The 54783-nt window shown below is 68.6% G+C and carries 58 protein-coding genes, 3 tRNA genes and 1 riboswitch (2 of these 62 running past the window's edge); of the genes, 12 read left to right on the top strand and 49 right to left on the bottom strand.

Annotated features, from left to right (window positions below):
• The 3 genes in view from ACE3TA_RS20380 to ACE3TA_RS20370 are tightly spaced (at most 2 nt apart) and all read right to left on the bottom strand, a layout consistent with a single transcriptional unit that may run on beyond the window.
• A protein-coding gene (locus tag ACE3TA_RS20380) for an efflux transporter outer membrane subunit (protein ID WP_374576172.1) crosses the window boundary here: on the bottom strand, positions 1-364 show its 5' portion. Its footprint begins 1001 nt before the window's first position; the window shows 364 of its 1365 coding nt (coding positions 1-364); it begins with the start codon at positions 362-364; the stop codon falls past the left edge of the window.
• Complete coding sequence (locus ACE3TA_RS20375) at positions 364-2328, bottom strand: MacB family efflux pump subunit (RefSeq protein ID WP_374576171.1); 1965 nt, start codon at positions 2326-2328, stop codon at positions 364-366. The genes ACE3TA_RS20380 and ACE3TA_RS20375 overlap by 1 nt, the downstream gene beginning before the upstream one ends.
• Positions 2329-2330: 2 nt before the next feature.
• Positions 2331-3554, bottom strand: coding sequence for an efflux RND transporter periplasmic adaptor subunit (locus ACE3TA_RS20370; RefSeq protein ID WP_374576170.1), 1224 nt, complete (start codon positions 3552-3554; stop codon positions 2331-2333).
• Between the two features lie 191 nt (positions 3555-3745).
• On the opposite strand from ACE3TA_RS20370, the gene ACE3TA_RS20365 reads away from it, so the two are divergent.
• A complete protein-coding gene (locus ACE3TA_RS20365) occupies positions 3746-4468 on the top strand; it encodes a response regulator (protein ID WP_374576169.1) in 723 nt (240 codons plus the stop codon).
• On the top strand, positions 4465-5847 hold the full coding sequence (locus tag ACE3TA_RS20360) for an ATP-binding protein (RefSeq protein WP_374576168.1): 1383 nt from the start codon (positions 4465-4467) through the stop codon (positions 5845-5847). Before ACE3TA_RS20365 ends, ACE3TA_RS20360 begins: the two co-directional genes overlap by 4 nt.
• Before the next feature lie 4 nt (positions 5848-5851).
• Here ACE3TA_RS20360 and ACE3TA_RS20355 read toward each other — a convergent pair whose 3' ends face one another.
• The 4 genes from ACE3TA_RS20355 to ACE3TA_RS20340 all read right to left on the bottom strand — a co-directional run bounded on the left by ACE3TA_RS20355 (position 5852) and on the right by ACE3TA_RS20340 (position 8434).
• Complete coding sequence (locus ACE3TA_RS20355; RefSeq protein ID WP_374576167.1) at positions 5852-6094, bottom strand: hypothetical protein; 243 nt, start codon at positions 6092-6094, stop codon at positions 5852-5854.
• On the bottom strand, positions 6087-6416 hold the full coding sequence (locus ACE3TA_RS20350; RefSeq protein WP_374576166.1) for a hypothetical protein: 330 nt from the start codon (positions 6414-6416) through the stop codon (positions 6087-6089). Before ACE3TA_RS20350 ends, ACE3TA_RS20355 begins: the two co-directional genes overlap by 8 nt.
• Positions 6417-6522: 106 nt before the next feature.
• On the bottom strand, positions 6523-6657 hold the full coding sequence (locus ACE3TA_RS20345; protein ID WP_374576165.1) for a hypothetical protein: 135 nt from the start codon (positions 6655-6657) through the stop codon (positions 6523-6525).
• Between the two features lie 61 nt (positions 6658-6718).
• Complete coding sequence (locus ACE3TA_RS20340) at positions 6719-8434, bottom strand: sulfotransferase (RefSeq protein ID WP_374576164.1); 1716 nt, start codon at positions 8432-8434, stop codon at positions 6719-6721.
• Between the two features lie 71 nt (positions 8435-8505).
• Between ACE3TA_RS20340 and ACE3TA_RS20335 the strand changes: the two genes are divergently transcribed.
• On the top strand, positions 8506-10917 hold the full coding sequence (locus ACE3TA_RS20335) for a TonB-dependent receptor (protein WP_374576163.1): 2412 nt from the start codon (positions 8506-8508) through the stop codon (positions 10915-10917).
• 79 nt (positions 10918-10996) lie between these two features.
• Here ACE3TA_RS20335 and ACE3TA_RS20330 read toward each other — a convergent pair whose 3' ends face one another.
• Positions 10997-12463 carry an NAD-dependent succinate-semialdehyde dehydrogenase gene (locus ACE3TA_RS20330; protein WP_374576162.1) on the bottom strand — a complete coding sequence of 489 codons (1467 nt, stop codon included), beginning with the start codon at positions 12461-12463 and terminating at the stop codon, positions 10997-10999.
• Entirely contained in the window at positions 12460-13635 is a 1176-nt protein-coding gene (locus ACE3TA_RS20325; protein WP_374576161.1) for an isopenicillin N synthase family dioxygenase, read from the bottom strand. The genes ACE3TA_RS20330 and ACE3TA_RS20325 overlap by 4 nt, the downstream gene beginning before the upstream one ends.
• Positions 13636-13996: 361 nt before the next feature.
• Between ACE3TA_RS20325 and ACE3TA_RS20320 the strand changes: the two genes are divergently transcribed.
• The 6 genes from ACE3TA_RS20320 to ACE3TA_RS20295 are packed head-to-tail and all read left to right on the top strand — an operon-like array spanning position 13997 to position 19185.
• Positions 13997-15064, top strand: a complete 1068-nt coding sequence (locus ACE3TA_RS20320; protein ID WP_374576160.1) for a PotD/PotF family extracellular solute-binding protein — start codon at positions 13997-13999, stop codon at positions 15062-15064.
• 10 nt (positions 15065-15074) lie between these two features.
• Positions 15075-16127, top strand: coding sequence for an ABC transporter ATP-binding protein (locus ACE3TA_RS20315; protein ID WP_374576159.1), 1053 nt, complete (start codon positions 15075-15077; stop codon positions 16125-16127).
• Positions 16124-17020: an ABC transporter permease gene (locus ACE3TA_RS20310; RefSeq protein WP_374576158.1), complete on the top strand. Its 897-nt coding sequence runs from the start codon at positions 16124-16126 to the stop codon at positions 17018-17020. Before ACE3TA_RS20315 ends, ACE3TA_RS20310 begins: the two co-directional genes overlap by 4 nt.
• Positions 17017-17832 (top strand): ABC transporter permease, encoded by an 816-nt coding sequence (locus ACE3TA_RS20305; RefSeq protein WP_374576157.1) that lies wholly within the window; start codon positions 17017-17019, stop codon positions 17830-17832. The genes ACE3TA_RS20310 and ACE3TA_RS20305 overlap by 4 nt, the downstream gene beginning before the upstream one ends.
• A 6-nt stretch (positions 17833-17838) precedes the next feature.
• Entirely contained in the window at positions 17839-18681 is an 843-nt protein-coding gene (locus tag ACE3TA_RS20300; RefSeq protein ID WP_374576156.1) for a hypothetical protein, read from the top strand.
• A gap of 9 nt (positions 18682-18690) precedes the next feature.
• Positions 18691-19185 (top strand): CopG family ribbon-helix-helix protein, encoded by a 495-nt coding sequence (locus tag ACE3TA_RS20295; RefSeq protein WP_374576155.1) that lies wholly within the window; start codon positions 18691-18693, stop codon positions 19183-19185.
• Here the strand turns inward: ACE3TA_RS20295 and ACE3TA_RS20290 are convergent.
• From ACE3TA_RS20290 to pstS, 9 genes are all read right to left on the bottom strand, one after another.
• The gene (locus ACE3TA_RS20290) at positions 19182-20165 is read right to left on the bottom strand and encodes an ornithine cyclodeaminase family protein (protein WP_374576154.1); all 984 of its coding nucleotides are present in this window, start codon (positions 20163-20165) and stop codon (positions 19182-19184) included. The two genes, ACE3TA_RS20295 and ACE3TA_RS20290, sit on opposite strands and share 4 nt — an antisense overlap.
• 71 nt (positions 20166-20236) lie before the next feature.
• On the bottom strand, positions 20237-21019 hold the full coding sequence (locus tag ACE3TA_RS20285; RefSeq protein ID WP_374576153.1) for an ABC transporter ATP-binding protein: 783 nt from the start codon (positions 21017-21019) through the stop codon (positions 20237-20239).
• Positions 21016-21999: a FecCD family ABC transporter permease gene (locus ACE3TA_RS20280; protein ID WP_374576152.1), complete on the bottom strand. Its 984-nt coding sequence runs from the start codon at positions 21997-21999 to the stop codon at positions 21016-21018. Before ACE3TA_RS20280 ends, ACE3TA_RS20285 begins: the two co-directional genes overlap by 4 nt.
• Positions 21996-22883, bottom strand: coding sequence for an ABC transporter substrate-binding protein (locus tag ACE3TA_RS20275; protein ID WP_374576151.1), 888 nt, complete (start codon positions 22881-22883; stop codon positions 21996-21998). Before ACE3TA_RS20275 ends, ACE3TA_RS20280 begins: the two co-directional genes overlap by 4 nt.
• 10 nt (positions 22884-22893) lie before the next feature.
• Positions 22894-24855 carry a TonB-dependent receptor plug domain-containing protein gene (locus ACE3TA_RS20270; RefSeq protein WP_374576150.1) on the bottom strand — a complete coding sequence of 654 codons (1962 nt, stop codon included), beginning with the start codon at positions 24853-24855 and terminating at the stop codon, positions 22894-22896.
• A 147-nt stretch (positions 24856-25002) separates the two neighbouring features.
• Positions 25003-25191, bottom strand: a riboswitch (cobalamin riboswitch).
• Positions 25192-25258: 67 nt separating this feature from the next.
• A complete protein-coding gene (gene pstB / locus ACE3TA_RS20265) occupies positions 25259-26002 on the bottom strand; it encodes a phosphate ABC transporter ATP-binding protein PstB (RefSeq protein WP_374576290.1) in 744 nt (247 codons plus the stop codon).
• A 77-nt stretch (positions 26003-26079) separates the two neighbouring features.
• The gene (gene pstA / locus ACE3TA_RS20260) at positions 26080-26922 is read right to left on the bottom strand and encodes a phosphate ABC transporter permease PstA (RefSeq protein WP_374576149.1); all 843 of its coding nucleotides are present in this window, start codon (positions 26920-26922) and stop codon (positions 26080-26082) included.
• A 7-nt stretch (positions 26923-26929) separates the two neighbouring features.
• On the bottom strand, positions 26930-27886 hold the full coding sequence (gene pstC / locus ACE3TA_RS20255) for a phosphate ABC transporter permease subunit PstC (protein ID WP_374576148.1): 957 nt from the start codon (positions 27884-27886) through the stop codon (positions 26930-26932).
• Positions 27887-27958: 72 nt separating this feature from the next.
• Positions 27959-28996 carry a phosphate ABC transporter substrate-binding protein PstS gene (pstS, locus tag ACE3TA_RS20250; protein WP_374576147.1) on the bottom strand — a complete coding sequence of 346 codons (1038 nt, stop codon included), beginning with the start codon at positions 28994-28996 and terminating at the stop codon, positions 27959-27961.
• A gap of 238 nt (positions 28997-29234) precedes the next feature.
• Between pstS and ACE3TA_RS20245 the strand changes: the two genes are divergently transcribed.
• Entirely contained in the window at positions 29235-30542 is a 1308-nt protein-coding gene (locus ACE3TA_RS20245; protein ID WP_374576146.1) for a hypothetical protein, read from the top strand.
• A 194-nt stretch (positions 30543-30736) separates the two neighbouring features.
• Here ACE3TA_RS20245 and ACE3TA_RS20240 read toward each other — a convergent pair whose 3' ends face one another.
• From ACE3TA_RS20240 to ACE3TA_RS20150, 19 genes are all read right to left on the bottom strand, one after another.
• Positions 30737-31945, bottom strand: coding sequence for an aminotransferase class I/II-fold pyridoxal phosphate-dependent enzyme (locus ACE3TA_RS20240; RefSeq protein WP_374576145.1), 1209 nt, complete (start codon positions 31943-31945; stop codon positions 30737-30739).
• Positions 31946-32047: 102 nt separating this feature from the next.
• On the bottom strand, positions 32048-34837 hold the full coding sequence (locus ACE3TA_RS20235; RefSeq protein WP_374576144.1) for a M14 metallopeptidase family protein: 2790 nt from the start codon (positions 34835-34837) through the stop codon (positions 32048-32050).
• An 824-nt stretch (positions 34838-35661) separates the two neighbouring features.
• Positions 35662-35738, bottom strand: a tRNA-His gene (locus ACE3TA_RS20230).
• 200 nt (positions 35739-35938) lie between these two features.
• Positions 35939-36646: an energy transducer TonB gene (locus ACE3TA_RS20225; RefSeq protein WP_374576143.1), complete on the bottom strand. Its 708-nt coding sequence runs from the start codon at positions 36644-36646 to the stop codon at positions 35939-35941.
• 12 nt (positions 36647-36658) lie between these two features.
• Positions 36659-37087, bottom strand: coding sequence for a biopolymer transporter ExbD (locus tag ACE3TA_RS20220; RefSeq protein ID WP_374576142.1), 429 nt, complete (start codon positions 37085-37087; stop codon positions 36659-36661).
• 5 nt (positions 37088-37092) lie between these two features.
• Positions 37093-38004, bottom strand: coding sequence for a MotA/TolQ/ExbB proton channel family protein (locus ACE3TA_RS20215; RefSeq protein ID WP_374576141.1), 912 nt, complete (start codon positions 38002-38004; stop codon positions 37093-37095).
• Positions 38005-38372: 368 nt separating this feature from the next.
• Positions 38373-38540: a hypothetical protein gene (locus ACE3TA_RS20210; protein ID WP_374576140.1), complete on the bottom strand. Its 168-nt coding sequence runs from the start codon at positions 38538-38540 to the stop codon at positions 38373-38375.
• Between the two features lie 140 nt (positions 38541-38680).
• A tRNA-Phe gene (locus ACE3TA_RS20205) sits at positions 38681-38756 on the bottom strand.
• A gap of 76 nt (positions 38757-38832) precedes the next feature.
• Positions 38833-39003, bottom strand: coding sequence for a DNA gyrase inhibitor YacG (locus tag ACE3TA_RS20200; protein ID WP_374576139.1), 171 nt, complete (start codon positions 39001-39003; stop codon positions 38833-38835).
• Entirely contained in the window at positions 39000-40040 is a 1041-nt protein-coding gene (locus ACE3TA_RS20195; protein ID WP_374576138.1) for a ribonuclease E/G, read from the bottom strand. Before ACE3TA_RS20195 ends, ACE3TA_RS20200 begins: the two co-directional genes overlap by 4 nt.
• A complete protein-coding gene (locus ACE3TA_RS20190; protein WP_374576137.1) occupies positions 40037-40627 on the bottom strand; it encodes a nucleoside triphosphate pyrophosphatase in 591 nt (196 codons plus the stop codon). The genes ACE3TA_RS20195 and ACE3TA_RS20190 overlap by 4 nt, the downstream gene beginning before the upstream one ends.
• A 13-nt stretch (positions 40628-40640) precedes the next feature.
• A complete protein-coding gene (gene infA / locus ACE3TA_RS20185) occupies positions 40641-40859 on the bottom strand; it encodes a translation initiation factor IF-1 (protein ID WP_374576136.1) in 219 nt (72 codons plus the stop codon).
• Positions 40860-41029: 170 nt separating this feature from the next.
• Entirely contained in the window at positions 41030-41506 is a 477-nt protein-coding gene (locus tag ACE3TA_RS20180; protein WP_374576135.1) for a low molecular weight phosphatase family protein, read from the bottom strand.
• A 6-nt stretch (positions 41507-41512) separates the two neighbouring features.
• Positions 41513-41992, bottom strand: a complete 480-nt coding sequence (locus tag ACE3TA_RS20175; protein WP_374576134.1) for a UPF0262 family protein — start codon at positions 41990-41992, stop codon at positions 41513-41515.
• Positions 41993-42186: 194 nt separating this feature from the next.
• Entirely contained in the window at positions 42187-42831 is a 645-nt protein-coding gene (locus ACE3TA_RS20170; protein ID WP_374576133.1) for an SH3 domain-containing protein, read from the bottom strand.
• A gap of 129 nt (positions 42832-42960) precedes the next feature.
• Positions 42961-44244, bottom strand: a complete 1284-nt coding sequence (hisD, locus tag ACE3TA_RS20165) for a histidinol dehydrogenase (RefSeq protein ID WP_374576132.1) — start codon at positions 44242-44244, stop codon at positions 42961-42963.
• Positions 44245-44293: 49 nt separating this feature from the next.
• Positions 44294-44719 (bottom strand): DUF2948 family protein, encoded by a 426-nt coding sequence (locus tag ACE3TA_RS20160; RefSeq protein ID WP_374576131.1) that lies wholly within the window; start codon positions 44717-44719, stop codon positions 44294-44296.
• A gap of 8 nt (positions 44720-44727) precedes the next feature.
• Entirely contained in the window at positions 44728-46020 is a 1293-nt protein-coding gene (murA, locus tag ACE3TA_RS20155; protein WP_374576130.1) for a UDP-N-acetylglucosamine 1-carboxyvinyltransferase, read from the bottom strand.
• Positions 46021-46133: 113 nt separating this feature from the next.
• Positions 46134-46283 carry a hypothetical protein gene (locus ACE3TA_RS20150; RefSeq protein ID WP_374576129.1) on the bottom strand — a complete coding sequence of 50 codons (150 nt, stop codon included), beginning with the start codon at positions 46281-46283 and terminating at the stop codon, positions 46134-46136.
• 104 nt (positions 46284-46387) lie between these two features.
• Between ACE3TA_RS20150 and ACE3TA_RS20145 the strand changes: the two genes are divergently transcribed.
• Both ACE3TA_RS20145 and ACE3TA_RS20140 read left to right on the top strand, forming a co-directional pair.
• Positions 46388-46462 (top strand) — tRNA-Thr (locus tag ACE3TA_RS20145).
• A gap of 30 nt (positions 46463-46492) precedes the next feature.
• Complete coding sequence (locus tag ACE3TA_RS20140; protein WP_374576128.1) at positions 46493-47065, top strand: DUF2239 family protein; 573 nt, start codon at positions 46493-46495, stop codon at positions 47063-47065.
• Positions 47066-47072: 7 nt separating this feature from the next.
• Here the strand turns inward: ACE3TA_RS20140 and ACE3TA_RS20135 are convergent, their stop codons facing one another.
• The 12 genes in view from ACE3TA_RS20135 to ACE3TA_RS20080 are tightly spaced (at most 36 nt apart) and all read right to left on the bottom strand, a layout consistent with a single transcriptional unit that may run on beyond the window.
• Entirely contained in the window at positions 47073-47543 is a 471-nt protein-coding gene (locus tag ACE3TA_RS20135; RefSeq protein WP_374576127.1) for a hypothetical protein, read from the bottom strand.
• Position 47544: 1 nt separating this feature from the next.
• Positions 47545-47769 carry a hypothetical protein gene (locus ACE3TA_RS20130; RefSeq protein WP_374576126.1) on the bottom strand — a complete coding sequence of 75 codons (225 nt, stop codon included), beginning with the start codon at positions 47767-47769 and terminating at the stop codon, positions 47545-47547.
• A 26-nt stretch (positions 47770-47795) separates the two neighbouring features.
• The gene (locus ACE3TA_RS20125; RefSeq protein WP_374576125.1) at positions 47796-48236 is read right to left on the bottom strand and encodes a D-Ala-D-Ala carboxypeptidase family metallohydrolase; all 441 of its coding nucleotides are present in this window, start codon (positions 48234-48236) and stop codon (positions 47796-47798) included.
• Positions 48233-48508 carry a hypothetical protein gene (locus tag ACE3TA_RS20120; protein ID WP_374576124.1) on the bottom strand — a complete coding sequence of 92 codons (276 nt, stop codon included), beginning with the start codon at positions 48506-48508 and terminating at the stop codon, positions 48233-48235. Before ACE3TA_RS20120 ends, ACE3TA_RS20125 begins: the two co-directional genes overlap by 4 nt.
• A gap of 36 nt (positions 48509-48544) precedes the next feature.
• Complete coding sequence (locus ACE3TA_RS20115; protein ID WP_374576123.1) at positions 48545-49444, bottom strand: hypothetical protein; 900 nt, start codon at positions 49442-49444, stop codon at positions 48545-48547.
• The gene (locus ACE3TA_RS20110) at positions 49441-49803 is read right to left on the bottom strand and encodes a hypothetical protein (RefSeq protein ID WP_374576122.1); all 363 of its coding nucleotides are present in this window, start codon (positions 49801-49803) and stop codon (positions 49441-49443) included. The genes ACE3TA_RS20115 and ACE3TA_RS20110 overlap by 4 nt, the downstream gene beginning before the upstream one ends.
• Positions 49800-51830 carry a hypothetical protein gene (locus ACE3TA_RS20105; RefSeq protein ID WP_374576121.1) on the bottom strand — a complete coding sequence of 677 codons (2031 nt, stop codon included), beginning with the start codon at positions 51828-51830 and terminating at the stop codon, positions 49800-49802. The genes ACE3TA_RS20110 and ACE3TA_RS20105 overlap by 4 nt, the downstream gene beginning before the upstream one ends.
• 4 nt (positions 51831-51834) lie before the next feature.
• Positions 51835-52698, bottom strand: a complete 864-nt coding sequence (locus ACE3TA_RS20100; RefSeq protein WP_374576120.1) for a hypothetical protein — start codon at positions 52696-52698, stop codon at positions 51835-51837.
• A gap of 2 nt (positions 52699-52700) precedes the next feature.
• The gene (locus ACE3TA_RS20095; protein ID WP_374576119.1) at positions 52701-53105 is read right to left on the bottom strand and encodes a hypothetical protein; all 405 of its coding nucleotides are present in this window, start codon (positions 53103-53105) and stop codon (positions 52701-52703) included.
• 9 nt (positions 53106-53114) lie between these two features.
• Positions 53115-53732 (bottom strand): hypothetical protein, encoded by a 618-nt coding sequence (locus tag ACE3TA_RS20090; protein ID WP_374576118.1) that lies wholly within the window; start codon positions 53730-53732, stop codon positions 53115-53117.
• The gene (locus ACE3TA_RS20085; RefSeq protein WP_374576117.1) at positions 53725-53955 is read right to left on the bottom strand and encodes a hypothetical protein; all 231 of its coding nucleotides are present in this window, start codon (positions 53953-53955) and stop codon (positions 53725-53727) included. The genes ACE3TA_RS20090 and ACE3TA_RS20085 overlap by 8 nt, the downstream gene beginning before the upstream one ends.
• A 2-nt stretch (positions 53956-53957) precedes the next feature.
• On the bottom strand, positions 53958-54783 hold the 3' portion of the coding sequence (locus ACE3TA_RS20080) for a hypothetical protein (protein WP_374576116.1). 146 nt of this gene lie beyond the right edge of the window; only the last 826 of its 972 coding nucleotides appear in the window; its start codon lies off the right edge, out of view; the stop codon is at positions 53958-53960.

The following is a 54783-nucleotide window of genomic DNA, read 5'->3' as shown; positions in this document are numbered from 1 at the left end:
AGGCGCTGGCCGAACGGGTGGTCTGGCCGTCCTGGCGGCTGGTGGACGCCGAGCCGTCCGCCGAGGCGTGCGGCAGGAGCTGGTCGGTCGCCAGGCTGGCCTGGAGCTGGGCGCGGCGCACGGTGATCGCCGCCGCGGCCAGGTTGTTGTTCCGGGCCAGCGCCTCCTGCACCACGCGGTCGAGCCGGGCGTCGCCGAAGGCGGCCCACCAGTCGCCCGAGGGCGCGGGCGTCGCCGCGGTCCCGCCGTGCGCGTAGCTCGCCGGAAACGCGCCGACCGCGCCCTTCACGTCGGCGGCGGGCGTGCTGGCGCAGCCGGCGAGCGCGGCGGCGACGATCAGGGCGGACAGGGAAACGGAGCGCATCAATCTCGGGCCAGGGCTGCGACGGGGTCGAGGCGCGCGGCGCTGCGGGCCGGCAGGAAGCCGAACACGACCCCGATCAAGGTTGAGCAGGCGAAGGCGGCGATGATCGACACCGCCGAATAGGCCAGCTTGAAGTTGCTGCCGAAGGCGCTGAACACCGCGCCGAAGGCGAGCGCGGCGAGCACCCCGAGAGCGCCGCCGAGCAGGCAGACCAGCACCGCCTCGATGAGGAACTGCTGCAGGATGTCGCCCTGCCGCGCGCCGACGGCCATGCGCACGCCGATCTCGGCGGTCCGCTCGGTCACCGACACCAGCATGATGTTCATCACCCCGATGCCGCCGACCACCAGCGAGATCACCGCGATGGCGGCGATCAGCGTGGTCATGGTCTCGGTCGTCGCAGTGATCGTCTGGCGGATCTGGTCGGTGTTGATGATGAAGAAGTCCTTGGTCCCGTGGCGCTTGGTCAGCAGCTTGACCACGCCTTCCTCGGCCGCGGCGCTCGGCGTGTCGTCGTTCACGCGCACGGTGACGCTGCGCAGGGTGGTGGTGCCGAGCATGCGCGCCTGGACGGTGGTGTAGGGCAGATAGACCGTCAGGTTCTCGCCGCCGCCGCCGAAGCTGTTGGATTGCGCCTTGGCCACGCCGATGATCCGCGCGGGCATGGAGCCGACCAGGATCACCTGGCCCACCGGGCTGCCAGGGAAATCCTTGAAGAAGGTCTCGCGCGTATTGTCGTCGATCACGACGTCCTGGGCGTAGCTCTTGATGCTGGCGTCGTCGAAGAACCGCCCCTGGGCGATCTCCATGCCGCGCACGCGGAAGTACTGATCGCCCACGCCGCTGGCCTGGCCGGACGCGGTGACGTTGCCGAAGCGCAGGGTGACGCTGGTCTGAACGATGGGCGTGACGCTGTCGACGTAGGGCTGCTTGGCCAGGGCGTCGGCGTCGGCCACCACCAGGGTGCGCACGGCGCCGGACCGCATGTCGCCGAAGTCCTTGCCGGGCATGATCTCCAGGGTGTTGGTGCCGATCGCGCTGATATTGGCCAGGACCTGCTGGCGCGAGCCCTCGCCCAGGGCGACCACCGACACCACCGAGGCGATGCCGATGATGATGCCCAGCATGGTCAGGAAGGTGCGCAGGCGGTGGGCGTTCATCGCCAGCACGGCCATGCGGAAGGCCTCGGTGAAGCGCGAGCGGTAGGCCTCCAGCGCCGTCTCGTGGCGGAAGGCGGGCGACAGGGCTTCCGGCGCCGGCGCCGGCTCGGGGCGCTCGGACTTGCGGGTGTCGGAGATGATCACGCCGTCGCTGATCTCGATGATCCGGTCGCAGGCGTCGGCGACGGACCGCTCGTGGGTGACGATGATGACCGTGCGGCCTTCGTCGTTCAGCTCACGGAGGATCTTCATGACCTCCGCGCCGCTGGTCGTGTCCAAGGCGCCCGTGGGCTCGTCGGCGAGCACGATCTCGCCGCCGTTCATCAGGGCCCGGGCGATGGAGACCCGCTGCTGCTGGCCGCCGGAGAGCTGGTTGGGCCGGTGGCCCATGCGGTCGCCGAGGCCGAGGCGCTCCAGAAGCCCCCTCGCCCGCTCGCGCCGCGCCTGGGTCGTCATCCCGGCGTAGATGGCCGGCACCTCGACATTGGCCGCCGCGTTCAGGTCGGTGAGCAGATGATAGCGCTGGAAGATGAAGCCGAAGCGCTCGCGGCGCAGGGCCGCCAGTTCGTCGGGCGACAGGCCGGCGGTGTCGACGCCGGCGACCCGATAGACGCCAGCGCTCGGCCGGTCCAGGCACCCCAGGATGTTCATCAGGGTCGACTTGCCCGAGCCGGACGCGCCGATGATGGCGACCATCTCGCCGGCGTCGATGGTCAGGTCGATGTCCTTCAACACCGTCAGCAGGCTGTCGCCGGCCGGGAAGGACCGGCGCAGATCCTTCAGCTCGAGGAGGGGAGCCGCCATGGTCAGAACCCGAACGGTCCCGCTGGGCGGCGCCGGCCGCCCGGCCCGTTGGACGCGGCCGTCGCGGATGCGGAAGACGTCTGGGCGAGCACCACCTTGTCGCCGGCGTTCAGGCCGGACAGCACTTGGGCCTTGGAGCCATCGTCGACGCCGATCTTCACCTGGCGCGGCGCGGGCCTGCCGTCCTCGCCCACGACCGTCACCTGGTAGGAGCCATCCCGCGCCTTGCTCCCCACGGCCGCCGAGGGAATGGTCAGCACGCCCTTGGCCTGGGCGAGCACGACATTGATCTGGGCCGTCATGAAGGTGCGCAGCCGCCCGTCGCTGTTGGGCACGTCGAACAGGGCGTTGTAGTAGATCGCCTCGGTGGACGAGCCGGTCGTGGAGATGTCGTCTTCGGTCTTGATCGTCTCCGGCGCGGGCTCCACGGCGCGCAGCTTGGCGTAGTAGCGCTTGTCCGGATCGCCGAGGATCGTGAAGTAGACCGGCAGGCCCGCGTGGACCTTGATCACGTCGGCCTCGGAGATCTCCGCCTTGACCGTCATGGTCGACAGGTCGGCCAGCTTGACGATGGTCGGCGCCGACTGGTTGGCGTTCACCGTCTGGCCCTGCTTGGTGACGATGGCCACCACCGTGCCGTCGATCGGCGCGCGGATCTGGGTGTAGCCCAGATTGATCTTGGCCGTTTCAACCGCGACGTTGGCGCTCGAGATCTGGGCGGTCAGGGCGGCGAGCTGGGCCTTGCCGGCCTTCTCGGCGGCCAGGGCGGCGTCGTACTCGGCCTGGGACGTGGCGTCGGCGGCCAGCATCTGCTTCTGCCGCGTCAGCGCCAGTTCGGCCTGGGCGAGGTTGGCCTGCACTTCCAGGCGCTGGGCGGTGTAGTTCGCCACCGAGGCCTCGGCCGTGCGCAGGGCGTTCTTCTGCGGCGCCGAGTCGATCTCGCCGATCAGTTCGCCCTTCTTCACCGTCTGGCCCAAGTCGACCTTGAGCGAGGTGAGCTGGCCGGACACCTGGGCGCCGACGCTCACCAGGGTCGAGGGTTCGAGCGACCCGGTGGCCAGCACCGTCTGCTCGACGTCGCCCTTGGCTGCGACGGCGGTGGCCATTTCCGGCCCCTTCGAGGCCGGGAAGAAAATCGCCTTCACGCCCCAGGCGGCCGCAAGCGCGACGAGGACGGCCACGGCGATGAGGAGGGTTTTGCGCTTGTCGAGCTTGTCGAACTTCATGGGTCCAGATGGGCGTGCGATCGCAGGAGCGGTCTGACTGAGCCGTGGCTATGGCGGAGAAGCGGCGACGGTTTGTCCGTCTTTGTCATTATGCAGGAAAGATATTTCGGACTTTGTCGAACGCGTCTCCTACAGGGCTTCGACACAAGAAATTTCGCCGCGTTTTACCGTTTGCAGCCATGATCCAGCGCATGGACGCCTCCGAAGCGCACCTTTTGATCGTCGATGACGACCGCGATATCCGCCAGTTGCTGGCCGAGCAGCTTTCGGAGGCGGGCTACGCCGTCTCGACCGCCGCGGACGGGGTGGAAATGCGCCGCGTGCTGGCCGCCGGCGGCGTCGACCTGATCGTGCTGGACCTGAACCTGCCGCGGGAGGACGGCCTGTCGCTGTGCCGCGAGGTGCGGTCGAACGCGACGACGCCGATCATCATGCTCACCGCCCGGGGCGAGCCGATCGACCGAATCCTGGGCCTGGAGATGGGCGCGGACGACTATCTGCCCAAGCCGTTCGAGCCGCGCGAACTCCTGGCCCGCATCCGCAGCGTGCTGCGCCGGGCCCAGGCCCTGCCGGCCAACATGGAGCCGCTGTCGGCCAAGCGCGCGCGATTCGCCGGCTGGACGCTGGACTTCGAGCACCGGCACCTCACCGACCCGAGCGGGCGGGTGGTGATGCTGTCCGGCGCGGAGTTCAAGATGATGCGCATCCTGGTGGAGCACGCCAACCGCGTGCTGAGCCGCGAACAGCTCCTGGCCCTGGGCGACGTGAAGCCCGGCGAGGCGCTGGACCGGGCCGTCGACCTGCAGATCAGCCGCCTGCGCCACAAGCTGCGCGACGATTCGCGCGCGCCGACCCTGGTGAAGACCGTGCGCAATCAGGGCTACGTGCTGGCCGCGCCGGTGAGCCTGGAATGAGCCGCCTGGCCGCCTTCTTCGCCTCCATGGCCGGCCGCATCTTCCTGGTGCTGCTGCTGGGCGTGGCGGTGTCCGCCTCCCTGGCGCTCGGCCTGGCGGACTTCAAGCGGCGCGCCGATCTCAACCGCCTGCACCTGGAGCGGGCGGCCGATCGCACCCAGGACTTCGTCAGCACGCTCAACAACACCTCCGAGCCCGTGCGCGGCCGGCTGGCGGCGAAGGGCGCGCGGGGGGTGCGTCCGGCGCCCGCCGGGCCCGACGACGGCAAGACCGATCCGGAGTTCACCGCCCTGCTGGCCACGCGCCTGGGATCCAAGGCGCAGGTGCGCGCCGCGAGCGCGGACCTCGCCATCTGCGCCCGCTCGTGGGGCCGCGACGGCGCCAGGTTCACCCAGCAGGCCGCGTCCGACAGGAACGAGCTGCCGCCGGGCGTGGAGCCGCCGCAATGCTGGATCGTCACCCTGAAGCTGGATGACGGAACGCCGCTGCGCCTGGCCGTCGACACCCCGCCGCGCCTAGTGGGCGAGAGCCGCGCGTTCGATCCGATCTACCTGGCGATCCTGGCCGCCGGCGTCTGCATCATGGCGCTGATCGTCGCCCGGATGGCCGCCGCGCCGCTGCGCAATCTGGCCGAGGCCGCCGACGACCTGGGCCGGGACCTCAATCACGCGCCGCTTGTCGAAGGCGGCCCCACCGAGGTCGCCGCCGCGGCGAGCGCCTTCAACAGCATGCAGACCCAGCTCCAGGAGCATGTCGCCGGCCGCACGCAGATGCTGGCGGCGATCACCCACGACCTGCAGACGCCCCTCACCCGCCTGCGCCTGCGCCTGGAGAAGGTGACCGATCCGGCGCTGAAGGCCCGGCTGGTGGCCGATCTGGCGGCGATGCAGGACCTGGTGCGCGAGGGCCTGGACCTGGCGCGCAGCCAGCAGACCGTCGAAGCCGTCGCCCGCGTCGACCTGGACTCGCTGCTGGAAAGCCTGGTGGCCGACGCCGTGGACGCGGGCGAGACCGCCCGGCTGGCGAAGGGCGCGGGCGCCGACGTGCGCGCCCGGCCACAGGCGCTGCGCCGCTGCATCTCCAACCTGATCGACAACGCCCTCACCTATGGCGGCGACGCGGAGGTGTCGGCGAGCGCCGAGCGCGACACGGTGGTGGTGCGTGTCCGCGACCATGGCCCGGGCCTGCCGCCGGACAAGCTGGAGGCGGTGTTCGACCCGTTCATGCGCCTGGAGGATTCGCGATCGCGCGAAACCGGCGGATCGGGGCTGGGCCTGACCATCGCCCGCGCCCTGGCCGAACGGAACGGCGGCTCGCTGACGCTGCGCAACCACCCTGAGGGCGGCCTGGAGGCGGTCCTCACCCTGCAGGCGATCTAGAGGCTCACCAGCCGAAGCCGACGGAACGCACGAACGGCAGGCCCTGCAGCCGGGTCCTGAGCGCCTCGGCCTGCCCCACGGCCAGCCCGGAGGCGCGGATGACGGTGCGCGCGGCGTGGACGGTGGCCGAATGGTCGACCGTCTCCACGGCGGCCTGCTGCACCATGAACGGCCCGAGCAGTCTTACGAGGGCGTCGCCGTCCGGATCGGACTCGACGACGAAGCGAAATTTCGGAACGTCATCCACGAGCCGGCTCCGCGGATTTGAGCGCGCCGACCGCGTAGCTCTCCTGAGCCAGCAGCGCCCCGTCGGCGTCGAAGGCGCGGAAGCGCAACTCCGGCCCGCGGCCGTGCAGGTCTTCGCGCGACCAGACCAGCTCCTTGGCCACGTCGCCGGGCCAGGCGCGGGCGACGGCGTCCTCCAGGCTGAACAGGCGCGCGACGCCGCCCTGGGCGAACAGGGTCGCCTCCAGGCGGTCGGCCGCCCGGGCGCCCAGCGCCTGGACGAAGCGCCCGACGGCGCTGGCGACCGCTGAGGGGTCGAGAACAAGGTCTTGAGATGAAGGCATGGCTGGATCCTTTGGCTTTGGGGGTTGGGATCCGGCGGGCGCGCAACAAAAAACCCCGCGTCCTGGTTGGAGCGGGGTTCTGATCTTGCGATCCGCCGGCGAGTTGTCAGGTCGCGCGCGTTCGCCCCGGTCCGACGATGGAGGGGGTAATTTTCATCATGGTCATGGTCGCGCAGGCGATCGCCATCGGCCGCGCGAAGGCGGTCTCGAAGAGGCGGTGCTGGCCAGCGGAAAGGAACATGATCAAGCCGAATTGGAACGACGAGGCAGGCCTTAGCGCATCCGCGCCGATTTGGGAACCTTCAGGGGCCGGAAAGCCCCTCGCCCTCATTCAGCACCCCGCCGGCGGCGAGCACGCGGCGCAGCGGCTCCAGGCCCGCGCCGTAGCGGCGCCAACGGCCGATCGAGGAGGAATAGAGCGGCTGGCGCACCTGGACGGAGCTGGCGGTGGCGACCGGGGCCGCGTTCTCGTGAAAGGCCAGGCAACGCTCGTCCCAGGGCAAGCCGCAGAACGCCAGGAGCCGGCGCGTCTGCCCCTCCTGGTCGGCGACGATGTCCTCGTAGGCCGCCTCGGTGAAGCGGTCCGCCGGCAAGACGTCGCGCCAATGGGCCACCAGGCGGTCGAAGCCCAGGTAGTAGCGCCCCACGTCCTCCAGATCGAAGGCGTAGTTGTAGTAGGAAAAGCCGGTCGCGAAGAGCTGGCGGAAGTTCGACAGGCAGGCGTCCATCGGCTCGCGGCGCAGGCAGATGATGCGCGCGTTCGGCAGGGCCCTGTGGATGAGCCCGGCGTAGAGGACGTTGAGCGGCATCTTGTCGACGAAGCGCGGCGTCGAGCCGGTGAGCGGACGGGTGCTCTCCACATAGGCCGCGCCGATGGCCGCCAGGTCGAGCCCGCCCGCCGCCTTGAGGGTCTCCACGTCCAGGACCAGGTTCGAGGGCGTGCGCGCGGCGCGTTTCAGGAGCAGCGCGAAGTTGGTGAGCTCTCCGGCCGACACGACGTCCGGATGGCTGGAGAGGATGCGGTCCACCAGGGTCGTGCCCGTCCGCGGCAGGCCGACGACGAATATGGGCTCCTCGGAGGGGCAGCCGTTCACGACGGTCCCCGGCGTGAAGGTCTCCATGGCCGCGGCGAACAGCGCCTCGTCGACCGCCGGATCGTAGGCCACCGCGCGGCGCTTGGCCGCCTTGGCGCGCAGCAGCCAGTCGAGCGAGGACGGATGCTCGCCGAGGTCTTCGCAGGACTTGGCCAGGGCGTGACCCAGGTGCAGCGCCCGATCCGGATCGTCGGACGGGCGGGCGATCAGCGCCTCCAGCTCGGCGATGAAATTCGTCTCAGGCGTCTGGCGGGCCAGCTGGACGCGCGAGGACCAGGCCCGGTGCAGTTCCGGATCGATCGACAGGGCGGCGGCGTAGGCCGCCTCGGCGCCGGAGAAGTCGCCGGCGAACTGGCGGGCGGCGGCCAGGTTGTACTGGAAGCCGGCGTTGTCGGGCGCCAGGCGCGCCGCGCGCTCGAAGTAGTCCAGCGCCCGGGCGTGCTGCCCGGCGCGGGCGAACACCACGCCCAGCGTGTCCAGCGTCAGCGCGTCGGTCGGCGCGAGTTCGACGGCGCGGTCGGCGGCCGCCAGCGCCGGCGGACGCTCGTTGAGGGCGATGAGGGCGCGGGCCAGATGGGCGTGGTGGCGCGCCACGCCGGGCGCCAGCTCCGCCGCCCGCTCGAACAGTTCGGCCGCCCGGCCGGGGTTGTCGTGGTCGGCCGCCAGCACGCCCAGCAGGAACCAGGCGCGGGCCTCGCCAGGGTCGGCCTTGAGGGCTTCCATGCACAGGCCGTGAGCCTCGCGGTAGGCCCCTTTCGCCATCAGCGCTTCGGCGCGGGCCAACCCTGCAATGGCCTCAGTCAATGACCAAAACCTCGTTTTTAAAGCATACGCGCGTACAATTTCGTCATATTTCAACAATTGGCGCCGCACTGCAACAATCGCCTTGAAGGCGTTACAGACCGAGGCGGACCCTTCCCCCATCGCAGCCACCGGAGGGGGATATGCTGTCAAACAAGTCATCGTTTCGAGCCGCGCTCCTCGGCTCCATCAGTATGCTCGCCCTGCCGGTGGCCCTGGCCCCGGCGCACGCCAGCGCCGCCGACGCGGCCGCTTCGGACTCCAATGAAGTCTCCGAAATCGTCGTCACGGCCACGCGCCGCGACACCACCGTCCAGGACGCCCCGATCAACATCGCCGCGGTCGGCGCCCAGCAACTGGAGCAGCAGGGCCTGACCGATCTCAACGCGGCGGCCAAGTGGGTGCCGGGCGTCTTCATCGTCGACCAGGGCGCCCGCCAAGGTAACAACATCGTCGTACGCGGCCTGAACGCCAGCGGCCTGGGCTCCAACGACGGCAACAACGACGGCGGCGGCCGCGTGGCCACCTACGTGGGCGACATCCCGCTGTTCGTCGACCTGAAGCTCAACGACATGCAGCGGGTGGAATTCCTGCTGGGCCCGCAGGGCACGCTCTACGGCGCCGGCACGCTCGGCGGGGCGATCCGCTACATCCCCAACCGCCCCGACTTCAGCAAGCCGGAGCTGATCGTGCGCGGGTCGGCCTACGGCTATTCGCACGGCTCCGATCCCAGCACCGACGTGGGCTTCACGTTCAACAAGCCGCTCACCGACAGTTTCGCCGTGCGCGGGTCGATCGACTGGCTGAACGACCAGGGCTTCATCGACCAGCCGTTCCTGGTGAACGAGGTGGGCGTTTCGAACGCCGACCCCGACTTCACCGACCCCGCGGCGGTGAAGGCCAACCTGCACAGGAAGCGGGACGTCAACACCGAGGACACGCTCTCGGCGCGCCTGGGCCTGCGCTGGAAGCCGATCGACGCCCTCGACATCAACCTGACCTACTACCTGCAGGACGCCAAGGTGGGGGGCCGGCAGATCTCCAGCTACATGGTCTCCGACTTCCCGGTGAAGATCGACAAATGGGAATCGGCGACCCGCGTGGAGGAGCCGATCCGACGCAAGAACGAGTTGCTCGCCCTGGAGGCCACCGCCGACCTGGGCTTCGCCGAACTGACCTCGGCCACGGGCTACTCGCGCTACAAGTCGCTCGGCCAGCGCGACCAGACCGACCTCCTGATCAGCCTGGAGTACAGCTACGAGGCGTTCCCGACCTTCAGCGCCTACACGCAGGAATACGACAAGGAAGAGAACTTCGTTCAGGAAGTGCGGCTGGTCTCCAAGAACGAAGGGCCGCTGAGCTGGATCGTCGGCGGCTTCTACGACCGCAAGCGCATCAGCTCCTACAGCAAGGAGTTCACGCCGCACTACGACCAGTACCTGGTCGACATCGGCCTGGGCGTGCAGCTTCGCCCGGACATGGTGGAGTACTACAGCCCCTTCCAGAGCCTGCTGAAGGAGGAAGCCGCCTTCGGCGAGGTCTCCTACCAGCTTACGCCCAAGTGGCAGATCACCAGCGGCGCCCGCTACTACAAGTACGACTATTCCACCCGCAGCACGGCCGATATTCCGCTGTGGAACACGGTGGTGAACGGCCGCACGCCCGTCGACCTGTTGCTGAACGACTTCGAACTGGGCGGCCAGAGCGACAACGGCTGGCTGTTCAAGTTCAACACGTCCTACAAATTCACGCCTGAGGTGATGGCCTACTTCACCTTCAGCGAGGGCTACCGCATCGGCAGCTCGAACGGCGTCGCGGCCTGCCCCGACCCGCTGCCGACGAACCAGATCGTCTGCGCCCTGCCCAACGAAATGGACTACCAGCCGGACAAGACCGAGAACTACGAGCTCGGCCTGCACAGCCAGTGGTTCGACAAGCGCCTGACGCTGAACGGCGACGTCTACTACATCAAATGGAAGAGCCCGCAGGTGGACTCGGCCACCCAGAACGGCCTGCAGCCGATCACGGTGAACGGCGGCGACGCCGTCTCGAAGGGCTTCGAGATCAGCCTGGCGGCCGACATCACGCCGAACTTCACCGTCCGCGGCAGCTACGCGCACAACGTCTCGGAATTCGTCGAGACCACGCTGAACCTGATCCCCTACATCACCCCGCCGGGCTATCAGTCGACGCTGCAGTACGCCGACGGCGAGGACGGAGACCGCCTGCCCGGCTCTCCGGAGGACCAGGGCACCCTCTTCGCCCGCTACACGGTGCCGCTGAGCAACGGCTGGGACATGGCCTTCAACTACGGCTTCACGGCCGCCGGCGACGTCCTGACCCGCGCGGGATCGAAGGGGGGCGGCTACGTGCTGCCGGCCTATGTGATCCACAACTTCAGCGCCGAGCTGTCGGGCGACAAATGGACCGCCACCTTCTTCGTCGACAACCTGTTCGACGCCTTCGTGCGGACCGGCGCGCGCGGGACGCCGGCCTACAACCAGATCGTCTACGACGAGAACGGCGATCCTCACTACGAGCGCTCGTTCTTCTTCAACGTGCTGCCGCCCCGCAAGGTGGGGCTGCGCTTCACCCGATCGTTCTAGAGGGGGGTGTGACGGGGCGGGCTTCGGCCCGTCCCGTTCGCTTTGGCGACGAAGGCCGCCACTGATCGGCGGGCCGCGCTCAGCCCGGCGTCTGGGCGAGCATCTTGGTGACGAGATAGGCCGAAAGGCCCTCCATGCCGCCCTCGCGGCCGAAGCCGCTGTCCTTCACGCCGCCGAACGGCGCCTCGGGCCCGCCGATGGCGAAGGTGTTGACCCCGACCATCCCCGCCTCGAGGGCGCGGCCGACGAAGGCGGCGGTCTCGTGCGAGCGGGTGAAGGCGTAGGCGGCCAGGCCATAGGGCGTGCCGTTGGCGCGGGCGATCACCTCGTCGCGGTCCGTGAACGGAGCGATCACCGCCACCGGCCCGAACGGCTCCTCGCGCAGGATGCGCGCGTCTTCCGGCGCGTCGGTGACGACCGTGGGCGCATAGAAGTAGCCGCGGTTGCCCAGGCGCTCGCCCCCCGCGCGGATGGTCGCGCCTTCGGCCCGCGTCTCCTCGATCAGCGCGCCGATCGCCTCGAGCCGGCGGTCGTGGGCGAGCGGCCCCATCTGGGTGCGCGGATCCGTCCCGTCGCCGACCACGATCGACTTGGCGGCCTCCACGAAGGTCTCGACGAAGGCGTCGTAGGCGGACTGCTCCACATAGAAGCGGGTCGGCGAGACGCAGACCTGGCCGGCGTTGCGGTACTTGCCCTGGACCAGGGTGCGGGCGAGCGCCACCGGGTCTACGTCGCCGAAGACCAGCACGGGCGAGTGGCCGCCGAGCTCCATGGTCGCCGGCTTCATTTCAGCCGCGGCCATCGCGGCCAGTTGCTTGCCGACCGGCACCGAGCCGGTGAACGAGATCTTGCGGATCACCGGCGAGGCGATCAGGTGGGCCGAGATCTGCGGCGGATGGCCGAGCACGAGATTGAGCACCCCGGGCGGCAGCCCCGCATCGGCCAGGGCCTGGACGAGGCCGGCGGCCGGGCTCGGCGCGTCCTCCGGCCCCTTCAGCACCATCGAGCAGCCGGCCGCGAGGGCGCTGCCGATCTTGGCCGCCGCCTGGGAAGCCGGGAAGTTCCAGGGGGTGAAGGCCGCCACCGGCCCGATCGGCTCGCGCGTGGCCAGCCAGGTCAGGTTCGGCACGTTGGCCGGGATGACCCGGCCATAGGCGCGCCGCCCCTCCTCCGCCGCCCACTCGAACCCGCGCGCGCAGTTGCCGATCTCCATGCGCGCCTGCTCGATGGGCTTGCCCTGCTCGGCGGTCAGGGTCGCGGCCAGGACCTCGAGCCGCTCGCGAATGAGCGCGGCGGCCTTGCGCAGGACGTCCGAGCGCGCCTGGGGCGCCCAGTCGCGCCAGATGCGGAAGCCCGCGGCGGCCGCGTCCAGGGCTTCATCCAGGTCGGCGGCGGTGGCGACGGCGTGGCGGCCGATCGGCGCCTCGGTGGCCGGATTGACGATCGGCAACCAGTCGTCGCCCGCCCCGGCCGTCCATCGGCCGGCGATGAACAGGCGGCATTCGTGGGCGGCTGCGGCGGCGGGCTTCAGCGCCTGGGCCGTCAAGACGCGCCCTCCGTCCGGGCCTGTGGCTGGGTCGTGGCCGGGTATTCGTTCACCGCCTTGCGCTTGAACGGATTTTCCTTGTGAATCGGGAAGTTGATCTCGATTTCTCCCTGCACGATCTTCTTGCGCAGGTGCTTGGCGCCGTTGACGCTGAAGCCCGCCAGGTGATCGCCTGAGACGATGCGGTTGTACTTGGCCGGATTGCCCTCGGAGACGAAGGCCGGCAGGGGCTCGATCACCGTGTGATAGTCGACGGTGATGAACAGCGGGATCGAGTAGCGCTCCTTGCCGGTGTTCACCACCCGGTGCTGGGTGGCCTTGAAGCGGCCGTTGGTCCAGCCTTCCAGCAGGTCGCCGACGTTGACGACGAACGTGCCCGGGATCGGCGGGGCCGAGATCCATTCGTCGGCGGCGTTCATCACCTGAAGCCCCGGCCCGGCCGTGTGCAGGATCGTGAAGCATTCGAAGTCGGAGTGCGCGCCGATGCCCAGGTGATCGTTGTCCATGGGCATTTCGTTGGGCGGATAGTGCAGCAGCCGCAGTTGCGAGGGCGCCTTCGTGGACCGCTCGGCGAAGAAGTCCCTGGGCAAGCCCAGGCGCATGGTGAAGGCCTCGAACAGAAGCTGACCCAGTTCGATGACCGCGTCGTAATAGGCCATCACCTCTTCGCGGAAGCCGGGAATCCAGTCCGGCCACTGGTTAGGCACCAGCATCAGGTTGCCGGCCCGGAAATCCGGGTCGTCCTCCGGCAGCTCCAGGGCCACGTCGAAGGCCGCGTGCAGCCGCGGCTTGGTCAGGTAGTCGTGGTCGGGATTGGGTTCGACCAGGCGGTAGAGCTCCGGATCGCCGTCGTCGTCGTCCTTGGTCACCGGCACCCACCCGCGGGTGCCCGGCGAATGGCGGATATGGACGCGCTCCTTGTCCTTCACCGGCGAATAGTGGAACCGCCGCGACAGCTCGTAGGTGCGGTCGATCAGCGCCTGCGGCACGCCATGGCCGGCGATGTAGAAGAAGCCCACCGTCTCGCAGGCGCGCCCGATCTCGTCGGCGGTCGCCTGCTTGGCTGCGGGGTCGTCCCCCCGCAGGGCGGAGATGTCGATCACCGGAATGGAATCGAAGGGCACGAGCTTGGCGCCCATGTCGCCCATCTGTTCGGAAACGCCATCCGCCATGACCGATCCCCTCGTAGACGCCGGACGCCCACTCCTTTCGCCGGACGCCGCAGGCAGAGTGGCGCAATTCGCCAGCGTCGCCCGGCCTATCTGGGAAGCAGCGCGAAAATCGCCCCTCAGTAATACGAACTGCACAGAACGTAGTCGCCGCGCCTAGCGCCGGCGCCGAAGCGAGGAGCAGATTCCAGGGGGTTTTCGAGGGCCGGACGACGCGCTTGCCAGCCGCCTGGGCCGATGTCGTCGTGAACGCAGATCGCACGGGATCAACCTCGGAGACCGCGTCATGGCCGAACACAGCGAGCGACGTCGCCTATCCGGCATCGCACCGCGCGGGAGCGGGTTTGGACTGGACCGACGTCGATTGCTGAGCGCCGGCGCGGCCGCCGCGGGCCTGGGCCTGGGCCTGCTGAGCGGCTGCTCGCCGGGTGGATCGGCCGCTGGCGGCGGCGGCCGCAGCCTCAGGGTCTCGGCCTATGGCGGCAACTTCGAAGAGGCGATGAAGACCTACGTCTATCCGGTCTTCACGGCCAAGACCGGCATCCGCGTGGACTCCCAGCCGCAGCCGGCCGGCGTGCAGTTCCTGCTGCAGCTCATCGAGGCCAACAAGGCCGGCCAAGCCCCCATGGACGTATGCATCGCGGCGGCCACCGACGTGATGCGGGGCCGCAAGGCGGGCCTTTGGCGGACCTATGACGCGGCCAAGCTGACCAACCTGGGCAATCTGACCGACAACTACATCGCCAAGAGCCCGCAGGGGATCGACGGCGTCGGCGCCCTGGGCTGGTACATGACGATGGTCACCAACCCGAACCTGATCCAGCCAGACCCGACCTCGTGGGAGATCTTCTGGGACCCGAAGTATCCGAACGCCTGGGGCCTGTCCGGCGGCGGCCAGAGCGGGATGTACGAGATCACCGCCCAGACCTACTTCGGCGGCACCGAGATCCTGAACACCGAGGACGGCATCCGCCAAGTGGCCGCCAAGATGGCCGGCCTGAAGCCCAACACCAAGCTGTGGTGGGAATCGGAAGGCACGATGCAGACCGCGCTGGAGAACGGCGAGGTCAAGGGCGGGGTCTACTTCGCCGACGTGGCGCAGACGCTGAAGGCCTCAGGCACGCCGCTGAAAGTGATCTATCCGAAGGAAGGGCCGGTCATCGACTTCGGCAGTTGGTGCCAGCCCACCAGCTCCACCAAGACCGAGGAGGCGCTGGAGTTCATCAACTTCATGCTGACCCCCGAGGCCCAGGGCCTGGTCTGCACCAAGGTCCACGCCCCGCCGCTGATCCGCCAGGAGCTCCTGACCGTCTCGCCGGAGGAACTGGCCAAGACCGTGAGCCCCGTCCCGCCCATCGCCGTCAATCTCCAGGCCCGCTTCGCCCACCTCGATTTCATGGTGAGCCAGTTCACCGCGATGGTCGCGAGCTAGGAGAAGCGCGATGTTCGGACTTGAGCTGCGCGACCTGACGAAGCTCTACGGCGCGCACGCCGCCGCCGACAGCGTTTCACTCACCATTCCGCACGGCCAGTTCGTGTGCCTCCTGGGCCCGTCGGGATGCGGCAAGACCACCGTCCTGCGGATGATCGCCGGGCTGGAGGCGCCCAACGCCGGATCGATCCTGCTCAACGGCCGGGAGATCACCCAGGAGCCGGCCAACGTGCGCCGCTTCGGCATGGTGTTTCAGTCGCTGGCGCTGTTTCCGCACCTCGATGTCGGCGAGAACATCGCCTACTCGATGCGGCTGCGGGGCCTGGATGCGCGGCGGCGCGCCGAGCGCGTGGAGGAGCTGCTCGATCTGGTCCGGCTGAGCGGATACCAGAAGCGCGCCATCACCCAGCTTTCCGGCGGACAGCGCCAGCGCGTGGCTATCGCCCGGGCCCTGGCCCAGGAGCCGCCGGTGTTCCTGCTGGACGAGCCCTTCTCGGCGCTGGACGCCAAGCTGCGCGAGGAGATGCAGGTGGAGCTGCGGCTGCTTCAGCAGCGGCTGAAGATCACCACCATCCTGGTCACCCACGACCAGCGCGAGGCCATGAGCATGGCCGACAGCATCGTCGTGATGGGCGACGGGCGCGTGCAGCAGCACGACGCGCCGATCTCCATCTACAAGAACCCGGCCAACCGCTTCGTCGCCGACTTCATCGGCGCCAGCAACCTGCTGCCCGTCGAGGTGATCGACGCGGCGACGGTGCAGTTCGGCGAGCAGGCCTTCCGCGTGACCGGCGCCGGCCAGGCCCTGGCCAGGGGCGCGGCCACCCTGTCGATCCGTCCCGAGGACATCCTGATCAGCCGCAGCGGCGGCGCCTGCTGCAACGAGGTCTCCGGCACGATCTCGCTGGTGCGCGACATGGGCGCCAGCATCGAGGTCCGCGTCGACTGCGACGGGCGCCAGATCCTGGGCGTGGTGCAGCCGCGCGACTGGATCGGCGCCTCGCCGGGCGAGATCGCCCATGTGGGCCTGCCGGCCGCCCAATGCCGGGTGCTGGCGGGATGACCGCCCTGGCCGTCGAGGACACGCCCGGCGCGCGCGGCGCCGGCAAGAGCCTGCGGCGGCGGCTGGCGCTGTTCGCCCTGCTCGCCGCGCCCGGCGCGTTCGTGGCGATCATGGGCCTCGTGCCCGCGGGCCTGCTGATCCAGCTCAGCTTCGCGCACCGGGTGGAAGGCGGGCTCTGGTCGCCGGGCTTCGAGCTGACCCAATACGCCCAGGTCGCCTCGCCCCTGCTCATGCGGGTGATGGCCTTTTCGCTGACCTTGGCGCTGTGCACCGCCGCGATCGTCGTCAGCATCGCCTTCCCGGCCGCCTATTTCATCAGCCGTATGAGGCGGCGCGGCCAAGTGGCTTGGCTGATCTATCTCTTGTCGACGCTGTCGCTGTCGGAAGTGCTGATCGTCTTCTCGTTCCAGGTGCTGCTCTCGACCAGCGGCTCCCTGGCCAAGACGCTGACGGCGTTGGGCCTGCTGGCCGAAGGCCAGTCGCTCTATCCCAACTTCGCGGCCGTGCTGGCCTGCCTGGTCTATCTGGTCCTGCCCTATGTGATCCTGTTCTTCTATCCGGCGGTGTCGCGCATCGACGAGGAGATCGAACAGGCCGCGGCGACCATGGGCGCCTCGCGGTTCCACACCTTCATGACCGTGGTCCTGCCGATGATGCGCGGGACCATCTTGGCCGGCGTGCTGCTGGTGGTGATCTTCACCGTCGGCTCGTATCTGACGCCGCTGGTGCTCGGAAAGCCGCAGACCTGGACGGTGGCCATCCACATCTCCAATGCGGCCATGCAGGCGGCGAACCTGCCGCTCGCCGCGGCCGAGGCCGTGGCCGTGGTGGTGGTGATGATCGCGCTCCTGATCCTGTCCCGCTGGCTCACGCGCAACGAGGCCGCCGCATGATCGTCCAGGCGTTCGGACACTGGCTGCGCCGCGGCTTCATGAGCCTGCTGGCGCTGTTCATCGCCTCGCCCCTGGTGGTGGTGGCCGCGGTTTCGTTCAACGACAGCCGCCGCATGGCCTTCCCGCCGACCGAGATCAGCCTGCGCTGGTACAAGGCCTTCTTCGCCGACGCCGGCTGGATGCGCTCGCTGGAGACCTCGGCGACGATCAGCGGCTTCGTGGCGCTGACCACCGTCATCCTGGCGCTGCCGGTGGCCTATGCGATCTGGCGCTACAACGCCGCGGCCGCCAAGGCGATCGCCGCGCTCGGCTCGGGCATGGTGCTGATCCCGGGCGTGGTGTCGGCCCTGATGCTCTCGGCCTTCTGGGGCGTGACCGGCCACGTGGGGCGGATCGAAAATGTGGTGCTGAGCCACAGCGTGGTGATGCTGTGGATTCCCCTCACCCTGCTGACCATCGGCTTCCAGGCCATCGACCGCTCGCACGTGGAGGCGGCCCAGACCATGGGGGCCAGCGACAGCGACACGTTCCGCACGGTGGTGCGGCCGGCGATCACGCCCTATGTGCTCTGCGCGCTGATCTTCGTCTTTGTACTGAGCATCAACGAGTACCTGATCGCCTACATGGTGGCGGGCTTCTCGGTGCAGACCCTGCCGATCCGCATCTTCACCAGCATGCGCGCGGGCTATGAGCCGACCATGTGCGTGGGGGCGGTGCTGTTCATGATCCTGGGCTTCACGGCCTTCAACCTGATCGCGCGGATGGCCGACCTGCCCAAGCTGATGGGCCGCCAGCGTCCGCTGGAGAGCTGAGGCCCGATGACCGAGCATGTGGATCCCGCCCTCACCGGCGTGTGGCGACGCGAGGTGATCACCACGCCCAGCGGCTATCGTGACGAGACCACCCGGGTCTTCTGGCTGCAGACGCGAAGCTGGTACGCCGACATCCGCGTGCCGGCCGCGCGGCCGGGCCGACCGCAGGGCGCGGGCCTCGCCGACTACACGGCCGAGGAGCTGGTCGAGCTGGCCGCCATGCAGGGCTTCGCCGGCGAGCTGAGCGCCGACGCGACGATCTGCCGGTGGCGGCGCGACGTGGACTTCCAGCCGCCCAGCCCCTCGCCCGACGAAGGGACATGGGAGCTCGACGGCGAGGTGATGATCGAACGCGGGATCCACGCCGACTATGAGGAGATCTGGCGGCTGCAGCCGCAGAGCCGCGGCGCACTGATCGCCTTCGAGCTCGCCGGGGACGCCGCCGCGCCAGGACGCAAGGGCCTGTTGGTGATCGCCGGGGACCACTTCCTGTCGATCCAGGGTCGCGTGAGCCCCCTGCCGGTCGGTGAAACGCTGAAGGAGATCGTGGAGGCCGCGCTCGCCCGCGGCGACCTTGAGGCCGCCCACGCGGCGCTGTCCATGCCGATCGCGTACGGACGGATCGCCGGCGCCGCCGCGCCCTGGCAGGTCACGCTGTCGACGTGGCCCTGGCTTGAGGGACAGAGCCTGTGGCCGGCGGGCGCCGCGAGCTTCGACCAGAGCGCCCAAACCTTGCGCCTTTCAGGCTCAGACCTTGATCAAGCCTGGCGCCTGCTCGACAGTTCCGAGGAGATCAGCCAAATCAGCCGCTGTTTGCGCCTGCCCGCCACCATGGCGGCGCCGGGATAGGAGAACGCCATGCCTGACGACGCCGCGGCGCATTCCCGCCTGTCGCCGACGCGCGCGTCTGACGAGACGCCTGCGCTGGCCCGGATCGGCGTGAGCCTGCCTGCGCAGCTCCTGGCCGAAGTGGACGAAATGGTCGCCCGCCGCAAACTGCCCGGGCGCTCGCAACTCATCGCCGAGCTGATCCGCCATGAACTGGCGGACCTGGACGACGCGGCCGCCGACGACGTGCTCGCCGGCACGATCACCCTGATCTACAAGGCCGAGAGCGGTCGCATCCGGCACGCGCTGGCGCGGGTGCAGAGCGAGTACCTGGAGGAGGTGATCTCCTCGCAGCACGTCTTCCTGGAACAGGACCGCTCGCTGGAGGTGCTGCTGGTCCAGGGTTCGGCCGAGCGGCTCACGGCGCTATGCGACCGCCTGCGGGCCCTGCGCGCCGTCCAGCAGCTCAAGCTGGTGACGACCACCGCGCTGCTGCCGCCGCTGCACGCGCACAGCGTCGGCTAGAAGGCGGCGCGGGCGCCGAAGCCGTCCTTCAGGGCGAGCTGGTAGAGCGCCCAGGCGCTCGACAGGTCCTGCACGATGCTGCCGAGGGACTTGTAGACCGTGAGCTCTTCCGGCGAGCGGCGGCCCTCCAGCGATCCGTCGAGCACCTGGCCGATCTCGCCCAGCACATGATCGTCGCCGACGAGCCCCTTGGCCTTGGCGCGCAGGAACTCCGCGCCCTGGGCCAGCACCGACGGGCGATGGTCGGCGAACAGGCGGGCGCGCACGACCAGATCGTCGTCCACCTCCACCGGCCCCGCCCGGCTGGAGCCCACCAGGTTGACGTGCGCGCCGGGCGCCAGCCATTCCCCCAGCAGCACCGGCTCGGCGGACGCCGTGACCGTGCAGACGATGTCGGCCCCGGCCACCGCCTCGCGCGCGGACGCCGCGGCGCGGATCGGCAGGCCCAGCTCGGCGCCGACCCGCCGCGCGAACGCCTCGGCGCGGTCGGCGGACCGTCCCCAGACGACCACCTCGCTCAGCGCCCGCACCTTGGAGATCGCGGCCACGTGCGTCTCGGCCTGCTCGCCATAACCGAGCACCGCCAGGCGCGAGGCTTCCGGCCGGGCGAGCGCGTCGGTGGCGACGGCCGAGGCGGCGGCCGTGCGCACGGCGGTCACCTCGCCCGCATGCACCATGGCCGCCGGCGCGCCGGTGTCCGGGTCGAAGATCGCCACGACGCCCTGATGCGACTGAAGCCCCTTGGCGAAGTTTTCCGGGAAGACGCTGATCAGCTTGGCGCCGAACACCTCGTGCGGGCCCATGGCGCCGGGCATGACACCGAAGGCCCGGCCTTCGTCCAGGTCGATGATCCCGCGCAGGAGCTGGCGCGTGCGCCCGCTGGACAGGGCGACCATGGCCTCGCGCACCAGGGGGATGCAGACGTCGTAGGTCAGCCGCCGCCGGACCTCTTCGCGGCCGATGATGATCAGTTCGCTCATGACGACGCCCCCTCCCGCCGCTCGCCAAGGCCGACTCGGCCGGCGGACCCGCGGAACCAAGCACGCCGCCGTCAGGGGCGCAAAGTCCGGTGCAGGATATCGATCGCCGGGCCGTCAGGACCGTTCGAGACGCGCGCCTCGACGCCATAGGCGCGGTCGAGCGCGGCCGGCGTCAGCGCCTCCAGCGGCGCGCCTTCGGCCAGGACCCGACCGTCCACCAGCAGGAGCACGCGGTCGGCCACCCGCGCGGCGAGCGACAGGTCGTGCAAGGTCAGGATCACCCCCCTGCCCTCCTCGTGCGCCAGTCGGCGGAAGAGATCGCAGGCGTCGAGCTGATGGCCAGGGTCGAGGCCCGTGAGCGGCTCGTCGGCCAGGAGCCAGGCGGGATCGCCGGCCAGCGCCCGCGCGATCAGCACCCGCGCCCGTTCGCCGCCGGATAGGGTCGTCACGTCGCGGTTGGCGAGGCCGGTGACATTGGCCGAGATCATGGCCCGGTCGATCGCGGCCGCGTCTTCCGCCGACAGGCCGCGCGCGCCGATGTAGGGCGTGCGGCCCAGGCCCACCAGGACGCGGGTCTCCACCGCCCAGGCGATCTCGGGCGTCTGCGGGATGAAGCCGAGCCTGCGCGCCCGGTCGCGCGGCGCCAGCCGCCGCAGATCCTGGCCGTCGAGCCGGACGATCCCCGCATCCTGGCGGCGCAGCGCGGCCAGGCAGGCGAGCAGGGTCGACTTGCCGGCGCCGTTCGGGCCGAGGATGACGGCGACCTGGCCCGGCTGAAAGGCGGCGCTCACGCCATCGAGAACCGTCCGGGCGCCGAAGCGCACCCGCAGCCCTTCGGCTTCCAGGCCGCTCACGCCAGCCTCCGGCGCATGGAAAACAGCAGGCCGAAGAAGAAGGGCCCGCCCAGCGCCGCCATGGCCACGCCAAGCTTCAGCTCGGCGGCGGCCGGGGTCAGGCGCACGGCGATGTCGGCGGCGAGCACCAGGATCGCGCCGCCGAGGGCGCTGGGGATCAGCAGCGCGCCGGGCCGCGCGCCGACGACGGGCCGCAGCAGATGCGGAACGATCAGGCCCACGAAGCTGACCACGCCGGTGACGGCGACGCTGGCGCCCGCGGCCAGGGCGACGCCGACAGCAAGCAAGCCGCGCACCCGGCCAAGGTCGATCCCCAGCGATTGGGCGCCGGTCTCGCCGAGCGTCAGGGCGTCGAGCGCTCGCCCGGTGAGCAAGAGCAGCGCGCAGCCGGCCAGGATGAACGGGGCGGCCAGCGCCACGTCCGCGCTGCTGCGGTCGGCGAGCGACCCCATCAGCCAGTTGATGATCTCGGCCGAGGCCCAGGGGTTGGGCGCCAGGCTGAGCGCCAGGGCGACGCCGGCCGCGGCCATGGTCTGCAGGATCACGCCGGCCAGCACGAAGGCGACGACGCTGGACGAGGCGCCCGCGAGCGCCAGCAGCAGCAGGACCGCGATCAGGGCGCCGGCCATGGCGGCCGCGGCGATCACCCAGCTCGCCTGGGCGCCGGCGCCGAAGTAGAGCGTGAGCACCGCCCCAAGCGCGGCCATGGACGACACGCCAAGGGCTCCGGGATCGGCCAGCGGATTTCGCGTGTAGCCCTGCATGGCCGCGCCCGACATGCCCAGGCCCGCGCCGATGAGGATCGCCAGCGCCGTGCGCGGCGCACGCAGCTCGAAGATGATCGACCAGCGCGGATCGGCCCGGTCCGTCCAGGCGGCGAACGGAACCCACACGCGCCCGGCCTGCAGGCTGAGCATGGCCAGCAGCGCGATCAGCGCCAGCAGGCCGGCGAACACCAACGGTCGCGGCGCGCGCCTCATGAGCGCCACCGTCCCGCGCCGGCCGCCAGGACCGCGCGCCGGGCCGTGGCCAGCATGGCGGCGGTTTCGATCAGCACCGGACCGCCGCAATACATCAGCCGCTGGGGGAACGGCTCGACATGCACGCGCCGCGACAGGCGCTTGAACGCCGGGTGGCTGAGAACGCGGTCCGCCCATGCCGGCGCCCCCGGCTTCGGCCGGCCGGAGAGGATCAGGTCCGGCGGATCGGCGACCAGCGCCTCCAGCGGGATGTTGCCGCTTTGCTTCAGGCCGTAGCGCGCCGCGGCGTTGTCGAGGCCGGCCCTGGCCATCATCTCGTCCATCAGCGTGCCCCTGGCCGAAGCGAAGCCGGCGGACTGGTAGACGACCGCGGACAGGCGCGGCTCGCCCGGCCCGGGTTCGGAACCGGCGATGGCGGCGCGGATCTCGGCGATGAGGCGCTCGCCGCGCCCGGGGTGGCCAAGGGCGGCGGCGGCCTGAGCCACCTGGGCCAGGCTCGCCTCGATCGTTTCCGGCAGGTCGAACAGCTCCAGCCTTACGCCCAGCCGCCGCAACGCCGAACGCGTCGCCGCTGAGGAGTAGCGCGCCATCAGCACAAGGTCGGGGCGGACCGCCACCACCTCCTCGGCGGTGTCGTGGATGATCGGCAGGTCGCGTCCCGCCGGCCCGACGTTGGAACTCGCGGGGTCGTGGGCGTAGCGGCTGAGCGCGGCGATCTGCGAGCGGTCGGCCAGGCGCACGACGAGCACGTCCAGGCAGGGGTTGAGCGAGACCACCCGCCGCGGCGCCGGGGCCGCGGCGAAGGCCGGAGCGGCCGCGGCGGCCACGAGGCCCCCGGCCGCGACGCGGCGGGTGATCCTCGAAGACGCCAGCGGCCGGTCCAAGCCCGCCTCCCTAGAACCTGGCCCGAACGCCGGCGAAGGCCGTCCGTCCCGCCGCGCCGTAGCCGCTGATCGTCTCGTAGTGCTCGTCGCCGGCGTTCTCCACCCGCGCATAGAGCTCCACCCGGTCGTTCAACGGATAGGACACGCGCAGATCGAGCAACGCGTAGGCGTCAAGCTTCGTGGCGTTGGCCGCGTCGTCGTAGCTGTCGCCCACGTAGCGCACGGCGGCCGTGGTGGAGACGCCGAGCGGCCAGACGTAGGTGAGCGCCAGGTTGCCCTCGTGCTTCGGCCGGCGCGCCAGCTCATTGCCGAAATTGGCGCCGGCGGATCGGTTCTCCGTATCCGTCCAGGTGTAGTTGGCCTGGCCGGACAGGGCGCCGAAGGTCGCCTCGCCCGCCAGCTCGATCCCATGGGCTGACGCCTTGGCCACGTTGGCGTAGTAGCCGAAACGCGGCGAGCCGCCGGGCGCGCAGAGCGCGTCCGAACTGCTGGTGCAGGTGAAGAAGTCGATCAGGTTGGTCGAACGCCGCTGGAACCAGGTGGCGGAGACGCGCACATGGCCGTCGGCGAAACGCTGCTGGATTCCGGCGTCCCAGGCGTCGGCCTCCTCCGGCTCGAGCCCCTCGTTCCCGTAGTCGCCGTAGAGCTGGTAGAGGGTCGGCGCCTTGAAGCCCTGGCCGAAGCTGGCGCGCAGCACGGTGTCGCCGCCGTTGAGCGACCAGGCCGCGGCGAGTTGGCCCAGGGTGTGGCCGCCGAACGCGTCGTGGTTGTCGTGGCGCACGCCCGCGGTCAGGGTGAGCCCCGGCGCGACCTCGCCATGCGCCTGGGCGTAGACCCCGTCGATCGACGCCTTGGCCCGGTCAGGCGCGGGGTTGGGGTCATAGGACGACGGCGAGGCCGACCTCATCTTGGCCTCCTCGTGCTCGGCCCCGAACGTCGCGGTCCAAGCCTCGGAGATCGCCCAAACGCCCTGGTACTCGACGCGCCGGTTCTCGCCGAGGGAATCGAACGTCTTGTCGGTGAGCGCCTGGGTCGGATCGTAGTTGTCGCGGTCGGTGCGCGTGTAGCCGTACGCCAGGCGGCTCTTCAGCGCGCCGTCGAACAGGGCGAGGTTCAGGCCGGCGTAGCCCACGAAGTCCTTTGTCGTGCCGTACTCCGCCGTGTCGGCGAAGCTGTAGGCGGGCGCCGGAAAACCGTCGAAGTCGGTGCGGCCGTCGGAATAGAGCGCGCGCAGGTCGACTGAAGCCTGGTCGGTCAGCAGCAGGCGCACGCGGCCGCTGGCCTGGGTGTTGCGATAGCCGTCCTTTTCCGCGCCCTTGGCGTAGGCCGAGGCCGCACCATCGGTCACATAGCGGCCGGCGGCCAGACGCCAGACCACGCGCGGCTGGGCCCCGCCGATCGCCGCGCGGGCGTAGGCCGTGCCGTCCGATCCGCCCTCGGCCAGGACCGAGCCCTCGAACGGCGAGGTCGGCTCCGCCGTGACGATGTTGACGACGCCGCCGATGGCCTGGCTGCCCCACAGCGTCGACTGGGCGCCGCGCAGCACCTCGATGCGCGAGACGTCGCCCACCAGCACATCGGAGAAGTTGTAGCCGCCGCCGGGCGCGGACGGGTCGTTCACCTTCACGCCGTCGATCACCACCAGGGTCTGATCGGTTTCAGCGCCGCGGATGCGTAGCTGCGCCGCCGCCCCGACCGGGCCGTTGCGCGTGAAATTGACGCCCGGCGTGGTGGCCACCAGCTCGCCCAGCGAGATCGCCTGGCTGGCGCGTATGGCCTTGGCGTCGATCACGCTGACGGATTGGCCGATGCGATCGGCCGGCTGCGGCGAGCGCGTGGCCGTGACAATCAGCTCGCCGACGCCCGCCGCCTCGGCGCCGGCCACGTCCGGCGCGGGAGCCGGAGCTTCGTCGGCCCAGGCAAGATTGGAAAAGGCCAGCGTCGCGACGCTGGCGAACAGAACGGTCTTCATCGGGTCATCCCCCTTCCTGACGACGGACCGTCGAGGAACAGGGGCCATGACCGGAGGACTGACGCACGCCGGACGGCCCGCGTCCACGCGCGGCCCAACAGCGTCGTCTCTCGGGAAAACCCGTTCGTTCGGCGCACCCCGGCCGGACGAAGGACGACCGCGTCAGGCAGGTCTCCTGGCTCGCGGGTCAGGGCCGATGCGCGCCGCCTTCCCAGACCAAGGTCCAGTGGCTCATGACGCGCGGGCTCGCCGCTTACAGTTGCGGGGGCAGCCCAGGTCTTCCACCTGAGTTCCCTTTTGATCCCCTTACGGGGAACCTGTCGCGCCGTCCGCATTAGGCGGCGCGCAGGCGGGCGTCAATTGTGGAGTGCGCGCGAGGGGCCCGAAGCCCCTCGCCCGTTCGTCAGCCGAAGCGGCCGGTGATGTAGTCCTGGGTCTGCGAGTTCTTCGGGTTGGCGAACATCTCGCTGGTGGCCCCGAACTCGATGATGCGGCCCAGGAACATGAAGGCCGTGTAGTCCGACAGGCGCGCGGCCTGCTGCAGGTTGTGGGTCACGATCACGATCGTGTAGTCGCGCTTCAACTCGCCCAGGGTGTCCTCGAGCTTGGCGGTCGAGATCGGGTCGAGCGCCGAGGCCGGCTCGTCGAGCAGCAGCACGTCCGGCTCCACGGCGATGGCGCGAGCCACGCAGAGGCGCTGTTGCTGGCCGCCCGACAGGCTGAGGCCGGAGCTCTTCAGCTTGTTCTTCACCTCGTCCCAGAGGGCCGCGCGCTTGAGCGAGCGTTCGACGATGTCGTCCATCTCGCTCTTGGACTTGCGATGGTAGAGGCGCACGCCGAAGGCGATGTTGTCGTAGATCGACATCGGGAACGGCGTGGGCTTCTGGAACACCATGCCGACGCGGGCGCGCAGCTTGGAGACGTCCACCCGCGGAGACAGGATGTCCTGGCCATCCAGCAGAATGGTGCCCTCGGCGCGCTGGTCGCCATAGAGCTGGTAGATGCGGTTCAGCGTGCGCAGCAAGGTGGACTTGCCGCAGCCCGAGGGACCGATCAGCGCGGTGATGCGGTTGCGCTCCACCGGCAGGTCGACGCCAAACAGGGACTGGTTCTTGCCGTAGTAGAAGTCGAGCTTCTCCACGCTCATGATGTTGCGCGGCTGGCGCTCGGCGCCGGCGAGCGTCTCTGCGTCGCCGATGCGACGCGCGTCAGGTTGTGGTTGCATCATTTCCACCGGGGCTCCCGAGCAAGAATTCGCCCAATGATGTTGACCGACAGCACCGCCACCGCGATCAACAGCGCCCCCGCCCAGGCCAGACGACGCCAGTCGTCGTAGGCGCTGAGCGCGAACTGGAAGATCACAGCCGGCAGGCTGGCCATCGGCTTGCCCATGTCAAGGCTGAAGAACTGATTGTTCAGCGATGTGAACAGCAGCGGCGCGGTTTCACCGCTGATCCGGGCGAAGCCGAGCAGCCCCCCCGTCAGCATGCCGCCGCCGGCCGACCGCCAGATGATCTTGCGGATCGTCACCCACTGCGGCGCCCCAAGCGCCATGCCGGACTCGCGCAGCGCATGCGGCTGCAGGTTGAGGATGTCCTCGGTCGTGCGCGTCACGATCGGCGTGGCCAGGAAGGCCAGGGCGACCGCCCCGGCCCAGCCGGAGAAGCCGTGGAACGGCTTGACCATGATCTCGTAGACGAACAGGCCGACCAGGATGGAGGGCGCGGCCAGCAGCACGTCGTTGAGGAAGCGGATGATGCGGCCGTAGTGGGAGTCGCCGCCCATCTCCGCCAGCCAGGTGCCCGCCAGGATCCCCACGAGGACCGAGATGACCATGGCCGCCACGCACAGCATGACCGAACCGACGATGGCGTTCAGCAGCCCGCCGGGCGAGCCGGGCGCCGGCGTGGATTTGGTGAAGACGTCGGCGTCGATCCCGCCCAGGCCCTGGGCGAGCAGCGAGTAGAGGATCAGGACCAGCGCGGACAGCGCCAGCAGGGTGGCCACCACCGTGCCGGCGGTGAACGTGTAGTTGGCGATCTTGCGACGGGAATATCGGCTGATCATCCTGGCCTCACGAGTGGCTTTGGGTCGGCAACAGCGCGCGCGCCAGAGCCAGAACCGAGAAGGTGATGAGGAAGAGCACCAGGCCCAGGGCGATCAGGGCGGAGGTGTGCATCTCGCCGGTCGCCTCGGTGAACTCGTTGGCGATGGTCGAGGCCAGCGTCGCGCCCGAGGCGAAGAGGTTCTTCGGAAGGCCGTGGGCGTTGCCGATGATGAAGGTCACGGCCATGGTCTCGCCCAGCGCGCGACCGAGCCCCAGCATGACCACGCCGATGCTGCCGCGGCGCACATAGGGCAGCATCACCGACCAGACGGTCTCCAGGGGCGTGCAGCCCAGGCCGTAGGAGGCCTCGCGCAGTTGCGGCGGCACCGTGCGCAGCAGTTCGCGGAACACCGCCGACATGTAGGGCAGGATCATGATCGCCAGGATGATCGAGGCGGTCAGGATGTTGGCGCCGTTGGGAATGCCGGTGACCAGCTTCTCCCAGATCGACCCGGGAGGCGCGGCCATCATCAGCGGCATCTGCACGTGCATGGCGAAGAAGGGCGCGAAAACGAAGAGCCCCCACATGCCGTAGACGATCGAGGGGATGCCGGCGAGCAGTTCCAGCGTCACGGCCAGCGGACCGGAAATCGCCCGCGGGCAGAATTCAGTGAGGAACACCGCCACGCCGAGCGCCACGGGCAGAGCCAGCGCCAGCGCCAGGAAGGAAGTGATCAGGGTTCCGGCGATCGGACCGGCCGCGCCGTAGACCTCGGTGACGGGGTTCCAGGTGGTCGACGTCAGGAAGCCGAACCCGAACTTGGCGAACGCAGGCCAACCGCCGATCACGAGCGAGATGAGCAGACCGCCGAGCGCGGCCAGGAGCAAGGTGGCGGCCCCGAAGCAGACCCCGCGGAAAATCGGATCGCCGAGCGGCCGGGACGACTGGTGAGTGAGCGATGGCGGCGCAGCGGCGCTGGTCATGGGACCCCCACAGTGAGCGGGACGGACGCGTCATGCGTCCGCCCCCTTCAGTTCGAGATCGATACTAGCAGATCAGCGCGACACGTAGACCGGCTTGCCGCCAGCCTTGATGTTCGCGGTCCACTGCTTGCGGATGAGGTCCTTCACGCTCTCCGGCAGCGGCACGTAGTCGAGCTGCAGAGCCATCGCGTCGCCGCTCTTGTAGGCCCAGTCGAAGAACTTCAGGACGCCCTCGCCGGCGGCGGCGTTGGTTTGCTCCTTGTAGAGCAGGATGAACGTGGCGCCGGTGATCGGCCAGGACTTAGCGCCCGGCTGGTCGAGAAGCAGCAGGTAGTTGCCCGGAGCCTTGGCCCAGTTGGCGCCGGCCGCGGCGGCGGCGAAGGCGTCGGACTCAGGCGCGGGATACTGGCCGGCCTTGTTCTGCACCAGGGCGTAGGTGGCGTGGTTCTGCTTGGCGTAGGCGTATTCCACGTAGCCGATCGAGCCGATCGTCTGCTTCACGAAGGCGGCGACGCCGTCGTTGCCCTTGCCGCCGATGCCCGCGGGCCATTCGACCGCGTCGCTGGCGCCGACCTTGCCGGCCCAGGCCGCGCTCTTCATCGACAGGTACGAGGTGAACAGGAAGCTGGTGCCCGAGCCGTCCGAGCGGTGCACGACGGTGATCGGCAGATTCGGCAGCTTCACGCCCGGGTTGAGCTGGGCGATCGCCGGATCCGTCCACTTCTTGATGTCGCCCAGGTAGATCGAGGCGAGCACCGAACCGGTCAGGTGGACTTGGCCGGGCTTGATCCCCGGCAGGTTCATCACCGGCACCACGCCGCCCATCACGGTGGGGAACTGGTACAGGCCGGCGGCGCTCAGATCTTCCGGCTTCAGCGGCTTGTCGGAAGCGCCGAAATCAACGGTCTTGGCCTTGATCTGCTTGATGCCGCCGCCGGAACCGATCGCCTGATAGTTCAGGCCCACGCCGGTTTGCGCCTTATAAGCTTCCGCCCACTTGGCGTAGACGGGCGCGGGGAACGTGGCCCCGGCGCCGGAGAGGTCCGCAGCCTGGGCGGCGCCCCCGGCCAACACCACCGCCCCCACGGCGGCCGCGATCATCTTGAACATCCCACATCTCCTGAATTGCGCCGAGCCCCGGCGCGTTCCGGAGGTCCGATTAGGCGGGAAGTGCAACGGTTGCGTGACAAACCACCAAGTCGTTCACCTTGTCGCCGCAGCAGGTCGCCCAGCCGGCGAACGCGGTTCGCGTGCGGACGCCGAAGCTACATGGGAGTGTCACAAAACTTGTCTACCACGCGCCTCCGAAAGCCGCCGGAACCAGGCGGGCATTCGAGGGGTAAACATCATGAAAACGAAATCCTGGCTGCTCACGGGAGCGGCCGTGGGCCTCATGGCCCTGGCCGCCGCCGCGCCGGCCGAGGCCGCTTCCAAGAAGTCCACCGCGGCCGCCCAGGCCGCCGAGATCGAAGCGCTGAAGGAGCAGGTCCGCCTGCTGACCCAGCGTCTCGACGCCCAGGAAGCCGCCCAGCAGCAGACGCAGGCCACGGCAGTCCAGGCCCAGGCCACGGCTCAGGAAGCCAAGGCGGCCCAGGAAAGCGCCGCGCAGGATATCGAGAACATCCCGAGCCAAGTGAACATGGCGGTGGCCGCCATTCCGAAGCCCAAGAAGACCTGGGCCGAGGACACCAAGGTCAGCGGCCGGATGTACTTCGACCTCTCCAACGTCGAAGCGAAGAACAACGGCACGAAGACGACGCCTTCGGGCACCGGCTTCGACATCAAGCGCTTTTATGTCGGCATCGACCACAAGTTCAACGACACTTGGTCGGCGAACGTGACGACCGACTTCCAGTACTCCTCGGCGATCTCCGCGACCGAAGTGTACATCAAGAAGGCGTACCTCGAAGCCAAGGTGAACCCGTACCTGACGGTCGACTTCGGCTCCACCGACCTGCCCTGGGTGCCCTATGCTGAAGGCATCTACGGCTACCGCCACATCGAGAACACGCTGATCGACCGCACCAAGTTCGGCACCTCGGCCGACTGGGGCGTGCACGCCAAGGGCACCCTGCCCGGCGGCATCGTCAGCTACCAAGTGTCGGTGATCAACGGCGCCGGCTACAAGGCTCCGCTGCGCTCGAAGGGCATGGACGTCGAAGGTCGCGTCAGCGCCAAGCTGGACAAGATCAACCTGGCCATCGGCGGCTACAGCGGCAAGCTCGGCAAGGACACCCAAGGCGCCACCACTTACCACACCGCCAACCGCTTCGACGCCCTGGCGGCCTACGTCGATCCGAAGTTCCGCGTCGGCGTCGAGTACTTCGCCGCCGAGGACTGGAGCAACGTCGCCACGGTCGCCTCGGACAAGTCCGACGGCTACTCGCTGTTTGGTTCGTACAACTTCACCGACAAGATCAGCGCCTTCGGTCGGTACGACTACGTGAAGCCCAACAAGGACACGGCGTCGAACAAGAAGGACAGCTACTTCAACATCGGCGTCCAGTACGAGCCGACCAAGATCGTCGACCTGGCCCTGGTCTACAAGCGCGACCAAGTCGAGCATGGCACGCTCAGCACGTCGAACGGCACGATCGGCGGCAGCAACAAGGGCACGTACGACGAGATCGGCCTGTTCGGCCAACTCCGCTGGTAAGCTCTTTGCGGCCGGGGCCAAGGTCCCGGCCGCTCCTCATTTGGAGCCAACTGGATCCGCCGCTCCCGCGGCGGGTTTTTTTATGCGGATGGAAGCCCGCAGCCTCCGGCCCCGCGAGCTTGCCCCCCTGCCCTGGCGACGCGGCTTGGCCTGACGTCCGCGTTGGCCATGCCCAGCCCGCCCGCCATCGCCGATCAGCCCGACTTGGCGCGCAGGGCGTCCCATCGGCGATATTCGTCCGCCTTGGCCGGGTCCGGGTCCTTTTCGCCCTTCAGCCAGTAGGCCCACCAGTCCACCGCGCCATCCTGGACCGTCATCCGCTCGGCCGGGCGCAAGGGCCAGTGGTTGGAATCAGGCAGGAAGGTCAACTCCACGGGCTTGCCCAGATGCTTGAGCACCACATAGTCCTCCCAGGGCTCGGACAGCCCCAGCGGCTGGAACGCGAAGATCTTCACCGCCGTATGGAGGTCGTCGAAATTGAACGCCGGGGCGGTCTTGGCCCAGGTCTGAAGGCCCGCCCGTCCGATCGGCGAGCCGCCGTTGATCGCCTCCAGCGTGTCCTGATAGCTCGCGCGGATGCCTTCGGCGGTCAGGTACTCCATGTAGTTGACCGTCATGCTGTCGACGAGCAGGGCCGCGGCGAAGCGATACTTCGAGTGCACCAGCGTCCAGCGTACGGCCACGCCCGTTCGGCTCCAGGCCTGGATGCCGATCCGCGAGGTGTCGATCAGCCCCTGCCGGTCCAGTTCGTCCAGGATCGCTTCGAACAGGGCCATGTTGTCGGGCCCCTCCGCCGGATTGGTGAAGGTCGGGGATTCGCCGCACTGGACCACCACGAAACCCTTGCCGGCCAGGATCTGGGCGGCGTAGCCGGCGCTGCTCTCGCCGGCCATCTGGAAGGACTTGGGGTCCCATCCGTGGGTCTGGATCACGACCGGGTAGCGCTCGCCGGCCTTGTAGCCGGCCGGCAGATAAAGGCCGTAGCCGATCGGCGCCTTGGCGCCCTTGGGCGTGATGCTGAGATTGCGCACCTCGCCCAGCGCCAGGTCCTTGAGCTGCGGATTGAAGTCTAGGATCTCGCGCACCACCTGCTTGGCGCCGGAACAGGCGATGACGGCCCGGCCGCGCCCCCACATGCCGCGATCCGCCAGCCGCTCCGTGATCGCTTCGAGCAGCGCCGGCGCGCCGTTGAGGGCCGTGTATTTGGTTTCGCCCCGATCGATCGCGGCCTTGGCCGCCACCTTGATTTCTTCGGGGGTGTCGAAGTCGGGCTCGCCGACGGTCAGGTCGATGATGTCGCGGCCGGCGGCGCGCAGTTCCCGCGCCCGCTGGGACAGCGCCAGGATGGGCGAGACCTTGATGCTTTTCAGCCGGTTGGCCACGCGGAGGGAAGAGGGACTCAAAGGGTACGCTCCACTGTTCAGAAGGCGCGAGGCCTGACGGGGGTCTGGGCCGCCCCCGCTCCGCGCGGGGACGGCGAGCCTGGTCATGCTCGACCCTGGCGCCTAGCGAACGGCGCTCGCCGGCCCGTAGTAGAGGCCGTTGAAGAGGAACTTGTAGGTCCCCTGGGACTGGCCCAGCTGCGTGACCTCCGGGCCCATCAGGAAGACCTTCCCTGGCCCGACGGAGGCTTCGACCACAGAGGCCGCGCCCTGGAGATGCTGCTGCCCCCAGGCCCAGCCGCTGCGCAGGCTCTGGGCGCTGTCGAACCAGGAGATCGGCTTGGCCTGGCCCGAGGCGCGGAAGGCGGGGCTGTTGTAGTAGTACACGTTCACCTCGGCGGGCAGGCCAAACGCCAGCGGCTGGGTGTTGTCCACCCTGTTACGCAGCACCGAGCCCGGAACGTAGAACTGGGCCCTCGGCAGGTGCTTGCCCTCGGCGGTGACCAGGGCGTCGGTGACGGGCAGGCCAAGTCCGCCGGCCAATTGCGTGGCGCTGCCGATGGCCACGATCGAGCCGCCGGCCTGCAGGAACTCCGTGAGCCGTGGAACCGTCTTGTCGTCGGTGACTTGTCCAAGCTTGTCCCGCCATTCGGCGGGAATGGCCTCTGGAGCCGGCTGGCTGCGCCGCGGCCGTTCCGGCGACGCAGGCTCCAGCACCGTGTCGTCGGAGAAGACCAGCACGTCGTATTTCGCCTTCAGGTTCCCGGCGTCCAGCTCCTGCGGGAAGACCAGCTCGAAGGGGAACTCGTAGTTCTCGAACAGCCATCGGTTCCAGCCCGACTGCATGACGCCGCCGTACAGGTCCACCAGCCCGATCCGGATCGGCTTCATCGGCATCGCCGGCGAAGCGGGTTTGGCGGCGACGGCGTAGGCGTCGACGCCAGCGTCCTTCAACGCCGCCTCAAGCGCGGGCCGTACGCCCGGACCTTCCTGAATCCAGAGCGCACCGGGCGCGAAGCGCTGGCCGCCGGCCGCCACGGCCTCCGTCAGCCATTCGACGGTCGCCCCGGCTTTCAGAAGCCGATTCTGCACGAGGAAAGCGTTGTTGGCCCTGTGGCTGACGATGTAGCCCGCCGACCCGCGGCCGATGATCTTGCCGGGCGGAGGCGCCATGACATCGGCGACCCGCTCGGTGGGGGCCTCGAAGCCGTCCAGCACGCGGTCGAACTCGACCCCCATCTGATAGGCCAGCGTGTAGCCGGTCACGTTGTGCGGCGGGATCGGATCGGCGCCGGGATAGGGGATGTTGTCCGGATGGATCTGGGCCTCGAACATGTCGAGAACCTGGGCGCGAAAGGGCTGCGCCGTCTCCACTACGAAGGAGCCGGCCGGGTAGGTCTTGCCCTTCACCGTGAACGGGCGGGTGGCGCGCTCCACCTGCAGACCGCTCTTGATCAGGGCGTTCATGAACACGACCACCGAGGGGTAATCGGGCTGGTCGGCGCTCAGGATGTATCCACGCGGATCGCGGTTTTCGGGGGCCCGCAGGGCCGCGTCGTAGAGCGAAGGGTCCACGGCGTCCGGGGCGAAGCCCATGCCCCAGCGCGGCACGCCCTGGTGATAGGTTCCGCCCGCGGCCGCCTTCTCCAGAGCCGCGATCTCACGCGGCGTGGTGGTCCAGTGATCCTTCTCGCCGCGCTCGATATTGTCCTTGCCCATCCGGTAGACCGAATAGAGCAGGTGCTCGCGGTTGCTGGCGGCGTAGTCGAGCATGCCCCGGTTCAGGGCGACCGAGTAGTCGATGCCGTCCTGGAAGGTGAAGGTCTGCGGCGCGATGGGCGTCAGGTTGTCATTGGTCGGGAGTTGCTGGCGCGGCACCAACTCCAGCTGAGCGGGGTTGGGAGCGCCGATGATCTCGGTGATCACGCCGATGGAGTTGTGGAACAGCGCGTTGGACCGCAGCGTCGTACCCGCCCAGTTGGTGTAGGGGGCGTATTCCCGCCGCACCCCGCCGGGCTTGCCCTCCGCAATCAAGCGGTCGAGCATTCGCGCGCCCACCCCGTCCAGGCCGGTGAGCACGAGGGGGTTGAGGTTGTAGTTGTAGGGATTGCGGTGCGGCGGGATGAACACCACCGTTCCGGGCGGGCCGGACTGGTGGTGGTTGTAGACGATCTGCGGGAACCACTCCCGATACAGGATCCGGTTGATGTTCACCGTCTCCTTCATGTTCGACATGAAGAAGTCGCGGTTATTGTCGTGACCCACGTACCAATTGTAGAGCCGCGGCAAGCTTTCGAATTCCCGCGCCTGCGGCGTCGGGTTGCGCATGTACCAGTTGCTGACCAGCTCGTTGCCGTCGGGATTGGCGTGGGCGAAGAGGATCACGCACTCGTCCAGAATGCGCAGGGTTTCGGGGTCTTGACCGCTCACCATCTCGTAGAGGGTCTGGGTGAGTTGCTGGGTCGAGACGGTTTCGGTCGAATGGAGGCCGCCGTCGATCCAAACCACCGCCTTGCCTTCGCGCGCCAGCGCCTTGGCCTCCTCCTCGCTCACGCCTTCGGCCTGGCTGAGGCGGCGGGCGATCTCGCGGTAACGCTCCACGTTCCTCAGATTTTCCGGCGAGGAGACGATCGCCATCATCTGGTCCCGCCCCTCGCTCGTCTTGCCGATCGAGACCAGGCGCATGCGGTCCGACTGGCCGGCCAGAGTGCGCCAATAGGCGACCATCTGGGTGTAGTTGGCCAGCTGATAGCTGTCTCCGATGCCGAAGCCGTAGGCCTGCCGCGGCGTCGTCACCGCCAACCGCGCCGGCTCGCTCGCCACGCCCTGGGCGTTCGCCAAGGTGGGCGGCGCGCTGGCCTGGACCAGCAGCGCCAGGGTCAAGGTGGTGGCGACGAGGTTGATCTGACGCATGCGGGCTTCCTGGGCGCGACGAGACCTTGTGGCCTCGAAGAGGAAGACGCAGCGGGCGGGATCTTGTCACTCCCCACGACCACAAAACCGCCGCCGCGCTCGGCGGTGGGCCGCTCAGTCGCCGCACCCGCCTAATCCCTTGCCCACCGAGCCGGAGTTTCAGTCCAAGCGGGACGCCTGGCGCACCGCTAGCCCTGGGGAGCGATCCCGCCGGCGATCGGCAAAAGGTTGGCGGGCTGATTTGCCCCACGTACCATGGGCTTGCCTGTGGGAATGCGCACTTGCAGCTCGCAACCAGCGACGCTGCTCCCCCTTCCCTGGCTATCGAAGCTTCGGCGATGCGCCACCGGCCGACATGCAGGTGTGTGGAAGACGGACATTCGGCTACGCGTGGCCGCGCACATGGCGACAGTGCGAGTCCGGATGGTGAGGGTTCTTGGCTCGTGGCGACGCGGATGGAGACGCGAGCCGCGCGCGGGCGTGGAGGCTGTAGACGATCCAACTCCCCCGAAGGCGCCCTGGCGGCAGGCTTAAGAGGGTCTGCGAGCCCAGGAAGCGCTCGGGCTGATCCTTGAGGCCGCCCGCCCGCCAAGCCGGAACCGAGGGGCGGCGGCGAGCCGCCGCAGCAGCTGGGATCGCGCGCCGCCGACCGGGTCAGGCTGGCGGACAGGGTCGCCGAACGGGTCGCGAAACGGGCTTGAAGCCACCGGCGACGAACAGCGTGGGACCGAAAGGCGCAAGGCGGGGCGCCAAGAAAGCCCGAGACAGGGCCCTGGAACGAAAAAGGACCGGAGCGAAACTCCAGTCCCTTCAACTTCTTGCGATGGTACCGCCTCCCCGGATCGAACGGGGGACCTCCAGAGCCACAATCTGGCGCTCTAACCAACTGAGCTAAGGCGGCGCATCGCGAGGGCCCGGTAATAGTCGCGCCGTCGGCCGCGATCAAGCGTGGTGCGACCGGGAAATCGACTTCGTCGGTTGGGCCCCATTCCTGGACCGACGTCTCGCCCGACGGCCCCGAAGGGCGTTATGGCGGGGGGAAAAAAAGTTGGCCCCGGCAGGCTTTCGCCGCCGGGGCCTGTCTTCAAGTTCGACCGGCCGTTATTTCGGCAGGACGAAGCGGATCGGGATCCGCACGGTGCCGCCTTCGACGGGCGAGCCGTCCAAGGTCTTGGGCCGCATCTTGAACAGACGGCTCATCCGCACCGCGGCTTCGCCGAAGCCCATGTCGCTCGGATCTTCCGAGGTGACCGAGCAGTTCTCGAGCGTGCCCTTGGCCGTGACCGAGCAGCTGATCGTGGCTTTGCCTTCCACGTTCATGCGCTGGGCGCGGTCAGGATAGTACCGGGCCATGTCCTCGCCATCGGGCCGGCGCAGCCAGTCGGGACTGGTGATCACCGAAGGACGCGGCGGTTCCGGCGGCGGAGCAGCCGGAGGCTTGGGCTCTTCGATCCGCTTTTCCACCGGCGGAACCGGCAGCGGCGGGATCGAAGGCGCATCCACCGGCGGCGCCACGGGAGGCCGCGGCTGCAGCTTGGGCGGCGGCGGCGGCGGCGTGTTCGGCGGCGGAGGCGGAGGCGGCGGCGGCGGCGGCGGAACGGGCTTGATGATCGCCACGTCCGTCACGTCGTCCGTGTACTCCCGGTACTTCGGCTCGAACTTCGACTTCCACAGATACACGCCGAGCAGCACGTGGACGATGACCGACGCGATGATCGCGATGGTCACGCCCTTGCTGCGCTTCTTCGGCGGATCGTCGAAGATGCTGCGCGTAGGGTGGGCGACGTCTTGCTGTTGAGTATCAGCCATGAGTCACCCCACCTACTTGTCTTCGCCGACGAGCGCGACGCTGTAGAACCCGTTGTCCTGAAGCATGTTCATCACGCCCATGAAGTCGCCGTAGAGGACGTCCTTGTCTGCGCGGATGAAAATGCGTTCCTTGGCCGGGTTGCGTGCGCCGATCGTCGAACGGATGTCGTCACCCAACGTCGACAGGTCGGTGGCGCTGTCTCCGATATAGAGGGCGCCGTTCGACTGAATCGAGATGTAGACCGGTTTCGGCGGGTTCGGCGACGGCTTGGCGACCGCCGGCGGAAGAGCGACCTGCACCGTCACGGAGGCGAGCGGAGCCGCCACCATGAAGATGATCAGGAGCACCAGCATCACGTCCACGAAGGGCGTAACGTTGATCTCGCTGTTCGCCTCGATCTCGTAGCGACCGCCGCCGGAGCCTGCGAGTTTGGCTCCCATCTGGCTTAGGCTCCTTTGTCGAGCGACCGGGAGACCATGTTCATCAGCTCAGCCACAAAGCCTTCCGTCCGGGCGCCGAAGGCGGAGATCCGGGTTTGGAAGTAGTTGTAGAAGATAACCGACGGAATGGCGGCGAAGAGACCGATACCGGTGGCGAGCAGCGCTTCGGCGATGCCGGGCGCGACGACGGCTAGGTTGGTCGTGTTGGTGTTCGCGATCCCGATGAACGAGTTCATGATCCCATACACGGTGCCGAACAGACCGATGAACGGACCGGACGAACCGACCGAGGCCAGGAACTGCATGCCGCCCGACAGGCGCTTGGCCAGGGACGACTGAACAGCGCCGACGGCGGCCTGAGCGCGGTTGATCGTGGTGTCGCGGTGTTCGCCGCTGACGGCCAGACCAGCCTGCTTGGAGAGCTCCACTTCCTGGGCGGCCGCAGCGGCCATGTCGGCCAGCGGGTTGCCAGCGAACTCTTCCGAGAGCGCCAGACGGCCCATTTCGTTGATGCTCTTCGTCCCGCGGAAGGCTTCCACGAAGGCGTCGGCGGCGCGGTTGAGCGAGCCGAACTCGATCAGCTTGGTGACCAGCAGCATCCAGGAGAACACGGAGCAGAGCACCAGGCCGATCATGACGATCTTAACGACCCATTGGGCGTCCAAGAACATCTGCATGACGGTGAGCTTGCCGGCATGTTCGATCGTCGCCGGAGCAGCCGGTTCGGCCTCCGAAGCGGCCGCGGGAGCCGCGGCTGCGTCGGCCGCGGGTGCGGCGTCGGCGGCAGGTGCGGCGGCGTCGGCCGCGGGGGCGGCCGTGTCAGCGGCGGCGTCCTGCGCGAACGCCGGCGCGCTCGTCATCAGCGCGACCGCGCCGAGGAGAGCGATGAAAGGAGTCGTTCGTTTGTTGTCGAGCATCTGTCGCCAGTTCCTAATTGGTCTAGCACGTTTGGACCGAGGGTCGTCGCGCGAGAGCGTCTCCACCCTAGTTGAACAAGCCCGGCGCCGTGAACCGATTTCCACCGGCACGCGTCACCAGAACCGCTATCGCTGCACCCGACCCGTAACGCGTTTCTCCAACAAGGCTGTGAAGATAGGCGTTTCGAAGGCGCAAGCGGCCCCTCCTCCGCAGGATTTGGAGCCTTACCGCAATGTTAGACGTGCGGCGACGGTCCTTTGGCAACCCCTCGATCAGGCGTCAAGGGGGCACGCAGACGACAAACGCCCGCTCCCGAATTCCGAAAATTCGGTATTGTTGCGACGCAAAATCGCAAGGCCCGTTAATCTTAGGCGAATTTCCGATCGAGCCGGAAATTCGCGCTGCAACGCAGCAAATTCGACGGAACGCCGGTCTGCCGATCTAGGGCCGTCGCGACCAGTTTTCCCGCGCCGGCGACCGAAAATCGGGCGCCCTCGCGCCGATGGCCGGTGAAATGGGATTCGTGGTTGCTCAAGTCAAGCAACGCCATGCGCCGCACGGTTTGCCCGTGCCGGAGTGTGTCCTGGTTGCACCGCCACACCGCCGCTCGCCGCGAACGGCATGAGGCGATCCGACGCAGGCGGCGGCTCACAGACCGGATTTTGAGAGAAAAAGTGGTGCCTGGGGGCGGATTCGAACCACCGACACGCGGATTTTCAATCCGCTGCTCTACCAACTGAGCTACCCAGGCCTCGCCGCGGCGACGCGGGAGCCGCGTCTATAAAAGAGCGTTTCGGCGAAGTCCAGCGACGCCGTGCAGGGTTTGCTCAGTCATCCATTTCGTCGGGGTCCGGCGCTTCCTCGTCCTCCACGGCGGGAACCGCATAGACGCCGGAGAGCCACCGCTGCAGGTCGACGTCGGCGCAGCGCTTGGAGCAGAACGGTCGGTAGTCGGGCGAGGACGGCTTGCCGCAGACGGGGCACTTCGGCGAGCTCATCGCGCCGCGACCTCCAGGCGCTCGCGCGGCGCGGCCGCGTCCGGCTCGATGGAGAAGCGCGCGCCGATGCGCTCGGCGAGCCGCGCGGCCAGCGGTCCGGCCGCGGCCGCCACCGCCGGGGCGCACGTAGCCGCCAAGCGGGCGCCGGGCTGGGCCATGGCCTCGGCTTCGATCCGGCGGATCAGGCGCAGCGCCAGGGTTCGCTCGGAAAGCCGCCCGTCGGACCCGCAGAGCGTTTCGCGCAGAGGACTCGCGCGGCGCGGGACCGTCAGCTCTATCGTGCCGAACCGGCTCACCGGCCCGATCGCCACGCCGGGATTGTCCGGGGCGAAGGCCGCGCGCGCGGCCGTCATCAGCGCATTGCCGTCATGCCCGCGGCCGGCGAAGTCGATCACGACCAGTCCGCCGAGGCCCTTCAGCCTGAGAAGGCGGGCGGTCTCGGCCAGCGCGGTCAGATTGGCCTGGCGGGTGACGCGCTTGGCGTCCTGCCCTTTGCGTTCGCCCAGGTCGACGTCGACCGCGGTCAGCGCGCGGGTTGGCTCGATGGCGATGGTTCCGCCGCCCGGCAGCGAATGAATGAGGTCCAGGGCCTCGGCCTCGGCTTCATCCGCCACGGCCCGCGCCAGGGCGCCGGTCTCGATCTCGGCGCCGCGGGCGAAGAATGAGAGCTGTTCGGCCAGGTCCGGCGCGGGCGCGAGCAGCGCAGGATCGCCATCAGCGGGGCCGATCGCGCGGACGGTCGCCAGCTTGCCGACCCGCGGCTCCGAGCGGATCTCCACCTCCAGGGCCTGGCCCTGCACCGGCCGCGCATCGGGTTTGAAGGCGAGCAGCGCCTCGCCCCCCTCCCCCAGGTCCAGGAAGGCCGAACCGAGCGCCGGCTCGACCTTGCGGACGCGGGCGCGCACGCGGGCGCCCAGGCGCAGGCGCTCCGGCTCGTCGTCACGCAGGACGAGCAGGCGCTCGGGCCGGTCGTTCAAGGTGACGACGCCGCGGCTTTCGCCGATTCCGCGATCCAGGAAGAGCCGTCTTGCGCTCATGGCGCCTTGTACCCGAGCCCGACCAGCAGGTTGAGGGTCTCGTAGAGCGGCAGGCCGACGACGCCGGAATAGGAGCCGTGGAGATTGATGACGAAAGCGCCGGCATGGCCCTGGATGGCGTAGCCGCCGGCCTTGCCCAGCCCCTCGCCGCCGCCGACGTAGGCGCCGATCTCCGAACGGCTCAGGCGCTTGAAGTGAAGGCGGCTCTCGACGAGCCGGCTGGCGAGCGGCCCTTCCGGCCCCTTCACGGCCACGGCGGTCAAGACGCGGTGGGCGCGTCCCGAAAGCAGGGCTAGGCAGTCGGCCACCTCCTCGCCGCTCTCGGCCTTGGGCAACACGCGGCGCCCGACCGCCACCACCGTGTCGGCGGCGATCACCCACGCGTCGGGCTGGCCCGGAGCGACCTTGGCCGCCTTCTCCTGGGCCAGTCGCACGGCGAGTCGTCGTGGCGTTTCTTGAGGGAGCGGCGTCTCGTCGATCTCGGCGGCGGACACGAGGTCCGGCGTCAGGCCGATCTGGCGCAACAGGCCGAGCCGCCGGGGGCTCGCGGACGCCAGTACGAGGCGCGGCTGCGGCGCGGCGGGCAAGCCCCGAGCGTCCCTAGCGGACGCGGAAGGTGATGCGGCCCTTGGTCAGGTCGTAGGGCGTCATCTCCACGAGCACCTTGTCGCCGACAGCCACCCGGATGCGGTTCTTGCGCATCTTGCCGGCGGTGTGCGCGATGATCTCGTGGTCGTTCTCGAGTTTCACGCGGAACGTCGCATTGGGCAGGACTTCGCTCACCGTGCCCGGAAACTCCAGTAGTTCTTCCTTCGCCATGCAGGCTCCATGTCAGGCGGACAACGCGCGGCCGAAGCGCCTTGGAATCAAGGCGCCGCGCCGCAAGCTGCGCCGACTCATACCGCATACCGATGGAACTGGTCGACGCGCTCGCGGGCTCCTGTACAGGAAGTGGCGGCGCTCGGCCACTCCTGGCGCGGACGACCTGTTCAGCCGATCGCCGCCGCGATGCCGAAGCGCTCGGCGATTTTGGCGGCCAGATCGTCGCGAACTTCGCGAAACGCCTGCAGGCGCGCCTCCCGCGAACCGTCGGCCAGGGTCGGATCGAACGTCGGCCAGTATTCGATCTGGGTCGCGCGGTTGCGGGTGAATTCCACGGCGCGGTGCTGCGCCTCCGGCGTCAGCGAGATGATCAGGTCGAAGGAATCGTCGTCGAGCTCCTGGAAGGTCTTGAGCTGATGGTCCGACAGATCGCAGCCCAGCTCCGCCATCACCGCCTCGGCGAACGGGTTGGCTCCCCCGTCCTCATCGGCGGCCTCGTCGCGCCGCAGGCCGCAGCTGTCGACGAACACGCGATCGCCCAACACCCGCTTGAGCAGCGCCTCGGCCATCGGCGAGCGCACGCGGTTGAAGTTGCAGGCGAAGAGCACCGCTCCTGGAAGCGGCTGGCGCGCGTCAGACGTCATGTTCCCTCACCCGCGCCAATGCAGGGCGCAGATCAAGGTGAAGAGACGCCGGGCCGTGTCGAGGTCGGTGTCGATCTTGCCCTGAAGGCGGGTGCGCAGGAGATTCGACGCTTCGTTGTGCAGGCCCCGGCGGCCCATGTCCAAGGCCTCGATCTGCTGCGGCGTGGAGTTGCGGATGGCCTGGTAGTAGCTCTCGCAGATCAGGAAGTAGTCCTTGATCAAGGCTCGAAACGGCGACAGCGACAGGATGTGGCGTCGCTCGTAGTTCGGCCCCTTCACGTCCAGGACGAGCCGGTTCTCCATCAGACCCATGCGCAGGTCATAGGGGCCGCCCTCGGCCCCCTCCGGCGCGAAATAGTTGTCCTCGAGCAGGTCGAAGATGGCGATCTGCCGCTCCTGCTCCTGGTCGCGCGAAACCGCCGCGAGCGACTCCTCGTCGATCTCAACGGACTGCAGGCGGTGTTTCTTGCGGTCGTCGTCGGCCATGGCGTGACTTGGGGCGGAAGCGCCAAGGCGACGTTTAGGCAATCACGAAGCCAACGTCATCCTGTCGCGCGAATTCCTCGTGCTCGGCGCCCCGGCCGGTGGCTTCCAGGACACGCGCCGCGCCGCGAGGCGGATACGAAAAGACGCCCGGCGCGCAGGCGCCGGGCGTCCCCAGGGTCCTCATGCCGTTCGGCCTAGTAGCCGTAGGACGCGCGCTGCCAGCCCGCCGGGCGGACGTAGGCGTCATTCACGTAGCCCACGCCGACGCCGTTCTGGCCGACCAGGATCCAGTCCGAACCGCGCACGCGGGCCAGCGCCTGGAAGCGCTCTCCGGGCTGCAGGGCGCCGACGCGGGCGCTGCGAACGGTCGGCGCGCCGCGCAGGTTCACGCTGTTCGTGGCGATGAACGTTCCGCCGTCGGCGGCGAACTGGGCCGGCGCGACGGCGGAGTCGAGCCGATAGCCGGAGTGGGTGTAGGTGGCCGGCGCGGCCTGATAGCCGTAGCCCGCGCCATAGGTGGTGCGCTGGGTGTCGGCCCGCTGCATGCGGCAGCCCACGTACGAGCCGGCGGCCGCGCCAGCGACCGCGCCGATCGCCGTGCCGGTCCCGCGGTCATTCTTGGCCAAGTTGCTGCCAGCCGCCGCGCCCAGCAGGGCGCCGATCAGCGCGCCCCCGACCTGCTTGTTGCCGGGCGCGTCGCAGCCGACCACCGGCTCGAGGCCCGTCGGACCACGGTAGGATTGAGCAGAAGCCGTCGTGACAGCGCCGATCGACAGGGCGCCGGCCAGCGTCGCAGCCGCCGCGCCGCGCATCAGCTTGGAAGTCATCAGAGTGCGCATTGGTCGTCTCCGTCAGGTGCGTCTTGAGCCGAGGCCGCTGACGGCCCCGATGAGACGCACCCTAGGAGGGGCCGCCTGAACGCACGCTGGAACGGAATTGACAGGAAGCGTTCAGCTTCCGGCGCCGGCTCAGCCGCGGCTGAGCCGGATCGCCGCCGAGCGCGCATGGGCCGGCAGCCCCTCGGCGTCGGCCAACGCGACCGTGGCCGGCCCGAGCGCGGCGAACGCCGCCGGATCGCATTTCACGATCGAGGTGCGCTTGATGAAGTCGTAGAGGGAAAGGCCGGACGAGAACCTGGCCGCGCGGCTGGTCGGCAGCACGTGGTTGGAGCCGGCCACATAGTCGCCGATCGCCTCGGGCGCGTGCCGCCCCAGGAAGATCGCGCCGGCGTGGCGCACCCGGTCCGCCAGGGCCTCGGGATTGTCGAGCGCGAACTCGACGTGCTCGGGCGCGATACGATCGACCAATCCCGGCGCGGCTTCCAGCGGCGCGATGACGATCGCTCCGTGGTCGCGCCAGGACGCCGCGGCGTCCTCGCCCGTGGCCAGCGTCTTCAGTTCGGCCTCCACGGCGGCCTCGACGTCCGCGGCGAAGGCCTCGTCGTCCGTGATCAGGATGGATTGAGCGGCTGGGTCGTGCTCGGCCTGGGACAGAAGGTCGGCGGCGATCCAGTCGGCCCGGTTGGCCGCATCCGCCACGACGACGATCTCCGAGGGACCGGCAAGGGCGTCGATGCCAACGGCGCCATAAACCCGGCGCTTGGCCGCCGTGACGAAGGCGTTGCCGGGGCCGACGATCTTGTCGACGGGACGGATGGGACCGGCCCCATAGGCCAGCGCCGCCACCGCCTGGGCGCCGCCCACGCGCCAGATCTCGCTGATCCCGGCCGCCTTGGCCGCCGCCAGCACGGCCGGTTGCAGCCGGCCGGGCGGCGTGACCATGGCGATGCGCTCGACCCCGGCGACGACCGCCGGCACCGAATTCATGAGAACGGTCGAGGGATAGGCCGCCCGTCCGCCGGGCACGTAGACGCCCACGGCCTCCAGCGGCGTCCAGCGCCAGCCCAGCTCGACGCCGGCCTCGTCGGTGAAGCGCATGTCCGCCGGGCGTTGGCGTTCGTGATAGGCGCGGATGCGGCGCGCGGCGAAGTCGATCGCCTCGCGCACCTCGGCCGGGCATTGCGCGGCGCCCGCCTCGATCTCCTCGGCGCTGACGCGGATCGTCGCTTCGTCCACGTCCGCCTTGTCGAACCGCCGGGCGAAGCTCAGCAGGGCCTCAAGCCCGTCGGTCCGGACCGCCGCGATCACGTCGCGGACGATCGCATCGACCTCTTCGGGCGTCTCGCGGCGCTCGTCGATGAAGGCGTTGAAGGCGGCCTCGAAGCCGGGGTCGGAATAGCGGAACCTGCGCATGGCGCGCTCTTTAGCGAGCCTGGGCCGTGGACGCCAACGTCAAGTGAGCTCAGTCGCCGTGCGTCGGCGCCCGCCGCGTCGGCCAAGGTTCGGACAGGTCCGCCAGCACCGCGTCGATGCACTCGACCTGGCAGCGCAGGTCTCCACCCGCCGCGAAGTTCAGGGTCACCACGCCGCCGGGAGCCTCCCCCGGCTCGAAGTTCAGCGCGAGCAGTTCGATCACCGCCGACGGCGCATCGCGCCTGAGACGCTTGGCCTGGACGTTGAGCACTGATCCCAATTGCAGAGCCGCGCGCACGCGCTCGCCACCGCCCGCCTCCCAGCGGTAGCGGTTGAACACGATCGTCAACCGGCGCGCCTTGGGTTCAAAGGCGATGTCGCCGATCTTGGCCACCGCGTCCTGCAGGGCCGCGGAGACCACCGAAAGGTCTTCCGGATCCTCGGCCAGCAGCTTCAGGGACGAATGCCTCGCCATGCCCTCGACTAGCTCTCCTCTTCGCCGCCGTCGCCCTTCAGCCGGCGCACGGAAGCTCCGCAAGCGCCCAGCTTTTCTTCCAGGCGCTCGAATCCCCGGTCCAGATGATAGACGCGGTTGACGATCGTATCGCCTCTTGCGGCGAGACCGGCGATCACAAGGCTGACGGATGCGCGCAGATCGGTCGCCATCACCGGAGCGCCTTCCAGGGCTTCGACCCCGCGCACCCTGGCCTCGCCGCCCTGAACCGAAATGTCGGCGCCAAGGCGAGCCAGCTCCGGCGCGTGCATGAAGCGGTTCTCGAAGATCGTCTCGCGGATCACGCTTTCGCCATCGGCCAGCGTCATCAGCGCCATGAACTGCGCCTGCAAGTCCGTGGCGAAACCCGGATAGGGATCGGTCTCGATTTCGACCGCCTTCAAGCGCCCGCCATTGCGGGTGATGGTGACCCCGTCGTCATGGCGGGTCACCTCGACGCCGGCTTCCTCCAGCTTGTCGAGCAAGGCGGAAATGAAGTCATGCCGGGTGCCGGTAAGGCGCACTTGTCCACCCGCAGTCGCGACCGCGAGCGCGTAGGTCCCGGTCTCGATCCGGTCGGGGATCACGGCGTGCGTCGCGCCGTTCAGCTTGGAGACGCCCTCGATTCGGATTTCGGAGGTTCCGGCCCCGGAGATTCGCGCGCCCATCTTGGTCAGGCATTCAGCCAGGTCCGCGATCTCAGGTTCGCGCGCGGCGTTGCGCAGGATGGTCTGGCCCGACGCCAGCACCGCGGCCAGCAGCGCATGCTCGGTCGCGCCGACGGAGATGAATGGAAACTCGATCTCGGCCCCGACCAGGCCGCGCGGCGCCTGGGCGTAGACGTAGCCCTCGTGAAGATCGATCCGCGCCCCCAGGGCCTCGAGCGCCTTCAGGTGCAGGTCGACCGGCCTCGCGCCGATCGTGCACCCCCCGGGGAGCGAAACCTTCGCCTGCCCCGTTCGCGCGACCAGAGGACCGAGCACATTGAACGAAGCCCGCATTTGCCGGACCAGGTCGTATGGCGCGATGGCGCTGACGATCTCTGGCGTATGCAGCGTGGTTTCGGGCCCCAGCACGCCATCAGCCTCGACGACCTCCGCGCCCAGCCGCTGCAACAGCTTCCCGAGAAAACGCGTGTCCGCCAGCCGCGGCATGTTGGTGAGGCGCAGGGGCTCGTCAGTCAGCAAGCTTGCGGCCATCAGCTTGATCGCTGAATTCTTGGCGCCGCTGATGGGGATCTCCCCCTCAAGCCGCGCGCCGCCGGTAATGGCGATTCGGTCCAACCACGCCCCTCGTAAGAAAACGCACCGCCCTGCGAGCGGGCGGCCGACATATGCGGAAGGCGCTATCTAGCGTGCGGCGGGCGCGCCGCAAAGCTGGCGGCGCATCGACGGCCTCAATCCGGGTCGGATTGGCCCGCCTTCCCTGCTTCGGCGCCTTTCGGCGCCTTACGCCGGCGCAGGTTGGCGCGCAGCGCCTGGGCGAGCTTCGCCTCACGGTCGGCCGCTTCGGCGGGCTTCGTCCTGTCCTTGGTCGGCGGCTTCATGATCTGGGCGTGCGACGGTCTTGCTCAGCCGTCAAGATCGCCTTGAACCGTTTTTGGGCTTCACGGCCGCGTCAGCTTTGGCTATAGCCCCCGCCTCGCCTTTCGCCGCCGTAGCTCAGTGGTAGAGCGCATCCTTGGTAAGGCTGAGGTCGGCAGTTCAATCCTGCCCGGCGGCACCACTTCCTCTCGTCCGATTCAAGAACGAGGCGATGTTCCAGAACGCGTCGACCTACACGGCGTTCGCTGGCGACCAGCTCCTGGCCGCCGGCGATCGAACGACGGTGGCGCGAGCCCTGAAGGCCGCGGCTGATGCGGGCGCATCCCACCTCGTCGCGTTCGAGGACGCCACCGGCCGCCAAGTCGATTTCGGACCGGACGATACAGCACACGATCACGCGGCGGACACGCCGGCGCCTCTCCGTGTCGGCCGCGGTCGGCCAAAGCTTGGCGTCGTCGCGCGGGAAGTCACACTGCTCCCCCGCCATTGGGATTGGCTGGCGACCCAGCCGGGCGGCGCTTCGGCCGCATTGCGCCGTCTGATCGATCAGGCGCGCAAGGACACGCCGGCCGCCGATGAGATCCGCCGCGCCAAGGACGCCGCCTACCGCGTGATGTCGGTCCTGGGCGGAGATGCACCGGGCTTTGAAGACGCCTCGCGCGCCCTCTTCGCCGGCGACTTCAAGCGCGCGGCCGAGCTTGCATCGCAATGGGCGCCCGACGTCGCGGCCTACGTCTCAGCGAAGATCGAGCGCGCGGCGGCGCTGAACGCTTCTGAGACATGAAGCCAGGCTAGTTCGCGCCGGCCTGCGCCCTCACCCAGTCCTGCAGCGCCGACAACTGGACCCTCACGGCGTTGCAGGCCTCGTAATTTCCGACGACGGCGGCGGCGACCGTATCAAGCCCAACGCCGGAGGCCGCCGCATCAGGGAGGCCGGCGGCGTCGGGAACGGCGGGCACGCCTTGGGCCGCGGCGTCGTGCAGGCGCACAAAGCCAGCAGGCACGTCGCAGCGAGCGACCGCTTCAGGCGGGACATGCTTGGGAATCTCCCGATGGAGGTCACGATAAACGACCTGCGCCGCCTCGGCCGCCGCCGCGTAGCGGTCGTCCGTCGCGGCCGTGATCGCCGCTTGTCGCGTGACGACGCGCACGACCTGGGCCTCGGCGCGGGCTTCGCCCAACAGGGCCCAAGTCGCGCGCAGTTGCCAGCCGATGCTGAGGCCGACGAACAGCACGCCGCCAGTCAGCAGCGTACGCAGCACTTCAGCGCAGAGCCGTCGTGGCCGTGCCGCGGCCCCAGATCGCCAGGAGGCCGGCGATGGAGCCGCCGATGCCGACGATGGCCTGAACGATGGCGTTCTGTGCGTCGGCGTCTTTCACGCCGAAGAGCGCCAGGAGCATGGGCCCGTAGGTGGGCGCCGCCGAAACGATGAGGGCGAGCAAGCCGCCCCACACGCCCTTAGATGCCAGGGCGGGCTTGGTTTCCATGGTGATGTCCTCAGGTTGAAAAAGGGTCAGCCCGGCCGCAACCCGGACCGGTATCCGCCGTCGCGCGCCTTGGTGAGCACCTGCCGGCGCAGGCGTGGGTCGAAGGAGAGGTGAACCCACGTCCCCTCCTCGATCAGTTGATCGAACTCGATTTGCGAGGCCGCGATCGCCTTGCAGACCTCCAACGGGTCGCCGAAACTGAAGCAGTTGAAATCCACCGCGCGCCCTGAAAGATGCGCGCTGCGCCGCACGCCGCCGATCTCGCGGTTGAGCTCCGGCGACCGATAGCCCGACGAGACGCTGATTGCGCGATCGCCCAGGACGGCGCGCACGGCTTCCATCCTCTCCGCCGTGTCACCGAGGGCCTCGATAACTGAAGGCGCCGGCGTATTGTCGATGCCCTTGCGCGTGGCGGTCTGCGATTGGGTCAGTTCCTCCAATGTGAAGTGCGGCGACAGTCGGATCATCGCCGCATCTCCTGCTCGGACAATCGGCTCTCGATGCGGTTCACCGACGTGACCAGCGACAGCGTGCGTTCGTCCATCCGCGCCACGGTCTCGGAGACCTCGGCCATTTGGTTCGTGCGCTGTTCCAGCATCTGCACGCGCTGGTCCATCTTCGCGCCCCAGATCACCAGGCTCGCCGTTTGAACCAGCAGGCCGATCGCCAGGGTGATCAGGCCCCAAAGAGGGATCTTGAGATCGATCCAGGACGCGGGGCGATTTGATGGGTCACTCATCGTCGCCCGCCCTGCGGCGTGCCTGATGGGTCGAACTCACGCATGGAGCGCCCCATTTTCGTAGGTGCCGCTTGCAGACACCCCCCAATTGAAGTTCGACACCTTGCCCTTCTGATCGGTCTGGCTACCGGTGAAGAGCTGCAGCGGCAGGCCGCTGTAGATCTGCGACAGCGACCCCAGGGTGGAAATAGGCGCCTGCGCCTGCGTGTTCTGGACGCCGTACAGCGCATTGCCGACGTCAAGCTGCGTGGCGATGTCGGCGCGATCGCTGGCGCTCTTCTGGAAGCCCATGTCCGCCAGAAGTTGCGCCAGCTGGAGCCCCTGATTCTGTTTGGCCATATGAAGTTGTGCGTTGGCGGCCGAAGCGTCCTGCCTGCGCGCGGCGTCCTGGCTCGACAGGTTCGCCGCCGTGTTGAAGGCTTGATCGTAGAGGTTGGCCGACGTGGATGCCCGGCCTCTCGCCAGAGCATCCTCGGTCTGCGCCTGAGCGATGCCCGCGCGCGACCCTCCGAACGCGCTCGAGCGCGCGAGGTCGGCGGCCAGTCCCGCCCGCGCCTGGCCCGCACCGTAGTCGTAGTCAGCCAACGCGGCGTCGACGACATTCTTAGTATAGGGGTTCTGATAGGCGTCCAGATTGTCCAGAAGGCTCTGGGCGCGGACCTGCGGCGCCTTGTAGTTGCCCACGAGATTGACGATCGAAAACGCCTGATCGAGGTAGGGATTGGAGCCTCCCAGTTGTCCGGCGCGATCGGCGGCCGTCTGTTGGTAGGGGTTCCAATCGGCGACGAATGTATTCGGATCGGCGGTCGCCAGGCCCGTGGCCTTCGACGCGAGGCCCTGCGTACCCGTGCTGATCCAGTCCGGGACGATCGGCGTCGTCTTGCTTGTCGCCGACGACTTCTCCTTGCTGCCGCCGAACTTGAGTGAAAGGCTCATGACAACTCCTTCGCGCACACCGTCGCGACTTCCTGGTAGCCAAGGGCTCGCGCCCATCCTTTGCGGCCAATGATCGTCGCGCGCGTGCAGCCCTGCGCCCTGCCCCAGGCCTCAGCCATGGGCCGCAGGTGATCGCGCAGTTCGGCTAGGTCGCCGCCCGCCAGCCAGAAGTGCAGCGCTCGCACACGCGGATATTCGTGGATCTCGGTGACCATCGCCGCCTGGCGACCCGCCCAGAAACGGGCGTCGCCAAGCCGAACGATCTCAAGGACGTCCTCCAACGCGTATGCGCCACGGGCATGCTCCAGCGCCGCTGCGATCCAGTGCGAGCAACGCGCCCACTCGTTTTCGAAACTCACCGTCGGCCGGCCGGGCGCGCGTCCAGCATGATCCGTCCCAGCCGGAAGTAGGCGGGCGACGAATTGACCTCGAATCTCAACCGATGAAGCCGGCCGGTCGCGCGCAGGTCGACCTTGCGTTCGCCCGGCGCAATCACGCCGCTGGCTTCGGCGAAGACGGCGCCTTGGGGGTCGAAGCGGTAGGTGTCGGTGATCGTCAGCCCGCCGACTTGGCCCGACGCATCCGGCCAGACTTGAGCCAACATCGCGACCTCCTCTTCTGACAGATAGAGATCGCCGGTGGCGATGTAGGCGCTCATCGCCGCCCCGTCCGCCGATTGGCCGCGCTCATGCCAATAGACCTGGCCGTCGAAGGCCGTGCCGAGGGGATACAAGGAAGGTCCCGCATCCACCATCGCGGTCCGCGCCATGCGCCCCCTGGACCATACGCCGGCGTCAGCACCAGACACCTGCAGCACGACATATCGAGAATTCTCAAGTCCGTCGCGCGCGTCAGGATAGTCCCAGCGCACTTCGCCGAACTCGGTGACAGACGAGGCGACGACTTTGTCCGCCTGAGAGGCCGCCAGATTGCCGGCGAACTCGTCCCGAATGGGGCAGTCCAGAGGCGTCGGAGCCCCGCCGAGCTGACAGCTCCAGAACTGCCGGTCGGGGCTGATCCAAAACGCGGTCTGGCCAAAGACGACGGCTGCGTTTGGGCCGATCAGGCCGCAATTTCGGCCGATCTGATCGAAGCGCCAGCCCTGCGACGTCGAGCCGACGAAGGCCCCAAGAAAGAGCCCGTGGTTTGTCCAGGCCAACACGTATTCCCCAACAACCCGGCCGGCGACCAATCGCCCGCCTCCCGACAGAATGATCTCTTCGGCAAGGTTGTCCGCTCGGGTGGCCCAGTCGGTGTTGTCGCCGATGTTGCTCACCCGGATGCAGACGGGATTGAAGACGTTGGACAGTTCTTCGTTGGCGCCCAGCGCCATCACCTGACGGGTCGGCGTCACAAGGGCGTAGGTGACCTTTGACGGAGCATCTTTCAGCGGCGCCGCGACGATCCCCGTGTCGGTCGCCGCCCACTCGTAAATCGTTCCGCCGCGGGGATTGGCGATGAGATTCTGCCCCCACGCCGAAAGGCTCCAAGTGCGCGGGAAATAGTCCGCGGTGGAAGGTTGGCCGTAGCCGCCAACCCCGTAGGCGCCTGTGCCGTAACCCGCCGAACCCGTGCCATCGGTCTGCCCCTCTTGGAAGGCGGCTTGCGGCGCGACGACGACCGAACCGCCTCCCGTGTCAGGCACCGTGACGACGATCGCCGAACCCCCGCCAGTCGCAGTGGAGCTCGCCGGCGACGTGAAGTCGAACGTATATTTGTCGGCGTCGATCACAGTGACTGCGAACACGCCGTTTGGCGTCATCCCCCCGACTGCACCAGCGCCCGAAATGGTGATCTTCGTTCCGTCGGCGATGCTGTGGCCGGGGTCAGCCACCGTGACCGTCGTCGATCCGTTGGTCACTGAAAGCGGGTTGGCGCCCAGGGTCTTGGCGAGATCCGCCGACGACGAATAGGCGTAGCTGTAGCTGTCGGCGTCGATGATCGCGATGGTGAATGCGCCGTTCGGCGTGACACGGCCGACAGGCAGGGCGCTTGAGACTATGATCTCGCTCCCGTCGGAAAGCCCGTGCGACGGGTGCCGCACAGTGACCGTGGACGAGCCGTCTGCAACCTGCAATGCGTCAGCCAACGTCGTCGCAGGAAGCTGCAGGACCGGTGTGACGTCATACAGTCCGCCGCCCTGGAAGAGCTCCAGCGTAACGTGCGTGCCGAAAGCTAGATTCAGCACGCCGAAATTGTCGGTCCAGGACAACGCCGAGCGACACACGCCGCCCAGCTTATCCTTGACCACCGTCTCCCACCCGCCGCGCACCTGCGGCCTGCCGAGCCGGAAGCGAACGTTGTCGCCGTCCACCCAACGTCCGGAAGACGCAAATGTCGTATCGTCCGCCTGAAGACCTGGCGGAATATCAAGGCCCAATCGCATGGATCTAGCCTCCTGCGCGAAGGGGTTTGGCGGTCTTGTAAGGATGATCCGCCGGCAATTTCGCGGTGAGGCCCCACTTCCAGGCGAGGTAGCCCTCAAGACGCGTTCGGTCATCGTCGGAAAGGACGTCGGGAAAAAGGAGGCACTCGGAAATCGCGCCGTACCAGCCCCGCGCGCCGTAGTCCCGGTCGTCGCCCAGACTGACCGCGTATGCGCCGGACCCGTCAGCGTTCTCGGCCACCAACAGGTCGCCGCTCATAGGCAAGGCCGCGCTGCCGTTCACGTCCTGATAGCCGCTTCCATTACGTGAAACAGAGTTTAGGAAGCCACCGGCCGTCCACCAGTTTCCGTCGGTGTTGTTGATGCCCATTAGCCCAAGGCTGCCAGCATCACCTGTTCCAAAGTTAACAAGAGTCTGTGCATAGACCGTCCAAGACGTCTGCGTTCCGGTTCCGAACTTCGCCACGACCGCCAGCGCCCGAATGTCTTGCGCGGCGCTGCCCACGAGCCATTGGCTGCCGCCCGCGAAAACGGCGGCCGGCCGGCCGTCGAAACCCGTCGACGAATAGGTCGGCAACGCGCCCTGACCCTTCCGCAGATAGAAGTTGAAGTCCGCGCGCGAACGCCACTGCGCAAGATTTCCAGAGTCGTCCAGGATGACGCCCGGCGCCCAGGTCGCGTCATACCATTGGCGCAGCTGGGCTACGGAGAACACCTCAGGCGTCCACAACAGGTCATCCGCGCCCGTGATCGACCTGGCGATCGCGCTGCGCTTGCGCGCCTTCAACCCGCTCGGCCGCGCCCTCGCCTGAAAGCGCTCGGCTACGCTGCCGTCCGCAATCGGGTTAGCGCCGATCACGCGCCCCATTCTTAGAGCTCCTCGTACTGCGCGTCGAACACCACGCCGCCGGCGAGGGCTACGCCGATCGCCACATAGAGCGCGTCTCCAGGCGCCAGGCGCAGCGGCGCCGTCTCGTTGAAGCCGAAATCGGTCGGCGCCTGAGCCGACGTGGCGGCCATCGTGTAGGCGCTCATCACCGTCGAGGCGATCAGGTTGTAGTTCGCCCCATCATAGCGATAGAGCTGGCATTTGGTCGCCGTGACTGTGGCTCTAGCCACCGCCTTGAGGCCATACAGCACCCCCCCGTTCGCGCCCGCCGTGAGCAGCAAGACTGCGGCGGCGGCGTCGTCATAGGTGGTTTTCGCCGCCGTGCAGACCGCATTGGCGGTCTTGATGCTCTGGGGCGTAATGACGGAGTTCGGCGTGACAGCCATGAATGTCTCCTAGAGAGCGATGGCCATGGCGATGGCGAAGCCTTGCGCGCTCGCAAGCGTCGCCGCATGGCGGTTGGTCTGATCCGAGGCGTAGTCGCTGATCGCAGAGACGCCGGGGTAAACCCACAGGGCGATCGAACCGTTGTTCGTCAGCCATTTGCCGGCGTTGGACGTCAATGACGGCAACGAGGCTCCGCCGCCGACGACCACGCTGTCGATGTAGGCCTTGAGCGAGACGCCGGCGATCCCTGGCGACTTGACGTTGGAGCCGTCGCACATGACGTCCACGATGTCGTCGGCGTCGATGATGGCCGTCGTCCCAGCGCCTGTGGTGATCGTCAGCGTGTCGCTGCAGGCGTTCCAGATCCGGTAGGCCTTTTGAACGCTCGGCAAGGTCACGAGAAACGGCCCGCCGCCCGTAAACTTGAGCATGGCGTAGCGCGCCTGGTCCTCCGCGTAGTTGGCCGAGGTCAGCGTGACGTCGCCCGTGAGCGCGATGGTCGCCAGGCCGCAGATCGCCTGGTCGATGAGGTCGAAATTGGCGTTGAGGCGCTCGCCCCACACGTTGATGTTCTCGCCTGTGAACTGCTTTTCGAAGCGCAGGCGGGCCGTGGCCGAGCTAGGCAATGGCGGCTCCCGTGTCTTGTCGAATCCAGGATGAGCCGTCCGAGACGGCCAGGATGTTGAGGTCGCTGAGGCGCACCAGACAGCCCGGATACGAGGCCGCCGCCGGCAGGCCGTCCGTAGCGCTGGAGAAGATCGGCGTCGGCGCGCCCGGCGCCCGCGGCCGATCGAACTCGCGCTCGAGTTCCAGTTTCAGCCCCTCAAGGGTGCTCGCGATGAAGCGCATGCTCAGCTCCAGATTAGGTCCGATGGGGCTTGCCGCGACCACGCGGCGGCGCGGGCGCCCCAACTCGCCCATGCCCCAGAGGTCGGCGTCGCGCCCTGCCAGAGGCTCCCCCCGGCCAGGGTCAACCTCGCCACGCCGAAGCCCGCTGCAGGCCCGGCCAAGAGCGCGCTCCTGAGCATCACCGCGAGCATCGCCGCGCCGCCGGACGAGACGCCCGCGATCACGCCAGGCCCTGCGCCCGCCGTTCCGCTCGCAGAGCCCGCGCCGGCGGCTGCACCAGCCACAGGTCGTGAGGCGGCCAGCACGGCCGTCGCGCCGCCAGCGCCGTCGCCGAGGCCGGCGCAGGGCCGCAGCGCGCCGAGGGCGGCGGACGGACCCGCGACGCCCGCCGCAAGACCGGACAAGGCGAAGCTCGCGCCGCCGTCGAGGGAAGAAAAGCCGCTCGGCGCCGAATAGGTCCAGTCGGCCGAGGCGAAACGCGCGGTGCACGTGGTGTTGGCTGAAGAGCCTGTGGTGACCACGGGAGCGCTGGGCGAGCCGGCGATCGTCGCGGCGGAAACGTCGAAGCCGCCGGTTCCAGCAGCGGGGTCGGCTCCGGCGCTCCCGTTCCAGGTCCCGGTCCCGACCTTGACCCAGAACAGCAGGTTGTCCCAATCCACCGCCAGACGGACGATGACGCCATTGGCGAGAGACGAGCCATAGCTGACCGTCGACCCGTACAGACCCGCCAGATAGATCGTCCCGTCGGCGTAGATCCAAGAGCCGTAGTTGTTGAAGTCGGTCGAGCCCAGAGGCATGAGCCCCACGGCCGCCTCGGAGGCGCCGGCG

The sequence above is a fragment of the Phenylobacterium sp. genome, assembly GCF_041916435.1.
Taxonomy (GTDB): domain Bacteria; phylum Pseudomonadota; class Alphaproteobacteria; order Caulobacterales; family Caulobacteraceae; genus Phenylobacterium.
Note: the sequence above shows the minus strand (reverse complement) of the source record. Positions and strands in the feature narration are given on the sequence as shown.

Bases quoted from the DNA above. Each gene is read 5' to 3' on its own strand.
- ACE3TA_RS20375 (WP_374576171.1), bottom strand. From the start codon at position 2,328: ATGGCGGCTCCCCTCCTCGAGCTGAAGGATCTGCGCCGGTCCTTCCCG.
- ACE3TA_RS20370 (WP_374576170.1), bottom strand. From the start codon at position 3,554: ATGAAGTTCGACAAGCTCGACAAGCGCAAAACCCTCCTCATCGCCGTG.
- ACE3TA_RS20365 (WP_374576169.1), top strand. From the start codon at position 3,746: ATGGACGCCTCCGAAGCGCACCTTTTGATCGTCGATGACGACCGCGAT.
- ACE3TA_RS20360 (WP_374576168.1), top strand. From the start codon at position 4,465: ATGAGCCGCCTGGCCGCCTTCTTCGCCTCCATGGCCGGCCGCATCTTC.
- ACE3TA_RS20350 (WP_374576166.1), bottom strand. From the start codon at position 6,416: ATGCCTTCATCTCAAGACCTTGTTCTCGACCCCTCAGCGGTCGCCAGC.
- ACE3TA_RS20345 (WP_374576165.1), bottom strand. From the start codon at position 6,657: ATGTTCCTTTCCGCTGGCCAGCACCGCCTCTTCGAGACCGCCTTCGCG.
- ACE3TA_RS20340 (WP_374576164.1), bottom strand. From the start codon at position 8,434: ATGGGGGAAGGGTCCGCCTCGGTCTGTAACGCCTTCAAGGCGATTGTT.
- ACE3TA_RS20335 (WP_374576163.1), top strand. From the start codon at position 8,506: ATGCTCGCCCTGCCGGTGGCCCTGGCCCCGGCGCACGCCAGCGCCGCC.
- ACE3TA_RS20325 (WP_374576161.1), bottom strand. From the start codon at position 13,635: ATGGCGGATGGCGTTTCCGAACAGATGGGCGACATGGGCGCCAAGCTC.
- ACE3TA_RS20315 (WP_374576159.1), top strand. From the start codon at position 15,075: ATGTTCGGACTTGAGCTGCGCGACCTGACGAAGCTCTACGGCGCGCAC.
- ACE3TA_RS20310 (WP_374576158.1), top strand. From the start codon at position 16,124: ATGACCGCCCTGGCCGTCGAGGACACGCCCGGCGCGCGCGGCGCCGGC.
- ACE3TA_RS20305 (WP_374576157.1), top strand. From the start codon at position 17,017: ATGATCGTCCAGGCGTTCGGACACTGGCTGCGCCGCGGCTTCATGAGC.
- ACE3TA_RS20300 (WP_374576156.1), top strand. From the start codon at position 17,839: ATGACCGAGCATGTGGATCCCGCCCTCACCGGCGTGTGGCGACGCGAG.
- ACE3TA_RS20295 (WP_374576155.1), top strand. From the start codon at position 18,691: ATGCCTGACGACGCCGCGGCGCATTCCCGCCTGTCGCCGACGCGCGCG.
- ACE3TA_RS20290 (WP_374576154.1), bottom strand. From the start codon at position 20,165: ATGAGCGAACTGATCATCATCGGCCGCGAAGAGGTCCGGCGGCGGCTG.
- ACE3TA_RS20280 (WP_374576152.1), bottom strand. From the start codon at position 21,999: ATGAGGCGCGCGCCGCGACCGTTGGTGTTCGCCGGCCTGCTGGCGCTG.
- ACE3TA_RS20270 (WP_374576150.1), bottom strand. From the start codon at position 24,855: ATGAAGACCGTTCTGTTCGCCAGCGTCGCGACGCTGGCCTTTTCCAAT.
- pstB (WP_374576290.1), bottom strand. From the start codon at position 26,002: ATGAGCGTGGAGAAGCTCGACTTCTACTACGGCAAGAACCAGTCCCTG.
- pstA (WP_374576149.1), bottom strand. From the start codon at position 26,922: ATGATCAGCCGATATTCCCGTCGCAAGATCGCCAACTACACGTTCACC.
- pstC (WP_374576148.1), bottom strand. From the start codon at position 27,886: ATGACCAGCGCCGCTGCGCCGCCATCGCTCACTCACCAGTCGTCCCGG.
- pstS (WP_374576147.1), bottom strand. From the start codon at position 28,996: ATGTTCAAGATGATCGCGGCCGCCGTGGGGGCGGTGGTGTTGGCCGGG.
- ACE3TA_RS20245 (WP_374576146.1), top strand. From the start codon at position 29,235: ATGAAAACGAAATCCTGGCTGCTCACGGGAGCGGCCGTGGGCCTCATG.
- ACE3TA_RS20235 (WP_374576144.1), bottom strand. From the start codon at position 34,837: ATGCGTCAGATCAACCTCGTCGCCACCACCTTGACCCTGGCGCTGCTG.
- ACE3TA_RS20225 (WP_374576143.1), bottom strand. From the start codon at position 36,646: ATGGCTGATACTCAACAGCAAGACGTCGCCCACCCTACGCGCAGCATC.
- ACE3TA_RS20220 (WP_374576142.1), bottom strand. From the start codon at position 37,087: ATGGGAGCCAAACTCGCAGGCTCCGGCGGCGGTCGCTACGAGATCGAG.
- ACE3TA_RS20215 (WP_374576141.1), bottom strand. From the start codon at position 38,004: ATGCTCGACAACAAACGAACGACTCCTTTCATCGCTCTCCTCGGCGCG.
- ACE3TA_RS20200 (WP_374576139.1), bottom strand. From the start codon at position 39,003: ATGAGCTCGCCGAAGTGCCCCGTCTGCGGCAAGCCGTCCTCGCCCGAC.
- ACE3TA_RS20195 (WP_374576138.1), bottom strand. From the start codon at position 40,040: ATGAGCGCAAGACGGCTCTTCCTGGATCGCGGAATCGGCGAAAGCCGC.
- infA (WP_374576136.1), bottom strand. From the start codon at position 40,859: ATGGCGAAGGAAGAACTACTGGAGTTTCCGGGCACGGTGAGCGAAGTC.
- ACE3TA_RS20180 (WP_374576135.1), bottom strand. From the start codon at position 41,506: ATGACGTCTGACGCGCGCCAGCCGCTTCCAGGAGCGGTGCTCTTCGCC.
- ACE3TA_RS20175 (WP_374576134.1), bottom strand. From the start codon at position 41,992: ATGGCCGACGACGACCGCAAGAAACACCGCCTGCAGTCCGTTGAGATC.
- ACE3TA_RS20170 (WP_374576133.1), bottom strand. From the start codon at position 42,831: ATGCGCACTCTGATGACTTCCAAGCTGATGCGCGGCGCGGCGGCTGCG.
- hisD (WP_374576132.1), bottom strand. From the start codon at position 44,244: ATGCGCAGGTTCCGCTATTCCGACCCCGGCTTCGAGGCCGCCTTCAAC.
- ACE3TA_RS20160 (WP_374576131.1), bottom strand. From the start codon at position 44,719: ATGGCGAGGCATTCGTCCCTGAAGCTGCTGGCCGAGGATCCGGAAGAC.
- ACE3TA_RS20150 (WP_374576129.1), bottom strand. From the start codon at position 46,283: ATGAAGCCGCCGACCAAGGACAGGACGAAGCCCGCCGAAGCGGCCGAC.
- ACE3TA_RS20140 (WP_374576128.1), top strand. From the start codon at position 46,493: ATGTTCCAGAACGCGTCGACCTACACGGCGTTCGCTGGCGACCAGCTC.
- ACE3TA_RS20130 (WP_374576126.1), bottom strand. From the start codon at position 47,769: ATGGAAACCAAGCCCGCCCTGGCATCTAAGGGCGTGTGGGGCGGCTTG.
- ACE3TA_RS20125 (WP_374576125.1), bottom strand. From the start codon at position 48,236: ATGATCCGACTGTCGCCGCACTTCACATTGGAGGAACTGACCCAATCG.
- ACE3TA_RS20120 (WP_374576124.1), bottom strand. From the start codon at position 48,508: ATGAGTGACCCATCAAATCGCCCCGCGTCCTGGATCGATCTCAAGATC.
- ACE3TA_RS20115 (WP_374576123.1), bottom strand. From the start codon at position 49,444: ATGAGCCTTTCACTCAAGTTCGGCGGCAGCAAGGAGAAGTCGTCGGCG.
- ACE3TA_RS20105 (WP_374576121.1), bottom strand. From the start codon at position 51,830: ATGCGATTGGGCCTTGATATTCCGCCAGGTCTTCAGGCGGACGATACG.
- ACE3TA_RS20100 (WP_374576120.1), bottom strand. From the start codon at position 52,698: ATGGGGCGCGTGATCGGCGCTAACCCGATTGCGGACGGCAGCGTAGCC.
- ACE3TA_RS20095 (WP_374576119.1), bottom strand. From the start codon at position 53,105: ATGGCTGTCACGCCGAACTCCGTCATTACGCCCCAGAGCATCAAGACC.
- ACE3TA_RS20085 (WP_374576117.1), bottom strand. From the start codon at position 53,955: ATGCGCTTCATCGCGAGCACCCTTGAGGGGCTGAAACTGGAACTCGAG.